The 57,671-nt window shown below is 37.8% G+C and carries 51 protein-coding genes (1 of these 51 running past the window's edge); 14 read left to right on the top strand and 37 right to left on the bottom strand.

Going from position 1 to position 57,671, the window contains the following annotated elements:
• Positions 1-508 carry the final stretch of a glutamine-hydrolyzing GMP synthase gene (guaA, locus tag IGI79_RS00255; protein WP_071867748.1) on the top strand. 1,058 nt of this gene lie to the left of the window's left edge, so 508 of the gene's 1,566 nt are visible here — the last part of the coding sequence; the start codon falls outside the window, past its left edge; it ends in the stop codon at positions 506-508.
• A gap of 278 nt (positions 509-786) precedes the next feature.
• Here guaA and IGI79_RS00250 read toward each other — a convergent pair whose 3' ends face one another.
• From IGI79_RS00250 to IGI79_RS00210, 9 genes are all read right to left on the bottom strand, one after another.
• The gene (locus tag IGI79_RS00250) at positions 787-1,800 is read right to left on the bottom strand and encodes a DUF4179 domain-containing protein (RefSeq protein WP_195274010.1); all 1,014 of its coding nucleotides are present in this window, start codon (positions 1,798-1,800) and stop codon (positions 787-789) included.
• Between the two features lie 4 nt (positions 1,801-1,804).
• Positions 1,805-2,314 carry an RNA polymerase sigma factor gene (locus IGI79_RS00245; RefSeq protein ID WP_207463614.1) on the bottom strand — a complete coding sequence of 170 codons (510 nt, stop codon included), beginning with the start codon at positions 2,312-2,314 and terminating at the stop codon, positions 1,805-1,807.
• 231 nt (positions 2,315-2,545) lie between these two features.
• On the bottom strand, positions 2,546-3,220 hold the full coding sequence (locus IGI79_RS00240) for a hypothetical protein (protein ID WP_195274014.1): 675 nt from the start codon (positions 3,218-3,220) through the stop codon (positions 2,546-2,548).
• A gap of 541 nt (positions 3,221-3,761) precedes the next feature.
• A complete protein-coding gene (locus tag IGI79_RS00235) occupies positions 3,762-3,812 on the bottom strand; it encodes a hypothetical protein (RefSeq protein ID WP_396349522.1) in 51 nt (16 codons plus the stop codon).
• 1,001 nt (positions 3,813-4,813) lie between these two features.
• Positions 4,814-5,005, bottom strand: coding sequence for a hypothetical protein (locus IGI79_RS00230; protein WP_195274016.1), 192 nt, complete (start codon positions 5,003-5,005; stop codon positions 4,814-4,816).
• A 71-nt stretch (positions 5,006-5,076) separates the two neighbouring features.
• Positions 5,077-7,338 carry an alpha-xylosidase gene (gene yicI / locus IGI79_RS00225; RefSeq protein WP_195274026.1) on the bottom strand — a complete coding sequence of 754 codons (2,262 nt, stop codon included), beginning with the start codon at positions 7,336-7,338 and terminating at the stop codon, positions 5,077-5,079.
• A gap of 11 nt (positions 7,339-7,349) precedes the next feature.
• Positions 7,350-8,189, bottom strand: coding sequence for a carbohydrate ABC transporter permease (locus tag IGI79_RS00220; RefSeq protein WP_104775942.1), 840 nt, complete (start codon positions 8,187-8,189; stop codon positions 7,350-7,352).
• On the bottom strand, positions 8,186-9,052 hold the full coding sequence (locus IGI79_RS00215; protein ID WP_019722784.1) for a carbohydrate ABC transporter permease: 867 nt from the start codon (positions 9,050-9,052) through the stop codon (positions 8,186-8,188). Before IGI79_RS00215 ends, IGI79_RS00220 begins: the two co-directional genes overlap by 4 nt.
• Before the next feature lie 47 nt (positions 9,053-9,099).
• Positions 9,100-10,380, bottom strand: coding sequence for an ABC transporter substrate-binding protein (locus tag IGI79_RS00210; RefSeq protein ID WP_195274028.1), 1,281 nt, complete (start codon positions 10,378-10,380; stop codon positions 9,100-9,102).
• A 113-nt stretch (positions 10,381-10,493) separates the two neighbouring features.
• Here IGI79_RS00210 and IGI79_RS00205 point away from each other — a divergent pair, with 113 nt between their 5' ends.
• Together IGI79_RS00205 and IGI79_RS00200 are read left to right on the top strand one after the other, a co-directional pair.
• Positions 10,494-11,438: an AraC family transcriptional regulator gene (locus tag IGI79_RS00205; protein ID WP_019722782.1), complete on the top strand. Its 945-nt coding sequence runs from the start codon at positions 10,494-10,496 to the stop codon at positions 11,436-11,438.
• Positions 11,439-11,725: 287 nt separating this feature from the next.
• Positions 11,726-12,379 (top strand): hypothetical protein, encoded by a 654-nt coding sequence (locus tag IGI79_RS00200; RefSeq protein ID WP_195274030.1) that lies wholly within the window; start codon positions 11,726-11,728, stop codon positions 12,377-12,379.
• 115 nt (positions 12,380-12,494) lie between these two features.
• Here IGI79_RS00200 and IGI79_RS00195 read toward each other — a convergent pair whose 3' ends face one another.
• Positions 12,495-13,229, bottom strand: a complete 735-nt coding sequence (locus tag IGI79_RS00195) for a hypothetical protein (RefSeq protein ID WP_195274032.1) — start codon at positions 13,227-13,229, stop codon at positions 12,495-12,497.
• A 511-nt stretch (positions 13,230-13,740) separates the two neighbouring features.
• Here IGI79_RS00195 and IGI79_RS00190 point away from each other — a divergent pair.
• Together IGI79_RS00190 and IGI79_RS00185 are read left to right on the top strand one after the other, a co-directional pair.
• On the top strand, positions 13,741-14,307 hold the full coding sequence (locus IGI79_RS00190) for a hypothetical protein (RefSeq protein WP_195274034.1): 567 nt from the start codon (positions 13,741-13,743) through the stop codon (positions 14,305-14,307).
• Positions 14,308-14,629: 322 nt separating this feature from the next.
• Positions 14,630-16,465 (top strand): IS1182 family transposase, encoded by a 1,836-nt coding sequence (locus IGI79_RS00185; protein WP_438845601.1) that lies wholly within the window; start codon positions 14,630-14,632, stop codon positions 16,463-16,465.
• Here the strand turns inward: IGI79_RS00185 and IGI79_RS00180 are convergent.
• The 6 genes from IGI79_RS00180 to IGI79_RS00155 all read right to left on the bottom strand — a co-directional run bounded on the left by IGI79_RS00180 (position 16,350) and on the right by IGI79_RS00155 (position 22,137).
• Positions 16,350-17,516: a carbohydrate binding domain-containing protein gene (locus tag IGI79_RS00180; RefSeq protein WP_104775949.1), complete on the bottom strand. Its 1,167-nt coding sequence runs from the start codon at positions 17,514-17,516 to the stop codon at positions 16,350-16,352. The two genes, IGI79_RS00185 and IGI79_RS00180, sit on opposite strands and share 116 nt — an antisense overlap.
• A gap of 375 nt (positions 17,517-17,891) precedes the next feature.
• Entirely contained in the window at positions 17,892-18,707 is an 816-nt protein-coding gene (locus tag IGI79_RS00175; RefSeq protein ID WP_104775950.1) for a MetQ/NlpA family ABC transporter substrate-binding protein, read from the bottom strand.
• Positions 18,708-18,717: 10 nt separating this feature from the next.
• Entirely contained in the window at positions 18,718-19,389 is a 672-nt protein-coding gene (locus IGI79_RS00170; protein WP_104775951.1) for a methionine ABC transporter permease, read from the bottom strand.
• Entirely contained in the window at positions 19,364-20,107 is a 744-nt protein-coding gene (locus IGI79_RS00165) for an ATP-binding cassette domain-containing protein (protein WP_010734527.1), read from the bottom strand. The genes IGI79_RS00170 and IGI79_RS00165 overlap by 26 nt, the downstream gene beginning before the upstream one ends.
• Positions 20,108-20,803: 696 nt before the next feature.
• Positions 20,804-21,067: a hypothetical protein gene (locus IGI79_RS00160; RefSeq protein WP_019722664.1), complete on the bottom strand. Its 264-nt coding sequence runs from the start codon at positions 21,065-21,067 to the stop codon at positions 20,804-20,806.
• Between the two features lie 17 nt (positions 21,068-21,084).
• Positions 21,085-22,137: a radical SAM/SPASM domain-containing protein gene (locus IGI79_RS00155; RefSeq protein WP_237708543.1), complete on the bottom strand. Its 1,053-nt coding sequence runs from the start codon at positions 22,135-22,137 to the stop codon at positions 21,085-21,087.
• 665 nt (positions 22,138-22,802) lie between these two features.
• On the opposite strand from IGI79_RS00155, the gene IGI79_RS00150 reads away from it, so the two are divergent.
• The gene (locus IGI79_RS00150) at positions 22,803-24,398 is read left to right on the top strand and encodes an ATP-binding cassette domain-containing protein (protein ID WP_065096717.1); all 1,596 of its coding nucleotides are present in this window, start codon (positions 22,803-22,805) and stop codon (positions 24,396-24,398) included.
• Between the two features lie 121 nt (positions 24,399-24,519).
• Here IGI79_RS00150 and IGI79_RS00145 read toward each other — a convergent pair whose 3' ends face one another.
• Positions 24,520-25,347: a class I SAM-dependent methyltransferase gene (locus tag IGI79_RS00145; protein WP_019722667.1), complete on the bottom strand. Its 828-nt coding sequence runs from the start codon at positions 25,345-25,347 to the stop codon at positions 24,520-24,522.
• A gap of 448 nt (positions 25,348-25,795) precedes the next feature.
• A complete protein-coding gene (locus IGI79_RS00140; RefSeq protein WP_065096716.1) occupies positions 25,796-26,359 on the bottom strand; it encodes a TIGR00730 family Rossman fold protein in 564 nt (187 codons plus the stop codon).
• 68 nt (positions 26,360-26,427) lie between these two features.
• On the opposite strand from IGI79_RS00140, the gene IGI79_RS00135 reads away from it, so the two are divergent.
• The 4 genes from IGI79_RS00135 (at position 26,428) to IGI79_RS00120 (ending at position 30,508) form a co-directional block, all read left to right on the top strand.
• Positions 26,428-26,745 carry a MazG nucleotide pyrophosphohydrolase domain-containing protein gene (locus tag IGI79_RS00135; protein WP_104775953.1) on the top strand — a complete coding sequence of 106 codons (318 nt, stop codon included), beginning with the start codon at positions 26,428-26,430 and terminating at the stop codon, positions 26,743-26,745.
• Positions 26,746-26,832: 87 nt separating this feature from the next.
• On the top strand, positions 26,833-27,579 hold the full coding sequence (locus IGI79_RS00130; RefSeq protein ID WP_195476282.1) for a MurR/RpiR family transcriptional regulator: 747 nt from the start codon (positions 26,833-26,835) through the stop codon (positions 27,577-27,579).
• A 145-nt stretch (positions 27,580-27,724) separates the two neighbouring features.
• The gene (locus IGI79_RS00125) at positions 27,725-29,035 is read left to right on the top strand and encodes a PTS sugar transporter subunit IIC (protein ID WP_019722676.1); all 1,311 of its coding nucleotides are present in this window, start codon (positions 27,725-27,727) and stop codon (positions 29,033-29,035) included.
• Between the two features lie 33 nt (positions 29,036-29,068).
• Positions 29,069-30,508 (top strand): 6-phospho-beta-glucosidase, encoded by a 1,440-nt coding sequence (locus tag IGI79_RS00120; RefSeq protein WP_195476278.1) that lies wholly within the window; start codon positions 29,069-29,071, stop codon positions 30,506-30,508.
• Positions 30,509-30,564: 56 nt separating this feature from the next.
• On the opposite strand, the gene IGI79_RS00115 is transcribed toward IGI79_RS00120, so the two are convergent.
• Positions 30,565-31,593, bottom strand: a complete 1,029-nt coding sequence (locus tag IGI79_RS00115) for an FUSC family protein (RefSeq protein ID WP_071867644.1) — start codon at positions 31,591-31,593, stop codon at positions 30,565-30,567.
• A gap of 471 nt (positions 31,594-32,064) precedes the next feature.
• Between IGI79_RS00115 and IGI79_RS00110 the strand changes: the two genes are divergently transcribed.
• Positions 32,065-32,514 (top strand): hypothetical protein, encoded by a 450-nt coding sequence (locus IGI79_RS00110; RefSeq protein WP_071867645.1) that lies wholly within the window; start codon positions 32,065-32,067, stop codon positions 32,512-32,514.
• Positions 32,515-33,151: 637 nt separating this feature from the next.
• Here IGI79_RS00110 and IGI79_RS00105 read toward each other — a convergent pair.
• On the bottom strand, positions 33,152-33,730 hold the full coding sequence (locus IGI79_RS00105) for a TMEM175 family protein (protein ID WP_071867646.1): 579 nt from the start codon (positions 33,728-33,730) through the stop codon (positions 33,152-33,154).
• A 194-nt stretch (positions 33,731-33,924) separates the two neighbouring features.
• Here IGI79_RS00105 and IGI79_RS00100 point away from each other — a divergent pair, with 194 nt between their 5' ends.
• Positions 33,925-34,122 (top strand): hypothetical protein, encoded by a 198-nt coding sequence (locus tag IGI79_RS00100; RefSeq protein WP_065096712.1) that lies wholly within the window; start codon positions 33,925-33,927, stop codon positions 34,120-34,122.
• A gap of 80 nt (positions 34,123-34,202) precedes the next feature.
• Here IGI79_RS00100 and IGI79_RS00095 read toward each other — a convergent pair whose 3' ends face one another.
• Together IGI79_RS00095 and IGI79_RS00090 are read right to left on the bottom strand one after the other, a co-directional pair.
• Positions 34,203-35,021 (bottom strand): ZIP family metal transporter, encoded by an 819-nt coding sequence (locus IGI79_RS00095; RefSeq protein ID WP_019722681.1) that lies wholly within the window; start codon positions 35,019-35,021, stop codon positions 34,203-34,205.
• 97 nt (positions 35,022-35,118) lie between these two features.
• The gene (locus IGI79_RS00090; protein ID WP_195476276.1) at positions 35,119-36,096 is read right to left on the bottom strand and encodes a Gfo/Idh/MocA family protein; all 978 of its coding nucleotides are present in this window, start codon (positions 36,094-36,096) and stop codon (positions 35,119-35,121) included.
• Positions 36,097-36,255: 159 nt separating this feature from the next.
• Here IGI79_RS00090 and spxB point away from each other — a divergent pair, with 159 nt between their 5' ends.
• Entirely contained in the window at positions 36,256-37,998 is a 1,743-nt protein-coding gene (spxB, locus tag IGI79_RS00085) for a pyruvate oxidase (protein ID WP_065096709.1), read from the top strand.
• A 100-nt stretch (positions 37,999-38,098) separates the two neighbouring features.
• Here the strand turns inward: spxB and IGI79_RS00080 are convergent, their stop codons facing one another.
• Positions 38,099-38,620, bottom strand: coding sequence for an HdeD family acid-resistance protein (locus IGI79_RS00080; protein ID WP_019722684.1), 522 nt, complete (start codon positions 38,618-38,620; stop codon positions 38,099-38,101).
• A gap of 235 nt (positions 38,621-38,855) precedes the next feature.
• On the opposite strand from IGI79_RS00080, the gene IGI79_RS00075 reads away from it, so the two are divergent.
• Positions 38,856-40,478, top strand: coding sequence for an ABC-F family ATP-binding cassette domain-containing protein (locus tag IGI79_RS00075; protein WP_010734549.1), 1,623 nt, complete (start codon positions 38,856-38,858; stop codon positions 40,476-40,478).
• A gap of 72 nt (positions 40,479-40,550) precedes the next feature.
• Here the strand turns inward: IGI79_RS00075 and IGI79_RS00070 are convergent, their stop codons facing one another.
• The 14 genes from IGI79_RS00070 to dnaA all read right to left on the bottom strand — a co-directional run.
• Positions 40,551-41,414, bottom strand: coding sequence for a DegV family protein (locus IGI79_RS00070; RefSeq protein WP_104776764.1), 864 nt, complete (start codon positions 41,412-41,414; stop codon positions 40,551-40,553).
• 380 nt (positions 41,415-41,794) lie between these two features.
• A complete protein-coding gene (locus tag IGI79_RS00065) occupies positions 41,795-43,087 on the bottom strand; it encodes an adenylosuccinate synthase (protein ID WP_010734551.1) in 1,293 nt (430 codons plus the stop codon).
• A gap of 375 nt (positions 43,088-43,462) precedes the next feature.
• Positions 43,463-44,830 carry a replicative DNA helicase gene (gene dnaB / locus IGI79_RS00060; RefSeq protein WP_010734552.1) on the bottom strand — a complete coding sequence of 456 codons (1,368 nt, stop codon included), beginning with the start codon at positions 44,828-44,830 and terminating at the stop codon, positions 43,463-43,465.
• A 193-nt stretch (positions 44,831-45,023) separates the two neighbouring features.
• Positions 45,024-45,476, bottom strand: a complete 453-nt coding sequence (gene rplI, locus IGI79_RS00055; RefSeq protein ID WP_010734553.1) for a 50S ribosomal protein L9 — start codon at positions 45,474-45,476, stop codon at positions 45,024-45,026.
• Positions 45,477-45,481: 5 nt separating this feature from the next.
• Complete coding sequence (locus IGI79_RS00050) at positions 45,482-47,455, bottom strand: DHH family phosphoesterase (RefSeq protein WP_019723038.1); 1,974 nt, start codon at positions 47,453-47,455, stop codon at positions 45,482-45,484.
• Positions 47,456-47,621: 166 nt separating this feature from the next.
• Positions 47,622-47,858 carry a 30S ribosomal protein S18 gene (rpsR, locus tag IGI79_RS00045; protein WP_010734555.1) on the bottom strand — a complete coding sequence of 79 codons (237 nt, stop codon included), beginning with the start codon at positions 47,856-47,858 and terminating at the stop codon, positions 47,622-47,624.
• A 25-nt stretch (positions 47,859-47,883) separates the two neighbouring features.
• Positions 47,884-48,405, bottom strand: coding sequence for a single-stranded DNA-binding protein (gene ssb / locus IGI79_RS00040; RefSeq protein WP_010734556.1), 522 nt, complete (start codon positions 48,403-48,405; stop codon positions 47,884-47,886).
• Positions 48,406-48,452: 47 nt separating this feature from the next.
• Positions 48,453-48,752 (bottom strand): 30S ribosomal protein S6, encoded by a 300-nt coding sequence (gene rpsF / locus IGI79_RS00035; protein WP_019723039.1) that lies wholly within the window; start codon positions 48,750-48,752, stop codon positions 48,453-48,455.
• Between the two features lie 236 nt (positions 48,753-48,988).
• Positions 48,989-51,484, bottom strand: a complete 2,496-nt coding sequence (gene gyrA / locus IGI79_RS00030; RefSeq protein ID WP_104776762.1) for a DNA gyrase subunit A — start codon at positions 51,482-51,484, stop codon at positions 48,989-48,991.
• Positions 51,485-51,503: 19 nt separating this feature from the next.
• Positions 51,504-53,450 (bottom strand): DNA topoisomerase (ATP-hydrolyzing) subunit B, encoded by a 1,947-nt coding sequence (gene gyrB, locus IGI79_RS00025; protein ID WP_010734559.1) that lies wholly within the window; start codon positions 53,448-53,450, stop codon positions 51,504-51,506.
• A 6-nt stretch (positions 53,451-53,456) separates the two neighbouring features.
• Positions 53,457-54,572: a DNA replication/repair protein RecF gene (gene recF / locus IGI79_RS00020; protein WP_066026333.1), complete on the bottom strand. Its 1,116-nt coding sequence runs from the start codon at positions 54,570-54,572 to the stop codon at positions 53,457-53,459.
• Complete coding sequence (gene yaaA / locus IGI79_RS00015) at positions 54,559-54,801, bottom strand: S4 domain-containing protein YaaA (RefSeq protein ID WP_019723041.1); 243 nt, start codon at positions 54,799-54,801, stop codon at positions 54,559-54,561. Before yaaA ends, recF begins: the two co-directional genes overlap by 14 nt.
• A gap of 207 nt (positions 54,802-55,008) precedes the next feature.
• The gene (gene dnaN / locus IGI79_RS00010) at positions 55,009-56,139 is read right to left on the bottom strand and encodes a DNA polymerase III subunit beta (protein ID WP_019723042.1); all 1,131 of its coding nucleotides are present in this window, start codon (positions 56,137-56,139) and stop codon (positions 55,009-55,011) included.
• Positions 56,140-56,336: 197 nt separating this feature from the next.
• Positions 56,337-57,671: chromosomal replication initiator protein DnaA (gene dnaA, locus IGI79_RS00005; protein ID WP_023518857.1), on the bottom strand; the 1,335-nt coding region annotated here is incomplete at its 5' end.

The following is a 57,671-nucleotide window of genomic DNA, read 5'->3' as shown; positions in this document are numbered from 1 at the left end:
ACACCACAACGTAGGTGGCTTGCCTGAGGACATGCAATTTGAATTGATCGAACCATTGAATACATTATTCAAAGACGAAGTCCGCGAACTAGGTACACAGCTTGGTATGCCTGACTCGATCGTTTGGCGTCAGCCTTTCCCTGGACCAGGTCTTGGTATCCGTGTCTTAGGTGAGATCACTGAAGAAAAATTGGAAATCGTCCGTGAATCAGATATGATCTTACGCGAAGAAATCGCCGCTGCCGGTCTTGACCGCGACATCTGGCAATACTTCACTGTTTTACCTGGTATCCGTTCTGTTGGTGTCATGGGCGACGGTCGCACGTATGACTACACAGTCGGTATCCGTGCGGTCACATCGATCGATGGCATGACAGCTGACTTTGCGCGTATCCCATGGGATGTGCTACAAAAAATCTCTGTACGCATCGTCAATGAAGTCGCACACGTGAACCGTATCGTGTACGATATTACCTCTAAACCACCAGCAACTGTGGAGTGGGAATAGAATAATCAAAATAACCGTGAATCCTTTGTTAATGAAGGGATTCACGGGTTTTTTGTTTTGTATCTATAGGAATACAAAAAGAAGTCCATTGAATAACTTTGTTTCTTTGATGTACTATTTATAGTTGTGTCATAGCTAAATTTCTGAACAAGAAGTTTATACCATAAAGATATGTCTTTATAGCTTTTGTCTTGCTTTATTTTATGGGAAAGGTTCTACTCAACACACAAATTGAAATCCATTGAAAAATGAGACCAATAATCTAACTTTTTAAAACACTATTTTTTTAATACAATGACATCTTTACCATCCATTTGGACATTTAATACATCTTGCTCATCGTATCCAATAAAATCAAAATACCAAAGTACTTTACCCTCACTAGATAAACGACTTGCCAATAAGTTAGATTCTTTCAGTTTACCTTCACTTTCATAGGTGAGTTTTATATCTGTACTATTTTTTGCACCATTCAGCGGATCAACTTCTACAACAAACATTGTAGGATAAGCTTTACCAAAGGCTTTATTACCAGTTTCTATTACATTACCTGTAAAACCAATTGGTTGAAAATTTTTCATTTCTTGTACATTTACAGGTAAAGGCCAATTACCTTCCGTAGTTAATATTTCAACCTTAGAAAATCCTTTCCCAGCTCCTTTTTCACCTTGATTTATTCCACTTATTTTGTTAATTTCAACTGACAGTTCCTCCATAGTATCAAAATTATTTTCGAAACTATTTATTAGATAAGAAATTTCTAAAGTATTTGTGGAATCATCGAAGTATTCATTGAATGTATAAGAGTCAACTTGAGAATCTTCTGTAGAGTTGTTTGTAAATAGTACTTCGCCATCTTCTTTGATCGAAAATCCTAAGTTATAGTAATCAATTTTTGAAGACATAAGCTCGGATTTTTCAGGAAGATTGATAATGAAATATAGTCCTAATTGTTTCTGGTCTATGTAAGCTTTTTCTAATTTGATTTCAATTTCGTTGTCTTTAACAACACTATTTAGTTGATGAACAAATTCTTCTTCCACTAACTTTTTGGATGTAAATTGTCCAAATTTCAAATAATTTCCAACAGCTTGTGTTATTGGAGAGATGCAAACAACTATCAAAACCAACGCAGCTATACTAGCTATTAGTATTGTTCCAAGTCTTCTTTTCTTATTTCTACTTGTTTTGATTTTTTGGTACGCGACATCTATTTTTTCTTTTACTTCCCCAGGTATTTTTTCTTCATTATTTTTTAGATTAGCTAATTCTTTTTCAAAATCTTCATTCATATTTTTAATCACCTTTCGTGTATTCTTTTTTCAACCAGGCTTTACCTCTAAAAATTCTTGATTTAACAGTCCCTAATGGTTCTCCAAGAATAATACTAATCTCTTTGTATGAAAAACCGCTGTAATAATAAAGTAAAATCGGTACTCTATACACCGGATCTAGCTTTGAAATAAGGTTTTCAAGTTCCAATCCTTCTTCACAATCTTCTACTAATAATTTTTGATGATTGTCAGAATAGTGATAGGAAAATTTATTATTTTTCTTAATCAGGTTATAACTCTGGTTAATCAATATTTTTGTTATCCACGTATGAAAATATTGTGGCTGTTTCAAATTCCCAATTTCTTCAAAAGCAATTAAAATAGTATCTTGTAAAACATCGGCTGCATCTTCTATACCTAAATATCTTTTGGCTACCCCAAAAAGAACATTTTCATACTGCTCTATTAACTTTACAAAGGCTTCCCCATCCCCTTTTTGAGCTCTTTTAACTAGCCATTTTTCACTTAACAATAGAAATTCACCACCTTTATCTAACCTATTAGAGCAAAAAAACATACAAAAAGTTCCCTTTCAAAAAAATTTTTCTTAAACAATGGATACCTTGTCAAATCAGCTGAATAAAAGTTGGAATGAATAACAAAAAGACTGAGAGGTATCTAGGCTCTCAGTCTGTAATCATATTTAAATTTTCTCTGAATAAATATTATTTACCAATAGACTTAAATCACTTTTATAGGCACATTAATCAACATTTCCTACCCAGTAATAGGTGCCATTTTGTGGATTATGGTTATAGTAACACTTCGTCCCATTTAAATAAAGATAGGCATTTTTATTAATCAGCGTTCCTTCAGCATACCCAGAATCAAGTGTATTCCATGCTTGTGTCTCCGTCCCAATTACTCCATTATCATTGTGAGACTCCCAACGTAATAAAGGACCTACAGAGTTTATTGCTTTAAATAAGTAACCAGCAAATCTCCAACCACTTCCTGAAAATAGATTTGAACTATAGCTTGCTCCATATGCTAATCCTCTTACAGTGGAGGGTGGTGTAGCCGCCCTTAATTGTCCTGCTAGTAAGCCTGGATTGTTTGGATTTTTAAATAGTTGATCAGTTAATTTGTCTTTTATTTCTCCCCATGTTATAGCATTGGGATCAGTTTCGCTGTTATAACTTGCTACAACTTTACCAGTTTTGATAGACGTTTCTATCATTTCACCGTGCAGAAATCCTCCTTCAGGAAGGATTAAAATTTTTGCATTATCTGAATATCTATTTTGGATTTCTTGTTCAGTAACAGAGCCAGATAATGGCTTATCTTTCCTTTCCGCTGCATGAGTCTCATTCCCAGTTCCAATAAATAATCCTACTGTTATAAGTGTTGCTACTAATAATAACTTATTCCATTTCATAGATTCCTCTCCTAGCTCATAATAATTTTTATAGTTTAGTGAGCGCTTACTTAATATATATTATAAGTTTTTCCGTTACTCATTTTAAAATTATTAATGTTTTTTTAAAATAAATATTTTTAATAACTATTACTTAAGATAAGCTTATAAGAAACTATCATTAACCATAGTATTAGGAATATTTCTTGTGTGAATAAGTGTTTAATGGCATTTGGTATGAGAATTGTGAATCTGCGTAGGCAAATTGAATTGCACAAAATTTCAAATGTTTATAAACAAAACATTTGAACACAAGGACTATAAAAAATATTGGCAATTCTTACAGACTTTTGCCCCTCTTAGAAGATAATAAAATAACTAAAATTCATATTTTTAATTTGTTTTACTGTGTTGTAAAATCAATTAACTGGTTTCTATTTTTAAAATTCTTCAAGTAGATACAAAAAAATCCTTCCTACAAATAAAATAGGAAGGATCAAAAAATAGAAATCAACTTTAGGCTATTAGCAGATGATTGAACATTCTATCTATTTGAATCATCTTATTGGACTTTCTTTCTTCTTGTTAAATAGAATAACGAAATAAGAAGCATTAATACTCCAGCTAGTCGCCATATGTTGTTTGCTCTCCAGTGTGGGGTAAGTTTTTATTGTTGGTTTTATTATTAGTTTTATTGTTTGTATTTTGAGAATGTGTACCTTTATTATCATTGCTTGTAGTTCCATTTTTGTCTATAGCTCTAACAGTGATCGCGGCGGTACTCGTTACTCTATCTCTATTGTTGATGATCTAATAGAGACGCCCCTGGAGCGATAATCGTTTTATGCCATCAAAACCGAATATATATTGTTACAAAAACAGCTCCTTTTTATAACATTTTTGACTAGTTCGCTCTAAAATCAGTTAAAATTTTTGCTCTGCTTTACAAAGTAATTCCTTAGATAATAGGAACACATTCCTAAAGAAACTACTGCTATTATCCATAGGTACTTATTAAGGGAAAGAACGATTTTAAAATTACTCCTGTATTCCACTGTTGATTCAAATGTATACAGCAAAAGAAAAGTGAGCAAAAATGCTTTCAGTTTACCAATTTTCAGATAGATCTTTTCTTCATTTAGTATCGCTAATCCTAAAATCAATAAAATATCGGATAGGCTGAATATAATAAATTCTTGTTTTAAAAATATTTTTATGAGCCCAATTACTATTGCACTCAAATATGAAGCAAGTAACACGTTTCTTAATATATTACTTAGTATGATTTTCATGTTCACGTCAACTCCAAAATAGATGTTTTTGCATAGACTAGCTATTTAACTTCCTCACAAGCGGATATACATCACTTATACCATTTTCTGTCGATGGTTTTCGATATTAGTCAAAAAATACCTTTTTGAAGTCATAATTGTACATACGATTGATAGCTTTCAACATCAACCCGCCTAACCGAAAAGCCTCGACAAATCAATATCTGACGAGGCAAATCCTTATTCATTTATTCCAAATCATAATTTAACAACAAGCGCTTCATAAATCCCTAATTGGACCTGGACATTTAAATAATTTGAAAGAATGATTCCCTTTGTTTAGTCAACTCTCGAATATAAGTGAAAATTCTTTATTTGTATCTTCTAATACTTCGTAGACTTTGATCAAAATCGTGTAAGAAACCGAACATGTCACGTCCTGGTGATGGGAGAATAATTTTCTTCCAAGGGGTTTCCCATTCATTCCTGATCCACCATTGATGGCTAGACAAAACAGACGAAACCACACGCACACTCTACCGACTCCCATTGGTTGATGTAAGGCTGTAGTTTCGTCTTTTTTGTCGTCTGAGTCAAACGACTCTTCTAGTGTTCAACGACGATTGAAGACCCCAGCGGATGATCGTTTGCTCCTGGTATTTGCCGATTTCTAAATACTACTTGAACATTTATTAACCCTTCTGTTTTGATCTGATAGCTATCATCTTCAGGGGTAACAGTGATCGTACCAACTGGAAGCCCCTGTTGATCTACCACTTGTTGCGTCACTGTTTCAGTCAGCTCAAAGACATGCACGGTTAAGTCTTTCGTATAATCGTATGCAGCAGTCGTATCCACGGAACCTTCAATAATCAATGAATTAGGACGGACCATGAGTGGTAAGTGGAAGTAATCATAGGTCTGTGTGTACCATTGTTGTTCTTCATATACATGATTATCTAAATAATTCGTCCAACGTCCCTCTGGTAAATAAAAAGTGACCTTTCCTTGCTCATTGAAAATCGGTGCAATCAACAACCGTTCACCGAACATATATTGTTTGTCGATCGTATGCGTCGTATAGTCTTCTGGAAATTCCAGCATCACCGGGCGCATCATCGGGATACCTGTTTGCGCTGTTTCTACTGCTTGCTCATAGATATAAGGCATCAAGCGATTTTTTAATTTTGAAAATCGTTGGCTGACTAACACAGCTTCTTCCCCAAAGTTCCACGGTACTCGATATTCAATATTACCATGGTAGCGACTATGAGTAGATAGTAAGCCGAATTGTGTCCAACGTTTATAAATATCCGCTGTCGCATTCTCTTCAAATCCGCCAATGTCATGGCTCCAGAAGCCAAAGCCGGATAACACAAATGAGAGTCCACCCCTTAATGATTCTGCCATGGACGGGTATTCCGATAAGTTGTCCCCACCCCAATGAACTGGGAATTTTTGTGAACCAACCGAAGCAGAACGAGCAAATACGACCGCTTCATCTGGGCGTAATTCTGCTAATAATTCAAAGACGACTTCGTTATAAAGATACGCATAATAGTTGTGCATTTTTTGCGGATCAGAACCATCGTGATAATTCACATCCGTAGGTATACGTTCACCAAAATCCGTCTTGAAGGAATCGACACCGATTTCTATGAGTTCCTTCAGCCTTTCTTTGTACCAATGACGCGCTTCTGGATTTGTAAAGTCAATGATTCCTTGACCCGCTTGCCAAAGATCCCATTGCCAAACTTCGCCATGTTTATCTTTGATGAAATAGCCTTTCTCTTTACACTCTTGAAAGGCCGCCGCTTTTTGTCCGATATACGGGTTGATCCATACGCAGACCTTCAAGCCCTTCTGATGGATTTTTTCAATCAGTTGTTGCGGATCTGGAAACAGCTCGCGATTCCATTCAAAACCGCACCACTCGAATTCTTTCATCCAAAAACAATCAAAATGAAAGACATCAAACGGAATCTCTCGTGTCTGCATTTCTTCAATAAATCCCATGACTGTTTCTTCACGATAGTCCGTCGTAAAGGAAGTTGATAACCACAAACCAAATGACCATGCAGGTGGCAATGCGGGTTTACCCGTTAAATCAGTGTATTTTCTTAAGATCGTTTTCATATCAGGTCCATAGATGACATAGTATTCCAATCGTTCACCTACTACACTAAATTGTGTGCGTGAAACATTCTCCGAACCAACTTCAAATGAGACATTTTCAGGATGATTGACAAAGACACCATACCCTTGGTTCGTTAAATAAAATGGGATATTTTTATACGCTTGTTCACTACCAGTACCGCCATCTTGATTCCAACAGTCAATGATTTGCCCATTTTTGATGAATGGGGTGAATCGTTCACCTAAGCCATAGACATATTCATACGGATCTAACGACAACTGTTCCCGCATATAATGGATACCGTCACTACTTTGAATCGTGGCTTGTGCTTTTGGCATAGAAGACGTCAAAAGCTTCCCTTCCGCGAGAAAATCAATTTGGAATGTGGCGTTTTTCGGCACTCGTGCGACTAATTGTCCTGATTGAAACGTATAAAATTCTTCATTTTCTATATCGATCATGACAGAAGATGACTGTCTGTTTAGTTGAAAATGAGGGCCGATTTGTGCTTTGTCATGATGCACCAGTTGTACTTTGATAATATCTTCTCTTGGTGATTCAAAAGACAAGGTCGTCATCCCTAGGTTCAAGGTATCTCCTCTTGTCTGGATTGGTTTATAAGGCAAGAAAAGAGTTAAGTTATCCTCCTTCACTTGAGCTTCATAGACATGATTCGGGTGTTCAAGATGAAATCCTTCTTTTGCCAACCAATAGCCGTTTGTAAACTTCATTTATTTTCCTCCTACTTCACTGCGCCATCTGAAATGCCTTTTACGACATGTTTTTGCAAGACAACAAATAAAATAATAATCGGTAAGACGACGATCACTAGCGCAGCCAGTGCTAAGTGCCACTGCTTATTGAATTCGCCGAAAAAATAAAACATCTGTAAAGGAATTGTATACATCCCTGCTTTGTTGATGCTTAATGAAGGTAACAGATAATCATTCCAAAACCATAAGGCGTTCAACACGATCACTGTCACTGTCGTAGGCTTCAGCAAAGGAAAAATGACTTGCCAATAGATTTGGAAGGTATTTGCCCCATCGATCACTGCCGCTTCATCTAATGATTTCGGAATCCCTCGTAAAGCACCGTAATATAAAAAGGTCGACATACTTGTTGCTAATCCTAGATACATCACCATCAAGCCTGGTTGATTCAGCATACTGACTTGCCCAAAAAGTGAAATCAAGGGGATCATGATTCCTTGAAAAGGAATCAATAACCCAATTGCGACAATAAAATAAAGAAATGAACTTAAGCGACTCGTGTTTCTCGATAACGCGTAGGCCGCCATGGAAGAAACAAACACGATCAATACTAAAGATCCGATCGTTATCAGTAACGAATTAGCTGCACTTTTGAAAAAATCCAATCGCTCGAACGACTCGATATAGTTATCAAGTGTTAGCCCAGTTGGTAAAGTGAGTGTGTTTTGGAATATCTCTGCTTTGGTTTTGAATGAATTGATCACCACTAAGAAAAACGGATAAAACCACAGACTAGCAAGTAACAATCCGCTAAAAATCAGTAGAGACTTCTTAACCTGTCGTGGATGTTTCACTTTTGATTGCTTCATGCGCTGACCTCCTTTTTCCGTGTCAGTGAGATTTGAACCACTGAGATAATCACAATAATGACCAGAAAAATCACCGCTTTCGCCTGTGCATACCCCATTTTTCGCATTCCAAATGCTTCATTGTAGATATTCATCGCCACCATTTGGGTGGAATTGAACGGCCCACCTTGTGTCAAGGCTAAGTTTTGATCATAGATTTTAAATGCGTTGGACAACGTCAAGAACAAAGTGACGGTGAAAGCTGGCATCAACATGGGTAATTTGATACGGAAAAAGACTTGCAAAGGATTCGCCCCATCCATATCTGCCGCTTCCAGAATCTCTTCTGGAATATTGTTGAGAAATGAGATATAGATCAGCATCATATAGCCACTCATTTGCCAAACAAATAAAATAATGAGCCCCCAAAACCCCGTTTCTGGCGTGTTCAGCCAACCGGCAAAAAAATCGATACCCGTCATAGTTGCTAGACTTTCAAATGCTTTATTGAAAATAAACTGCCAAATAAATCCTAGGATGATCCCTCCAATCAGATTTGGCATGAAAAAGATCGTACGGAAAAAAGTCGTCCATCTACCTAATTTTTGTGTCACGAACATCGCTAGACCTAAAGCCACGATGTTGATCAAAATCACACTGAAAAATGAGAATTTTGCGGTAAACAGTAAACTGTCGATAAATCCTTGATCATTAAATGCCCGAAGATAGTTTTCAAATCCAACGAATTCACCTACTGTATTGCCATTCCAGTTTGTGAGTGAGTAATACCCGCCTGTCAGTAATGGAATGAACAAAACGATCGCTAACGCCAATAACGCTGGTGCAAGTAATAACCAAAAAGCTTTTGTGCGATTTGTTAACATGAGAACCCTCCTTGTATCTCGCTAGATAAAAACCAACCGATCACCGCTTACTTCCTTTCTTGTGCCCAACTGGTCTGCAAGGTATCAATAAATTCCTCCCAAGAGATTCGATCGGCTGCATACGCTTGGATCTGGACACCAAATATATTTTGTCCAAATCCATCTGGATAGGAATTATGGACCCATGGAACGGTTTTACCTTCGCTTAAATACGTATAGATTTCCTTGGATAACGGATCATTGATCGCATCGCTCGAAAAGTTGGTATACGCCGGAATAAATTGAAACTCATCGACGATTGCTGTCATCGCCTGCTCATCCGTATACATCCACGTTAAAAATTCGATCGACGCATCAATGACTGCTTGATCTTTATCCTTATTGACCCCCCAATACCAAGCTGGCCCCGCCACGATGTTGCTTTCTCCCGATGCTTCGATTTGCATAGGAAGAATCCCTAGTTTTTCTTTCGTGAACGTCTCATCTAAGCTATCTAATGTTGGTACGATCCAATTTCCTTGATGGATGATAGCCACCTTTTCACTGGCAAATAATTCTTCAACAGATGTACTATAATCCATTGCCTCCATTGGTTGTGCATTGTACTTAATGACCAAGTCGGTGTAGTTTTTCATTTGCTCGGCATAATCTACGCTTAATTTCGGTGCTTGGTAAGTCTTTTCTAAGCTGTTCTCAAACTCCGGAGCAAGAAAATTCGAACTATATTGACTGGATACCCACGTTTCTGCCCCACTAAAACCAAATACGCCTTGTAGCCCAAGTTCGTCTTTTTTACTATCCAATAATTGAACGGCTTCTTCAAATGCCTCAAATGAGTTGATCGATCCACTATCGATGCCAGCTTGTTTAAAAATATCCTGGTTGATCAACCAGCCATATCCTTCGATATTCATCGGTACCCCATAGACCGTCTCGTCGAGTGTAGCCCCCTCTAATGTCCCCTCAATTGCTTGTTTTGCTAATGTCGTTTCCCCAAGATCATAGAGTTTATGTTGCCAAATCTGCGTATCTGCTAAGCCACCCAACATAAAGATATCCGGTTCATCTCCTGAGGAAAACTTCGATTGTAACGCTGCCGTCGCATCAGTTCCTCCGCCAACCGTCGTCAAGTTGATCTTGATTTGCGGATGGTCTTTCTCGAAATCCTCCACTAAGGCATCCATTTGCTCGGCTGTTTCTGTCTTGATATTGAAAATCTCTAATGTTACACTACCATCATCTGAAGACCCGCTTTGTGCCGTCCCGCAGCCAGTAATTCCTAACACCATGATAAAAGCAAGTATTAAAAATCCTCGTTGTTTCTTCATGATTATTCCTCCTCCTCTTATTAACAAATTGATTATATTGATATTTACAACGGTATGTAATCGCTATCTTAATCAAAATACCTTGTAATATTGATCAAAATGGAGGAAATGTGATGTTTAGACCAAACGATATTTTTACCCCCAATCCTAGTCAACAAGATATTGATACCACGCTAAAGGAAATGACCGAACATGGGGATAGTTTGTTTCCAATTGCCGTTCACTATACGAATCACCCAGCCCATCAGGAAAATATGATCCACCCCCATTGGCATCGAGAACTAGAGATTCTTTATGTCTATCAAGGACTCATGGAAGTCAAAATAGAAGGAGTAACTTACGTTGTTCACGAAGGAGAGGTTATGTTTATTCCTGCGAATCAATTACATGAAGCACTCAATCATCAAATGAATGCCTGTGCATTTTTTGCCATCGTATTTGATGCTTCATTTATTGAAAGTCGCGTTTCTGATCATATTCAGCAAACTTATCTTGATCCATTGCTCCATTCACCAGAACAAGTAGCGATCCATTTTACAAATGATTACTCAAGTATTTCGGAGATCCAACAACTGGTAATCACAATCATTGATACATTTGCCTTGAAAGAATCTCGCTTTGAACTGACGATCAAAGCACAATTGTTCTTACTGATCAAACATTTTTCGCGCTACAGTACTCAAGTGAATCCTGCAAAGTTAGTTGCTAGTAAAAACAAACTCAACACGTATCGCTGTAAAAAAATCATTCTATACCTTGAAGAAAATTACCAAAACACGATCACTCTTGAAGCAATCAGTCGTCATATCGGATATAGCAAAGAGCATTTCTGTCGTTTTTTTAAAAAACATTTTCGTATGACTTTTTTCACGTATTTAAATCAAATGCGCATCAAAAAAGCCGAGTACCTGTTACTGCATACAGATTTGAAAATCATCGATATTGCCTTGGAAGCTGGTTTTGAAGACCCTAATTACTTCACTAGCCTGTTTAAACGTGAAACGCAAATGACTCCGACAGGTTATCGGAAAAAAATGTGCGCCTTCACCAATATATGAGCCTATCTCTTGATTATTACCAGTAGCTTTTTCACCTCATCAAGTAGCGATAGTGGAAAAGACTAGGACAACTCTCATAGATAGTTACTGAATATAAAGAAATATCGACTTAAAACTTGGAGAAAGTTTTTTAGTCGATATTTCTTTTATAGATAATCTAGGATAATGCTTATTTTTTTCTCTTCATTACCAGAAGTGAGCATCCTAGTTTGTTCTTTACTTTAAATTATTGATGTTATAATAATATGTATTCAAACTATATTTATCACTTAGGGGTTCACGAGTATATGAAAAATAAGGTTTTTTTAGCAATGATTAGTTTATTTTTTTTGTTTACATTAACAAGCTGCAAATCAACAAGTACCACAAGTACAAACTCTTCGGTAATCGCTAGTACAGTATCTACAGCAGATAAATCATCCGCAACACCCTCTGATAACTCAACTTCAGAGAGCGAATCGACAAACGATACGACAACACTTCACGGACTAAATGATCCGGCCACAATCTACTTAAATGGAGAACCTGCAGTTACTATCGAAATTATCAAAGCCAGTGCCCAACTAGATGACGTTATTCGGGAACAAGCCTACTTAGTTCCAAAATCAGACACTATCATTAGACTTGACATTCGCATGACAAACCATTCAATTAATGGTTTTAACGATGGTTCACAATTTTATAGAAACTTTGATTTAGTTACAGAAGACGGAATTAATGTTTATCCTACGTTACAACACCAAACCAGCGGTCAGCCAGAAACAGCCCCTTTAAAATTGGGAAGCACAGGTGTGGTACAAGCTTACTTCTTATTAGACGGTGATATGAAGAATACTAATGTTGATGAAATTAACATTGAATATTATTACGTGCGTGATTTAGTCAACCAAAATAGCCAAGATTTTCGTTCGATAAAATTTAAACTTCCAGTTACACATTGACATTATGAATAAAATCTCACTTAAGCTAACAAACAATAAATAAGTACCTTGTTCCTTAACATGGTACTTATTTATTGTTTATATATCAGTAAAGTTAATATAGGCTATTTTTTGCTTAGTTGAATATGTTCATCGCACTAATCAAGATCTGGATATCTTCTGTATTTCCCGTAGGTATATTTATTCTCTGCGCATTATCGAGTATTTTCTGTTCTTCCTGCTTCATAGTAACTGGATCATCTGACTGTTGAAAGTGACTTGGTACAGGATAATACATTATTGAGCCATCATGGTTACTAGAGTAAACAACTAAACCTTGATACCCATATTTTCCGGTTAAGATTACTGTGTCTTGAGGATAAACTATGCTATTTTCGTCATAAGGATTAATTTTTGTACCCGCTGGAGAATGGTTAACATTTAATGTAAAACCTGCATTACCTAAATCATTTTTATACGCCGTACCATTAATAGTTAACCAGACACGCGCATATTCAATTTGTTCGTCTGAGTAAACACTTAACGGATCATTAATGGATTCTGAGGGTACTGTTGAGGCCTCTGCTGAATCCTCTGGAATTTTTGTTGAAGGTTCGCTTTCGGTTATCTCACTCTCTGAGACAGGAGACTCTGTTGTTTCGCTTTCAGAAAGAGTAGAAGAGGTTGTTTCTTCTGTTTTTTGAATAGTTGATTGGTGTGAATTATTCTCACTTATACTAGATGAAGATTCTTTTTCATTACTACTTTCAATTATTTGACCATTGGAGGATTGAACAGTTTCATTATTTTTTGAGCCACATCCTGTGAGAAGAATTATTAATAAGATACTGATTGGTACTATTTTTTTCATATTGAACACCTCTATTTAATTTATCAGTATTATTATAACGCATATTATTAATAACTTTTCAGTTTAACTAATCGAAGAAATTTTCATGTACACTTAACTATTTTGTAATGAAATGAAAAGGCCCAAAGTGAACTTTTGTTCATTTCGGAAAATTTTTACACTATCAATTACTTATTCCAAGGTTTCGTCTCTTTTAACCCCACAAATCCATTCTCGTTATATTTATCCTCCTAAATTTCTATTGCCCCATTGAAAAGAGAATATTTCTTCATGATACAACAACCATCCAACACCTTTGAAATGACCTGATATTTTTCTTCTGGAGAATAAAGTCTTTTCTTAAACATACAAAAAACTCCCTATAAAGTAGATTTAAAATTTTGTTTTTTCTTTGTCTACTTTATAGGGAGCATATCATCACAAGAAATAGCAGTTTTTTTATTAAATTTTTAAAGCTACTTTCAAATTTTGTCTGCTATAATTAAAAAAAGGTTTTAAGGAGAACTAAATAATGCTTTTAATTAAATTTATGTTTACTTTAGTATATTATGGTAGTTTTATGTATACAATCTACAAAGTCTGGCAGATCCAACAGGAGTATTCAGATATTATGGCTGTATATAAACAAGAAGGAGAGCGTGCTTTTCCAAACTTGACTGAACAAGAACAAAAGAGACGAAAAAAAGCAATCTCACAATATTATGAAAAAAAGGACCCTTCTTTTGCTCTAAAAAGAAAATTTTCATTTATCATTTACGTTATTGTCTTTTTTATTTTGGAACGTGTCATTCGCTACTTTTTCCCTATTGAAGACGTCCCTAAAAATTTGAATTACATAATTCCCTATTTGGGAGTAGCCCTTACCCTCAGTGCTGTTACAGGCTTTTACTTAATTAAATCAAAAAAAAATGAACGCGAAATATTTAAACAATATTTAATAGACCATCCCAAAAACGAATTACAATTTGTTTGGGTTTCAGAAAAACTTCAGGCAAGGTTTATGCAAAATACAAATAAAAGATTTATTGTCCACCTTACATTAGGTATATTAATGATATTGTATCCTCTTTTTTCTTAGATGGGGCTATACCTTAAAATTATAACCACCCTTCAAAAGGGTGGTTTGCTCCAAGGCTATAAGCTCTTAACACCGGCCAGTACCTAAAGACGCTGGTTTTCTCATTTCATGTTCAAGCCATATTGCCTTTGCCACTTTTGACTACCTTTATAATTACAATTGTTCACATTTCCCGAGAAATAAGGAGAGTGGGACAATAATCAGAAGAAAATCTGATTATTGTCCCACTTTTTTTGCGTATTTTTGAATTTTAGGAACACAAAAAAGCACACAACCTTGTATGATTAAAGTGACTAAACCCAATCAAAAAGGAGTGTGCCTTATGTTCAAAAATTATACCATTAATCAAACCACTTTACCACTAGATATGGAACAGTTTATTCCTGAAACTGATGTTGCGTTTGCCGTCAATTCTTTAGTTGAAGCAATCCCTCCACACCTCTTCGATGAATTAGAACACCAACTTGGGCGTCCTGCCTATCATCCAAAAATGATGTTAAAGATTCTTCTTTATGCCTATACCCAACGTGTTTTTTCTGGTCGAAAGATTGAATTCCTTTTAGACGATAGCTATCGGATGCGTTGGTTAGCCAATCACGAACAAGTTAGCTACCGCACGATCAACCGATTTCGAAATCATGAGACAACCGCTCAGTTGTTAGCTGAAGCCTTTGTTCTATTTCGTCGTCAGTTGATTACGAATCAAGTCATCGATAACGAAGCGATTTTTATTGATGGCACGAAAATTGAAGCGGACGCCAATAAGTTTAGCTTTGTTTGGCGAAAAGCAGCTACTCGATACGAACGTGCTTTAGATGAAAAATCTGAAGCATTCTACCAAGCGCTCTATCAAGAAGAGATTCTCCCTTGTTTAAAAGAGGAAGAGCAATCCGATGGATTGTCGAGCGACCAACTAGAAGAAGTCGCTCATCATCTAGAAGCTGAACTCCATGAAACAAATACACAATTAGCCCAGGAACAATCCCCAAAAAAGCAAAGTCAGTTAAAGAGAAAAAGACGAGTCTATAAAAAATACCTTCGACAAGTACAAGCGGATTACCTACCAAGAAAACAAAAATATGAACGATATCGTCGTCTCTTCCAAGAACGAAACAGCTTTTCTAAAACAGATACGGACGCCACCTTTATGCGAATGAAAGACGATTATATGCGTAATGGACAGCTAAAACCAGGATATAATCTACAAATTGCGACAGAAAACCAGTATATCTTAGCCTATGACTTATTCCCAAATCCAACGGACACTAAAACCTTAGCGCCATTTTTAGATAGTTTTTTAGAACAACATAAAGAGCTACCAGAATATATTGTAGCTGATGCAGGTTATGGGAGCGAACAAAATTATATGTATATCCATGATGTTCTACATAAAACACCCTTGATCACCTACAGTACGTATTACAAAGAAAGCAAAAAGAAGAACAAGGAGAATCCGTTCAACGTAGAAAATTGGCGCTATCTGCAAGAACAAGATGAGTATATTTGCCCAGCAAAGCGACCTGTCCCGTTCAAAGGCTATAGTCGGAGAAAAGATAAAGGAGGCTTTGTCCGAGATTTCAAAGTGTATGAATGCGAAGATTGTCGAGCTTGTCCAGTCCGGAGTCAATGTACCCGTTCGAAAGGCACACAAAAGCGGCAGCTTCTAGTGAATAATTCTTGGCGCTATTTTAAAGCAGAATGCAAAAAGAAGCTTTTGGAGGAAAAAACCGGTGCGATTTACCGTCGACGAAAAGTCGATGTCGAACCAGTGTTTGGTCATCTAAAGGCTCACTTAGCGTTCCATCGTTTTCACTTACGAGGAAAACAAGGAGCGACGATTGATGTGGGTTTGGCACTTATGGCATTAAATCTGAGAAAATTAGGGAAGTACATGGAGAGAAATGTGCGAATACAAACGAAAACGAGTCCAATTTTGACAAAATACATCAAAATTGGACTCATTTCTATTTTTGAGGAAGGACTAATGTCCCACTCTCCTGATGTTTGGAGGATCCCTCCTATTGTTTCAGCTTCTGATCGATTTATGCTACTTCATACGTTGCTAATACTTGCAACACATTCGATGAACCACCAGGTATTCCACTGCTTAATTCAACTGAGATCACATCGCCAGCTTTATAATCAATTGTTTTACTAACTTTTACGCTGTCCTCTGCTCTTTCACGAACTGATCCATAATAAACTTTACCTTTATAGATTTCTGCGACATAGGCACCATTTTTACGAATGAACATTCGGTTGTTCCCTTCGAAACTTGCACGATCAAAATCAACGTCTAATCTGTTTCCTGAAAATTGAATATTCTTCACCGCATGTTCTAATAAAGAAGTGTCCACTGCTAAATCTTCTTCTAATGTGATCGATTCTAACAAGCGCTTGCCTGTTGAGCTGTGACCAGGTGAATTTGGTGCGGTATAGACTTCGATTACTTGTCCTTTGACACCGGAAATGCTACGACGTACTTGAGTACCTTCATCGGTTTTGCTTGTAAATGAATAGTAAGCTTTACCTTTATAGGTTTCAAAATGATAACGACCATCAACATAGACCATCAATCGTTCTGAACTGTTGAAACGTTCTGCATCTAGATTTAAATACGCATAAGCTTCACGATCTTGTGTTCCTACAGTCAATAAACTCGTTTCTGTTTTTTCTGGTTCTACTTGAATATTGTCAAATTTCGCCCAGCCATTTCCTGTTGAAGAGAAACGAATAATGTATGTATTGTCTGTTTCAGGTGTAGTAAATGTAAATTCTCTACGTGTCCAGTTTTCATTGTTGTGTGATGTTTCTTCTAACGAAATAAAACCTTCATCATGATTCATCGTACCAAATTCAACTTTTGCTGGAAAATCAGCACTACCTGCTACATCATAGCCGAATGTATAGGTCGTGTTTGGTTTCAGTGCCAAATATTGATGAATGTTTTCTCCATAAGTAGCAACTGCATATTTATTCCCGCTTAACTCTTCGATTGTTGGATTCTGTGTACCTGGACTAGAAACGATCCAATGGTTCAAACCCTCATTGAAATCACCGTTTTTGATCGTCAACTGTTCTTCTACCTGATTACTGACATTCGCCGAATCGCCTGTTGATTGACTTGTCGCAGATGTCACGACCGGTCCTCCTAATGTAAGAAGTAACATGCTTGTTGCTGCAATTTTTTTCAAGTTGTTTTTTTTCATCTCAAGCTCCTTATTGATTTTTTTTAGCGGATAGTTCGTTATACAGTAAACCATAAAACATAATCTATCTCGCTCTTTAAAAAGAATAACTGATAAATATCTCAACAAGAAAACACTTTTTTCTGAAAAAATATTTTTATGGAAACATAACACTGGACAAAAATAAGAAATGGACAATAACCGTAAAAAATCAACAGTCCACTAAGTTCATCGAATGATTTCAATTATTCCTTTTCTTGGATAAAATAAAAAAATACAGCACAAGGCTGTATTTTTTGAATTTTATTTTAGAAATCATCCAAGAAAATCAATCTATCAAAACATAACACCTAAAGGTATCACTCACAACATCTTTCGTTATGGTGAGCACGTTGTTTAAAATGCTGGGATATTGGAGCCTTTTGAATTATTTTTGATGTAGTCAGCGACTTCTGGTGTAGTCATCGCTTCTTTCAACACCTTGATTTTCTCGCTATCTTTTTCTTCCTCTCGAGTAACCAATTGCAACGCATAATGTTTGCTTGCTGCTTCATCTTCAAGTAACAAGGCATCTTCTGTCGTCAAGTTTGCTGGTTCCAAATATGCTGGGTAACAAAAGACCATCGCAATATCACTTTCATCATAAGCTTTTACTAGATTCAAAAGATCAATACTTTCAAAGGTAAGATTTTTAGGATTCTCTACAATATCTGCGACTGTACCATCAAAACCAACTCCATCTTTCAATCGAATGATCCCATTCTCATTCAAAATCGCTAACGCACGACCTTCATTTGTTGGATCGCTAGGAATACCGACTTTTGCGTTTTCTGGCAAATCATTGACATCATCATATTCTTTTGAATAAAATCCGCCAGCAAAATAATAGATTGGTTGGACAGCTACTAAATCAGCGTCTTTTTCTTGATTGAATCGTTCCATAAAGGGTTCGTGTTGCGCAAAGTTTGCATCTGCTTCCTTATGTTGGACGGCATCATTATAAGCAACATTATCACTGACTTCCATGATATTGATTGTGTAGCCTGATTTTTCTACTTCTTTTTTGGCAATTTCTAGAATATCTTTTGAGGATTCCAATTGAACCGCTACAGTGATTTCTTTTTTGCTTTCTGCGCTTTCATTGCTTCCACCACAGGCTGCTAAAACTAGAACTCCAACTAAAGCAAACGCAAATAAATAAAACTTTTTCATAACTTTTCTCCTACTTTCGTTTATCTAATGATTGTGCGACAAAGTTTCCAAACATTTGTAAAACAAAGACCAAAGCGATCATGATCACAATAGCAACATACATGACTCCATACTCATACCGTTGATAGCCGACACGGACAGCAAAATCACCGATCCCGCCACCACCTACGACACCCATGACGGTGGAATAAGAGATCATACTAACTGTTGTCGTAGTATAAGCCAACACTAAGCCACTTCGCGCTTCAACAAATAAGAAGTGCCAGATGTATTGAAATCTGGAAGCACCTAATGAATTCGATAAGGCATAGATTTCTTCAGGGACATCTAACAACACTTGCTCCACTAAGCGAGCGAAAATCGCGACTGCCACAATACTAAGTGGTATGGATGAAGGAACAGGTCCAAAAGCCCTTCCTAAAATCGATCGCGTCACTGGGATCAACGCGATCACTAATAAAAGATATGGAAACGAGCGAACGACTGTCACAACGAAGTTGAGCAACCAGTATAACCAGGGGTGTGTCCCTCTAACCTTGGGATTCGTCAAATATAGACCTAACCCTACTGGCAAACCTCCCAACACACAAACGAACATGGAAATCGCCATCATGATGCCCGTTTCTTTCAAACTATTGATTAGAGACGGCCAATATTCAATCAATGCTGTGGGCAAGTTCATCAGTCAAACTCCTTTTTATTTTTTCAAAATAAGTTAGTTCCTCTTCCTCGTACTGTTTTGGGTCATTCATCAATTCACCGATCAGATGCCCATTTTCCATGACTAAGATCCGTTTACATAAGCGTTTGACCGTTTCCAGTTCATGACTAACAAAAAAAATAGTCGGTTGAAACTCGGCATGTGTTTTATGTAATAAACGAACCACACTTTCTGTATTTTCTTCGTCTAAAGAACTCGTTGCTTCATCACAAAGTAACAAATGCGGATCTCTACTTAACGCTCTTGCAATAGAAACCCGTTGTCTTTCTCCGCCAGAAAGTTTGACTGGATAGCTTTCTGCTTTATGACTCATGCCAACAAAATCGAGTAGATCATTGATTTTTTTAGGCTCTTTTTTCCTTTGTAACTTCAATGGTAATGCGACATTCTCATAAACACGTAAATTTTCAAGTAGGTTATGATGTTGAAAAATCATGCCTATTTTTTGTTGTTGCTGCCGGCGCTCTTTTTTTGATAATGACTGAACATCTACACCATTTAGTTTGATTGTGCCTTCAGTAGGCGTTTCCATCAAATTCAATAAACGTAACAAGGTCGATTTCCCAGAACCACTTTTCCCAACGATCCCGATCACTTCCCCTTGTTTTACAGTAAAACTAATCTTATGCAACGACTTGGTCTTTTCATACTGCTTCGACACATTTACTAGCTCGATCACATTTTTCCTCCAGTCTATACATGCAATTAAAAGAATAATACAAAGAAAAAAACTGTATTAATTTTATTGCTAATAAAAGATTTATCTGAATTTTTAAAAGAGTAAATAAAGTACAAAAACATCTATTTTTATAATCCATTAAAAGAAAGGAAAAAGCAACTTTTTTACTCACAGATAAATATACACTGTTTTTATTTCTGTACTAGTAGTTTTAGAAAAGATAGCTTGGTTATTCATTTTCGATCAGTCTATCTTGAGATTGAAATATATTTTTTTATGAGTGAACTCAATAATTTATCAAATCTAAAAACAAATTGATTTAGTATACTATTTTTTTTAATTTGAGAAAAAATAATAAATAGAGCGGAAGGAAAAAGATGTTATACTTTGGATAATGGATAGCTCAGTAATACAATATAGATTGGTTCGTTATCTTATATTGTATCAAAAATTAGATTATTGATAAACGAACGAAGGACTGCTATCCTGAATACAATTATTGTGGATGAAACAATCGGGACTAAAAATTGTTTGGGGAAGTAGTTTTTAGTACTTTTCGTCCATACGTGTCAATGGCGTGCTACTTTCAGCATCACTAAAAACGAGAGTAGAACAAATCGGTCTCCTCTCGAAAAAATAAGCAACAACCCATCAAATTTGATCGGTTGCTGCTTATTTTGCTAGATTCAACGATCTTCAAGATCCAATCATAATTCCATTAATTTTAAGTACGGTCAAAAATTCCTCTACATAACTATCTTTTTCATCATCTGTAAATTCTTGATCTAAACGATACTTGTCTCGCACAAAGGCTTTTATGTTTTCTTTCGTCGATTCAGCCTTTAACAAATTAAATATATCAATTGCTACGTCATTGTCTAAAACAAAACGTTCATCCTCGACCATGATGTATAAGTCATTTCCCATTTTTTCATATGTGATGTGCTCATTGAGTTTCATGTCTTTCACTCTTTTCGTTATTCATTTGTACAGCTACGAACCATTTGATGCTTTAGGATTTCCTTGATCAAATTACACTCTGCTTCGTCTACACCTTGGGTATCATTGGTTGCATAATAATGATGTGCACGACATCCTCCACCGCATAAGTAACGGAATGAACAATCGTTACATTTTGTTAAATGATTGATGCTTTGAGAGCGAATAAAGGTAATATTCTCTTCGCCAAAAACCTCGCTAAGTTGCTTTTCTCTAATATTTCCCAGTTTGTAGTCAGCAGTTTCTAACAGTTTACAGGCAAATATATCACCAACAGGATTGATTGCAAATTCTCCAACGCCAAGTCCACAGGATTCTTTGATGGTGAAAGGTTTTAAAAATGGTGAACGATTTTTGTTCTTTTGTTTTAACTCGATTTCCGTTCTCTCACTCTCAGTTAAAGAAATCTCTGCCATTTTTGCACGTCCTAGTTCACTGAATCCGCCTAATTTATAATTGATGTTATTCTTCTTTAAAAATTCCACCGTTTCGTCAATATTATTGAAATTATTATTGGTAATGATCGTATTGACTGCAATATTTGGATAATTCAAGTCTAATAGATTTTGAATCCCTCTCATTGCTATGCGATAACAGCCTTTTCCTCTATTTTTATCATTTGCGACTTGGTCGATCGAATCTAAGCTGATGGTGATCGAAGCACATCTTTCAGCTAGAAACGCTGCATCTTTTGCATTCCGTACTAAAGTACCATTCGTGATCAAACCAATAGTTAGACCAATTTTTTTGGCATAATCGATATATTTTAGCGCATCCTTACTTAACCCAACCTCACCGCCAGTAAAGATAATTTTCTTTACACCGCAATCCTTCAATTGATTGAGAACGTCGATCCATTCGACAAAATTTAAACTATCCTCATATTCCTTTTCAGGACTGGCTTCTGCATAGCAGTAAACACACTTCAAATTGCATTGATGGGTCATAACCAAATAAGCTGTCTCTGGTATTCCATGCTCCGTTTTTTCTACTTCAATCGGGTCTTCTAAAAGGATTTGAAACAGATCCATCTTTTTCTGGGTTGCCATTGGTAGATGTTTGTAATCTTGCTTTTTTATTTTGTTTAATTCTTCTTGATCAACTAATATCCATGTACTACGTAGGACATTATGTACAATAAATTGTTCATTGAATCGATAGGCATGAAGATTCTCTTTGATTCGGATAAAATCACCTCATTTTTTAAACCACAAGTTCATTTTCGCAGGGTAAACCGAAGGGAGCGCCCACTTTCTGCACCAAAAATAAGTAGCAAAAATTTAAAACCCCTTTCGAAAACAAGCTGAAAATCACAAAAATCGCATGAACAATTTCCGTAATCTTCAGCTTATTTCTTGAGGTAAGACATGTTGTCATCGTCTCATCTCTATTTACGATCCTTGACCAGAAATAATCCCACAGTCGCATGGAACTGCGTATGTACCTGTAATTCTTTTCAATTCAGGTTTTTTGAACATTACTATTCCTCCTTTACGTTTTCAAACCATATCAAAAAATCAGCATGAGCATACGAAACAACATAAATTCTGTTAAGTAACTACCTAATTTTTCTGTCTTTACACACTCATATATTTATGAAAAAAAGAGAAAAATAACCTTTCCATTTTTTCCTAATAAAAGTATAATATTCTTTATAATGATTTGTCAACCACGTACTTAAGGAGTGTAATGGAAAATGAAATTTTTTTCAAAGAAAGGCTACATATATCTATTTATATCTATGTTATTAGTTTTAGTAACCGTACTAACCACCTTGATTGCTCCCTTTATTCTTAATAGTATCAATAGTTATCAGTCAACCACTATTTTTCCTATTATCTTCCTAATAATTGGTGCCATGTCACTCTCTTATCTTTTTCAGGTTTGTTTGATCATTTACCGAGAAAATTTTGCAAAAAAATTCAATTTGAACTCAATTTCCGATTTGTTAGCCAAAATATATACTTTGAAATTTGAGAAATATATCAATTTAGAATCTGGTAATCTAGTCACTCGAATTTTCAGAATTGTGGATACCTCCTATATGTTTATGACGACCAGCTTCTTTTTAGTACTGAAATCAGCCATCTCTATTCTTATCGTGTTAGGTATATTTTTAACGCTCGATTCAACTATTTTCCTGATTACGCTTCTTTTGATCCCTATTAACATCTTCTCTTATCTTTTTATTAATAAAACACTCAATCAAAGAATCAAAACGATGCAAGACGAAAATGCCAATGCTCAAAAAGATTTGATTTTGCTCTTGGGTAATCCAGAACAATTTAAAATGTTACCTAGCTTTGATACTGTCAAACAACTAACTTCAAAAACACTCAAAAAAATGTACACAAGTTTGGCAGCAACAAATAAATTTGCCCAGATCACTAGTTATACTGTCTCATTCATCAACCAACTTTCTCAAAATATTATTTTTATAACGATCAGCTACTTGGTGTATAACCAACAGCTCCAGTTGAATAATATGATGGTAGTCAGTATACTAATGCCTATTTTCTTCACTTCACTTTCTGATTTATCCAAAATCAACGTCGATTATCGAACGGTCGTAGCAAACCAGCAATTTGTTCAAGAAAACTTAGAACTTCATCAAGAAGATTTATCCGGCACACCAATTGATCCAATCACTAGCATCAAATTTACCGATCCGCAAATCACGATGGCATTAAATGCGAAAAGAATCCATTTGTCATTGACTGAAACACTGAATTTAGGAGATATTTGTTATATCGAAGGCCCTTCAGGTTCTGGAAAATCGACGCTGATAAAAGCCATCTTGAGCTTTTATGCAAGTAATGGTATCTATATCAACGACTTCCCTCTTGATCAGTTGAATGGAAAGCAAGTCAGAGAACAAATCACTTATCTTTCTCAAACAACTTTGCTCTTTTCAAATACACTTGAATACAATATCACTCTTGGTCAACCGATTTCAGAAGAAAAAAAAGAAGCGCTGAGAAATTCAACACTTCTTGCTCCGATTTTTAAAAACAAAGACTGGGATTCTTTAATCATTGATAATGGCGCAAACCTGTCGGGGGGCGAAAAACAACGCGTGTTCATTGCCCGTATGATACTCCAAGACAGTAGGATATGGATTCTAGATGAAAGTACGAGTAGTATCGACAAAGACTCTGCGGATGCCATCTTTGACACACTCATGAACGTAAGACAAAATAAAATCATTTTATTCACCTCTCATGACAAGGAAAATAAAAATTTTGCCAATAAGTTCATTCAAATCTCTTCTCGTGTAGAAACGATTGTATAGATCTATCCTCCGTCCTCTTCAAAAAACAAGTAAGAATCCACAAAAATCCGATGAACGACTTTTGTGGATTCCTGCTTTTATCTACGCTAGATATTTTCCTTTAGGACTAATAGTAAAATTGTTATTCTTTCTTTTCTAACACTACTGCTAGTGTCGGCGAGTTCTCATCATAAGGACTTCCTTTTACATCCCCGTAAAACCCACTAACAACAAAACCAGCAGCTTCCATTTCTTTTTGCAGAGTTTCTTTTGTAAAATACGTCATCCATAGATAATAATTTTTGTTTTCATGATCGGTAAGAATCGTCGTTTGTTCTAAAGTTACACGTTCGTTGTATTTTGTATTATATTGTAATGCTACATGAGGTTCCTCTGTCCAGAATCCTCCGTCTGGACAAGTATCCCAAACTCGCTTTTCTTCAAATGATTGATAACTTGCCATCGAAAAAACATCCAATAAAACTTTCCCCGTCGGTTTTAGATGCTGATAAATATTTCCTAATAATCTTTTTCTATCACTCGCTGATAACGCTCCAAAGTCACAATAGATCATTGTGATGCTATCGTATTGTTTATCTAAATCCATTGTCAGATAATCTGCATAATGGTACGTAATCGGTAACTGTTGGTCTTCCGCAGATTTTTTGGCATATGCTATCGAACGCTTAGAAAAATCAAGCCCCGTTACTTCATACCCTAATCGACTAAATTTTTCTGCATAGATTCCCGGACCACAGCCAATATCTAATAACGTTGGATAGGCTTTCGGCGGGATTACTGTATTGATCCAACGAACAGATTCATCAATAAACCCAGCTTTTCGACTTGCGCCTTCAAATTCAGGGTCAAGATGTGCTTGTAACATTTGTTTTGAGATGTGACGATCATCCCAAAATGCGCCTTTCGTTTGTTGATAAAGTGTTGGTTTGTTCAAAAGTGTTTCAATCATTGTTTTCCATCTCCTTATTTTTTTTATAAATTTGAACAAAAGAAAAAAGCCGTAGATTTTACTCTACGGCTTCCCTGCATAAGGCGAAGATGCGAGTAAAATAAAATCAAATACATAGGTACACTAAATAAAGCTGTGTCTCAGCTAAATTTTTTACCTATTGAATTGATTTTATTTACTCGCTTCCAGTCATACCCATGTTACTGATTATATAACATCTGATATGCCGGATTCATCACCTTCTTCTGTTAAATTTATAGTTTCATTCTATAGGACATACCAGTAATTGTCAATTTTTTCTCTGGTAAATATAAAATGATCGTAAAAGAAGCATATCTATAAAATAATGGTACACCAAAGTAATTTTTTCTAAACGGGAGAAATATTCGTGGATGGCGCAGTCAACTATTTTAGTCGTTTTGAAAGGAGAGCGTTCATGTAATTGCTTTTATTTATACTCCCTGATTTTAGGCGGAATATACTGTTCGACAAAAGGCTGGATCTCTGTCAGCGCATCCGCAAACAAAATTTTATCGAAGTCTTCTCTTGTTAAAAAGCCTTGATCGACCATGGCTTGATACTGCTGCTTTAAAGGATCGAAAAATCCTTTATGATTCATTAACACGCACGGATTGACATGTTGCCCGATCCTCCCCCAAGAGATTACTTCAGTAATTTCTTCGATGGTTCCTGGGCCACCTGGTAACGCAATATAGACATCTGATAATTCAATCATTTTTTGTTTCCGTTCGTGCATCGACGACACGATCATCAAAGAGGTGACATCTTTTTTTGCTAGTTCTCGTTTTGCCAAAAAGTCAGGCATGATACCTGTCACTTTCCCTCCAGATCCTAGTACTGAATCAGCAATAATCCCCATCAAACCAGCATTTCCACCACCATAAACCAACTGATACTCATTCTTCCCGATCCACTCACCTAAGCTTCTCGTTACTCGTTCAAATTCTGGAGAATTCCCTTTACTTGCTCCGCAATAGACTGCAATGTTCATTTCCGAAACCCCTTCCAATTTTTTTTCAGCTTATGCTATTATATAATTGAAAGGTGGTTAACCTCAACATGAATATAAAAGAATACAACGACTGGGTGGTTGATTTTTATAAAAAAAGAAAGTGGTACGACTACGATCCATTTATCCGTATCGGCTTTTTAACTGAAGAAGTTGGCGAAGTTTCAAGAGCGGTTCGAAGTCTCGAAATCGGTCGGGATCGTCCGGATGAATCTATACAAACAATTGATTTTTACAAGGAAAATCTGATGGAGGAATTGGGTGATGTCTTAGATAATGTTCTGATTCTTGCTGATAAATATGACCTATCCTTCGAAGAAATCATTCATCACCACAAACAAAAACTAGAGAACCGGTTCAATATGTAGTCTTCTCACAATGCCATTTCCAATTTTTTTAGAAAAACCCTTTCCATCGTGCTATACTCTAAAGAAAAAGAATCTTGAGGTAAACACATGGCTATCTTTGAAAGTCTTAACTTAAATAAATTGTCTGCCGTTGAACAAGAGATTTACCGCTTTATCGTTAATAACCTTGAGAAAATACCTTATATGCGGGTACGAGATATTGCGACGGATGCGCATGTTTCGTCAACCTCTGTCTTTCGTTTTATCCAAAAAGTCGGCTTTGAGTCATTTCCGGAATTTCGTTTTTATATTAAAAATCATTTGGAAAAAGCCCATTATGAAACAGATGACAAGCAATTAATGTTAGAAGAACGAATCAATCAGTTGAACATGACGATTTTTCATCCCGATATTGAATATCAAATCAAAAAAATGGCAAAAACATTGCGTCAAGCTGATTTTATCCTATTTATGGGCATGGGGGCTTCGGGAGCATTAGCGCAATATGTGGCACGAAAATTAGCGAATATCGGTTACTTTTGTATTAGCTTAGATGAACTGACTTATCCGATTCGTAGCTTTTTGCGTCCAGATCAAAAAAATGCGTTAGTCTTTTTGAGTGTTTCAGGTGAAACAAAAGAACTGATCGAAGTAATTTCAGGTTTAGCTCATGCGGATAGCGTGCATAAGTATTGTATTACCGCTCATAAAGAAAGTCCATTGGCCCAATTGTGTGATTACTCAATTGACTATGCCATTAAAGAAGAACGGAAAGACATCTTTCTTGATTTGACTAGTCAGCTACCTTCCATGGCGATCCTTGAAACACTGATCGGTTATTTAGAGGATGAATGATTCACCACTCAATTTGGAACACTATGTTCCTACCACGAAATAATTTTCATTGTTCCAAATTTTTATCCTAAATAAGAATGCGCTTACTTTTCTTTCACACCTTTCGCTATAATGAATCCATCATATAGCGAAAGGTGTTATTCTTATGCAAAAATTCAATGATTTATTAGATCGAAGTCTTGTTCCTATTGCAACACGGTTAAACAACCAACGACATATTGCAGCCGTTCGAGATGCATTCATGCTTATTTTTCCATTGACGATTTCTTCTTCATTAGTCATCCTAGTCAATAATATTTTATTTTCAAAAGACAGTTTTATCGTGCAATTATTTCAACTTTCACGTATCTTTCCAAATTTAGAAAGTGCACAACAAGTCCTTGCTTCTGTAGCAAATGGCACAATCAATATCATGAGTTTGTTTATTGCTTTTTTAGTCGCTCAGCTTTTGGCAAAACATTTCGAAGCTGATGCAACCTTAGTTGGGCTAACTAGTGTCGCTTGCTTTATGATCTTTTACCCTACTTCTTTTGCAGTCGATGAAATGAATGTCATCTCGACGCAATATTTGGGTGCTCAAGGTTTATTCGTTGCGATGATTGTCGCTTGCTTGGTTGGCGAATTCTTACCGAAATTATTCAAAGTCAAGAAATTACAAATCAAGATGCCTGAACTCGTTCCACCAGCTGTTTCTCGCTCTTTTTCTGGGATGATCCCAATCATTATCGTTGTTTCTATGTCAGCTTTGATCAACTTCTTCGTCTTGATGATCGCGCCTGAAGGAATCAACGAGTTGATTTATGCCGGTATCCAAGCACCTTTACGTGACTTAGGTGGGAATGTGTTTGGTGTCCTACTCTTAGCTTTTATTCAGACACTGCTATTTTCTATTGGTATTCATGGTCCAAACACATTGAATGCTGTTCGTTCAGCGATTTTTACCGAGCAAGACTTAGCCAATCTCCAATTCATCAATGATGGTGGTTCGCTATGGGATGTCCCTTACAAGGAAACTTGGGGCATCTTGAATGATATGTTTGCAAACATGGGTGGAACGGGTATGACCTTAGGCTTGATCATTGCGATTTTTATTGCTTCACGTCGACCTGAATATCGCGAAATCGCCAAACTATCTTTTGTACCAGGCATTTTCCAGATCAATGAACCGATGATTTTTGGACTACCGATCGTCTTAAATCCAATTATGATCATTCCTTTTGTTTTAACACCGATGGTCAATATTCTGGTCGGTTACTTCGTCACAGTCGTCTGGCCAATCATGCCATCACCAGCGATTGGTTTACCTTGGACCACACCAGGGATCATCAATTTGTTTTTAGGAACTGGTGGGAATATCATGGGGATTGTAATAGGCGTACTTTGTTTAGCGATTTCCGTTTTGATCTACCTACCTTTTGTCATGGCTTCCAACCGCGCACAACGCACAGAGATATAACTTGAGAATCAATGAAACTTAGGAGGAATTTGTATGAATAGAGAGTTACCCAAAGATTTTTTATGGGGAGGCGCAATTGCTGCGCATCAAGCAGAAGGTGCTTGGAATATGGATGGACGAGGTCCAAGTATCGCAGACGTTATGACTGCTGGCGGAAATGGGATTCCGCGAAAGATCACTAAAGGAGTCGTCGAAGGGGAATATTACCCGAATCATGAAGCCATTGATTTTTACCATCGTTACAAAGAAGACATCCAATTATTTAAAGAACTAGGCTTAAAATGTCTACGCACTTCCATTTCATGGAGTCGGATCTTTCCTACTGGTCAAGAAGAAACACCGAATGAACAAGGATTAAAATTTTACGATGATCTTTTTGATGAATGCTTAAAAAACGGGATCGAACCGGTAGTCACGTTGTCTCATTTTGAGATTCCTTATGCCATTTATGAAGATTTTGGTGGCTTTGCCAATAAAGCGGTCATTCCTTTATTTGTTAAATTTGCTCAGTGCGTATTTGACCGTTACAAAGACAAAGTAACTTACTGGATGACCTTCAATGAAATCAATAATCAGGCGGACGGACAAGAGCCCGTTCATGTTTGGACCAATTCAGCCATGATCATTGAAGATGACCAAGAGAAAGAGGCCTTAGTATTCCAAGCAGGGGTCAACGAACTGATTGCCAGTGCTTGGGCTGTCAATGAAGGGAAAAAGATCAATCCCAATTTTCAGATTGGTTGTATGATGGCTTACGTTCCAATCTATCCCTACTCCTGTGCGCCAGAAGATATGATTGCTTCAGTCAAAGCAAATGAACGTCGTTTCTTCTACAGTGATGTCCATGTACGCGGAGAAATCCCTACCTACACAGAAAAGTATTGGGAACAAAAAGGGCTCACAATCGATATTAGCGAGAAAGAACGACAAATTTTACGTCAAGGAACTGTTGACTATATCGGTTTTAGCTATTATATGTCGGGAACGATCACAACTCTTCCCGATGTTGAGGGCAGACAAACAGAAGATATTCCTTCAGCAAAACTAGTTAAAAATCCTTATATTACTGCTTCTGACTGGGGCTGGCCGATTGATCCTGTTGGGTTGCGTTATGTATTGAATACGGTGTACCAGCGTTATGATCTCCCCCTGTTTATCGTTGAAAATGGTTTTGGTGCCTACGATCAGTTAACTGATTCAAATGAGATCCATGATGACTACCGGATCAATTATTTAAGAGAACACATCGAACAAATGAAAAAAGCAGTAGTTGAAGATGGCGTACCATTAATTGGTTATACACCTTGGGGAATCATCGATATCGTCAGCTTTGGCAGTGGTGAAATGGAAAAACGCTATGGCATGATCTATGTCGATAAAGATAATACCGGTAACGGAACCTTACAACGTTTGAAAAAAGATTCCTTTGCTTGGTACCAACAAGTGATTGAAACAAATGGTGAACAGCTTTAGTAACGAACAAAGAAAGAAAGGCGATCCGACTTCATTGTCGTGACCGCCTTTCTTTGTTATGTTTCATATTTTTCTTTCACAACTGCTAAGTAATGTTGCAGACCGATATTCATTACCCAGGCTACGCCTAGACCAATGAAACTACCGATGACGATACCAATAAAACGATACTCGATCAATGAGATCAAGTACGTGTTCCTGACCAGTGTCGAAAGCATCAATGCCATGGGATTCAAGAAAATATTCGCCACTGCATAATTTCGAGCCACTAAAAACTGAGAAATACCATAAAGAAACGTAATTAAAAAAATCGTTTCAAGTTGGGAAAAAGGAATCAGTGATAAGACAGCCGATAAACACAACCCTAACATCGAACCAATCAAATATTGCACTTGCCGATGTTTCATCGCATCTAAATTCTCAGCCAATAAAATCGAGGCACAAGACAGTGTCAGCCAATAAGGATTTTTCATGTTCAAGCCATGGCTAACATAAACGGAAAGGAATAATGCAGCGCTGTAAAAAATTGAATCAATGATCACTAAAGGTTCTTGGTGAAAACGCTCCTTCAAGGATACCTTTATCACTTCCTGTTCTGGGCGTGAATCCATTTTTTTCGTTAGAAATGCAGCAATCAAAGCAAACACAACACCCATAAAGAAAAAAGAAGCTACTGTCGGCAAATGGGAAAATGGAACGGACATACTCGTTCCCATAGCCGCTAACATCGCAAAGAATAAGCCCCCTGGTTTAGAAATATGGAACAAACGCAAAATAAATCGACTGAAAAAAGCAACTGCTCCAACAGCAAATGGTTCAAGCCAGATGACATACGTCGACAATAGCCCTAATGTAAAAGCCAGTAATAGACCGCAACCAATCAAAAATAGGCGCTTTAATAATTGCTTCATCGGAATGTTCTGGTAGTAAAAGAAGGTAAAGATACCTAGAGAAGAGAAACTTGAAATCAAAAAATTATGATTGATGTAACCGATCCATAAAACGAGAAAGATCATCACCATCAGATTCATGATGCGAAATGGATTTTCTTGAATTTTGTTAAATGTAAAATAAGATTTAACCATAAAAAACCTCCTTATTTTGAAATGTATATAAAAATCGTTTTCGCCTTAAGGATGTCTTGTCTATTTATAAGAAGTATCAAAGAAATCAACTATTAGAAGTAAAAGGAGAGTTTTCCAGAGAAAAATTTAAACGAATTTACTTTATCTAGTATAACACCATTTTTCATCGCTTAAACAGCCAGAAATTCCCACCAATCATTAAATAACTAATTAAATATTATAATTAATTAATAATAACCACCATTATTTGTAATAATATAGATAGTTTTAGCTATCTAAAATTAAAAGCTTTTCATCTAGTCAAAGAATTTGTGAAATCTGCTTTATTTTTTTGTATTTTAAATTTATACTATGAAAGAAATCATTTTTAATAACAAAAAAAAATTAAAATTTATTGTTACATAAAGTTTTTTTGATTTTAACATCAGACATATACGTTGGAGAACACAGAAAGGACAAAAAGTAAGGAAAATGAAGAAAATTATTTTAATTATCAGTAGCTTGTTTGCATGTGTCGGTTTATTTTCTTTTATTCATTTTTTGAATTCTCCTGTTCGAGATGTTACCTCCAAAGCTGAAATGATCCAAACAGACGAAATTAAAATGGAATATGTTCCTACAAAAAATCAATTATTGAAAAGCATTGGTGACTCGGTCGATTTTTTAGGCATCTACGAAGTAACAGAAATCAATTTTAATGATACACCCCATATCGTACTAACAAAAGAAGATGAAAATGAACTATCGTTTGAAATCAGAGTGAATGATCCAAAAGAGCAATCGTTCTCGATTCCAGCAATAAAATTCTCTCCACAAAACATTCATGTTTCTGATACATTTGGCATTGCGAAAAAAAATGATCGCTACTTTGCCTACAAAAACAATGTATCCATTGAAGGAGAACCTTACAACACACGCTGATATACCCTGCAGGGGTAAATATAAATTTACATTTAGACTATAAAAAAGCAAACTGAAACGAAGAAATTCCTCTTCCTTTCAGTTTGCTTTTTTTTGAGTTCCAACGAATATCTGTCCATCCTTTAGTATCGTTTGATCTATGTTATTTAAAATAACAATAACAAATAAAAGTAATTGTTATCTAAAGTTTTGATCTAATAACGAGTTATCCACAGTGGATAACTCGTTAGCTCTTTCTATTTGTCCACAAAATCCGTCATCTTTAACTTGGTGACCGATCGAGCTCAGGTTTGTTTACTTCTTTGTATCGCCTATCCTTTAAGCGTAACGATGGCAGTAAGTAAAACTGACAACAGGAGAACGAGCAAATTACACCTCGATTGCTCTACATAAATAAGTACGGTAATAAAACTTGTAATGATTGCTGGATAAAATTTTTTTCGTCTTCTCATATGCATCCCTCTTTAACTATCATTGTGCCTAAAAAATTCGATTGTTTTTTTATTTTTTACTTATGTTTCTGTTAAATTTTTTTATAATCGTTAAACGAGTCAAGAGCATACAAAAAAACACAGAACAGGAAAGGAGTATTCCCTAACTATTCTGTGTCTTTTGATTGACTATGTTATTCAAGTATCTAGCGATAGTACGCTTCAATTTTACGACTTGGGATCAACCAAGTAACCAAAATCAAGACATTGACTATTAACACGGCGATGGGCGCAATCAAATATCCCAAAATCAATCCCACGACATTCAAACCAATAGATACGTAGGATTTACGATAATTGCCAAACAACTCTTTAATAGATGCATTCTCGTCTTCTTCTGAGGCAACTAATGTCCTTGCTAACAAATAATACGTGAGATTCGCTCCTAATATCACTATACCATAGGTCATTTCAGGGACAAGACTGTTACTGTATTCGCTGATCCATGAAGTAACGAAAGGAAACAGCGACAGGAAAAAAATAAAAAAGCTATTCACCCAGAGCACTCGCCCATTCACTTTGTGGACGGCTTGAAACAAATGATGGTGGTTATTCCAATAAATGCCTAGGGTAAAGAAACTAATGATATAAATAAGAAAACGTGGCGCAAGTGCAACTAGCGCTTCCAAGGTATCTGAGTGTGGTTCATGTAGCTCCAACACTAAAATCGTCATAATAATAGCGATCACAGCGTCTGTAAAGGCTTCTAGTCGATTTTTCGGCATGACTTTCCTCTCCTTTCGCTTCATTTTATTCGTAATAAGGGCAAAAAAGCAACCTTTTCACACCAAAGTAGCAAGTAGAAATCGGGCTCTGGGTGGAGGTTAAGTCAATCAATCCTTGCTATACTTACTATATAGAAAACAGCAAGCGTAACTTCTATTGAGAAGTTTATCAAACGAGAAAAGAGGCGATCATCATGCAAAAAAGAAATACGTTTCAAACAATCATTCTATTAGTGGTAGGTTTCGTCGTAGCTAGCTTTGTCCTCAATCTATTCGTTGGCGTGATCAGTGGTTTATTATGGTTAGGTATTAAATTGTTGATTCCAGCAGCCATTGCGATTTGGTTAGTCCGTTGGATCACTCGCACCACGCAACAAAGAAAATACTACTAATACTATTTTCCTAAATGAAAAACAAAAAGAGGCAGAAAATTTCTGCCTCTTTTTTTTACTTCTTTTAAATGATATATCATTTATCCTAATGCTACATCTAAGATCATCATGATAATAAAACCAGTCATAACACCAAAAACTGCATAGTGTCGTTTACTTGAAAGTGTTTGTTGCGCTTCAGGAATCAATTCTTCCACGACGACGTAAATCATTGCACCCGCAGCAAAAGCTAAGGCATAAGGCAGTAAGACTGCAACTTTTGTCACTAAGATTGCCCCGATGACTCCAGCAATCGGTTCAACCACTCCTGAAGCTTGACCATAGACAAAGGCTTTTGTTCGACTTAATCCTTCTTGTCGGAGAGGAATCGAAACAGCCGCACCTTCTGGAAAGTTTTGAATACCAATCCCTAACGCCACAGAGATCGCTGCTAGCACCGCAGTCGTTGGATTATCTGCAGTTGCCGCTGCACCAAATGCAACACCTACTGCTAAACCTTCTGGAATATTATGCAAGGTAATGGAAAAGACAAGCAAAATCGTGCGTTTTAAATGTGTTGGTAAGCCTTCTTTTTCGTGTGCTGGACCAAAATGCATGTGTGGTAAGGTTTTGTCGGCAATGTATAAAAATAATCCCCCTAGCCCAAAACCAATACTCACCACAAGCCAAGCAATATCACCATTTTCTTCTGCTTTTGTGATTGCCGGATCTAATAAAGACCAAAAACTGGCGGCGATCATCACACCCGAAGCGAAACCTAACATCAAATTGAGTACATCTTTTTTGATTTCTTTAAAGAAAAAAACTAAGCCAGCCCCAAGCGCAGTCATAAAATAAGTAAACGCCGTACCCGTCAACGCTTGCTGCCAAGGTTCTAGCTTCAGTAACCAATCAACCATACAATTCCCCTTTCACCTTTTTATTCTTACTCTAGCATATTGCCAAAAATGTGACTACTATTCTACTATTAATCTGATGATCCTTTATTCTAAGCGGTTATCCCCTCACGTTTTTCCAATCATTCCCAAACCACTTATGGTAAAGATCATCAACGACTTGAACATTTGTAATCGTCATGTTTGGATCGACCACCGTATCTTGCTTCTTACCTGAGGAAAGTAAATCGGCGACATGACGGATCTCAAAGACAAATTCACTATCCATTGGAAAATCTTTTGTTAACACTTCTCCGTTGTTCATCTGGATCGTATAATGGTCTGTTTTCCAATAGTTAGGGATGATAATCGTGCCTTTTTCTCCAACGATGGTATACGTACTAGTAAAATCCATTTTTGTCGTAAGGAATAAACTGATGAAAAGGTCTTTCTTCTTCAGGTTGACCATACACTCTTCATCCGTCAGACCTTCTCCATGTTCTACACATAAGCCGTTATATTCATCAAATCCTGTACCAAATAAATATTGACTGACACTTAATGGGTAAGAGGCGTTGGAAATCAATACGCCACCTCCTTGTTCCATCTTCCAAAACCAAGGGATTTTTTCAGAACCCGGTCGAGCATCACGAATATCGACTAATTTTACTTGACCGATTTTTCCTGATCCAATGGTTTTTTTTACGTCTTCGATCGCAGGTAGAAATAGGGCTTTTTGTGCTTCCATGAGAAAAACCTTGTGCTCCTTAGCCAAGGCATAGAGTGCTTGTGCTTGCTCCGAATGTAGCGTAAAAGGCTTCTCTAAAAGCACATGTTTCTTTGCTTGGATCGCGGCTTTCGCGGCTGAAAAATGCAAGTGATTGATCAATGGAATATAAATCAGTTCTATCTCGTTGTCAGAAAGTAACGCTTCGTAACTGCCATACGCTTTTGGAATGCCTAACTCTGTGGCTAACTGTTGCGCCTTTTCTAAGCGACGTGTCGCAATCGCTACAGCTTGTGCCACGCCACTTTCTTTGATCCCCTCCACAACACGTGGCACGATCGAAGCACCGCTCATAATACCGATTTTCAGCATACTCTTCCTCCTAACATTTTGAATCCACTATAACATAGTTTCATACATGACTGGCACTTCACGCTACTTGGTTGAAAGTCGCTTTAGTTGGGCTTTTGATAAGGAAGATTTATACTTTAGACAATAAATATAATTTGTTTTTTTAGGGAGTGGATCAAATTGTCAACGATAAATGCCGGTATTGCCATGGTAAAAGTGCTTGAAAGCTGGGGAGTTGATCATATTTATGGGATTCCGGGTGGTTCGTTCAATTCCATTATGGATGCGTTGTACCATGAAAAAGACCAAATCGATTATATCCAAGTACGTCATGAAGAAGTAGGCGCGTTAGCTGCCGCAGCGGATGCAAAATTAACAGGAAAAGTCGGAGCTGTCTTTGGCTCAGCTGGTCCTGGAGCCACTCATTTGATCAACGGACTTTACGATGCTCAAATGGATCACGTCCCAGTTGTCGCCCTTTTAGGGCAAGTGGCTTCGACTTCTATGAATTATACTGCCTTTCAAGAATTAAATGAAAATCCAATTTTCGCTGATGTTAGTGTTTATAATCGGACAGTCATGACACCTGAAAGTTTACCTTATGTCGTTGATGAAGCGATCAAGGCAGCTTATGCACATCAAGGAGTCGCTGTTGTGACGATCCCAGTTGATTTTGGTTTTGAAGAAATCGAGTGGCAGGATGTTTCTAATGCTTCTACGTACAAAACAGGGGTGATCCTCCCTGAGATTGAAGACGTGAAAGCAGCCCTTCCTTATCTCGAACAAGCTCAAAAACCTGTCTTGTTCATCGGTCAAGGTGTTCGTCATGGCTATGATCAGATCAAGAAATTTACCGAATATTTCAAAATGCCCGTGGTTGCCTCTGTTTTAGCAAAAGGAATCGTGCCAGATGAAGACAAAAATTTTCTTGGATTTGCAGGTCGGGTAGCGACAAAACCTGCGAATGAAGCGTTAGCAGAAGCCGATTTGATTTTATTTGTAGGAAGTGACTTTCCTTTTGGGCGAACCTTTTTCAATCCAGAAGCTGCTTTTATCCAAGTCGATATTGATGCCGCCAAATTCGGCCGCCGTCATCATACCGATTTAGCTATTTTAGGTGATGGTAAAACAACGTTAGAAAAACTGATTCAATTGGGGAACGAACGCACAGAAAATGCTTGGTATCTAGCCAATCAAGAAAATCTTCGCAATTGGCGGCGTTGGTTAACGTCCTTTGAAGAACCCACGGAGCAATCGATTCGACCAGAAGCGGTCTATAAAGAAATCAACCGAATTGCCGAACGTGATGCTATTTTTGTGACAGATGTTGGAAATACGACCATTCATTCGATTCGTTTACTGAACATGACTGGTGAGCAGTTACACACTACTTCGGGTTGGTTTGCGACGATGGGAAATGGTATACCCGGCGGAATCGCTGCTAAATTAAGCTTTCCGGAGAGACAAGTCTTTACTTTGAGCGGAGACGGCGGTTTTGCCATGGTGATGCAAGATATCTTGACTCAAGTCAGCTATCAGTTGCCAATCATCAATGTCGTTTTCTCAAATGATTCATTCGGATTTATCGAAGCAGAACAAGAAGATACTGAACAACAAAAATTTGGTGTTTCCCTTGAACAAGCTGATTTTGGGAAAGCCTGCGAAGCCTTAGGTGCCGATGGCTTCACGATCACACACTACGAACAATTACGCCCTGCCTTCAATGCTGCGGCGAAATCTGATCGACCAGTCGTGATCGACGTTAAGATCCCCAACAAACGGCCCTTACCTGTCGAAGACTTACACTTAGACCCAAGAAAGTATAGCGAAGAAGAAATTGAGCGCTTCAAAGAAAAATACGAAGTACATGATATGCCGGTGCTTCATGAAATATATACGCAACACCTTTCTAAACAGTTATAAAAGTCCAGTAAACCACAACTTAGTGAGAAAAGATCCACCTCAAATTGATAGGATTTGAGGTGGATCTTTTTCAAATTTCATACACTTATTTTATTACTAATCATCTAAACGCATAAACAATCTGATTGATCCCAACCACCATAAAGTAAAAACCAACTAAAAAACTTAGCGTCAACGCAGAGGATAAAGGATTGAATAATAAAATAATACCTAGTAAGATACCCAATACATTGATGACCACTGTAAACCAGTAATGACCTTCACTTATTCCTCTGAATAAATCAGCAGTAAATAAAGCCAAAACAGAATCAATAATAAACCAAACAGCGAAGACAAATGGTAGTGCAACTACCCCAGCACCAATATTGAAAATGAAAAAGATCCCAATCAATAAATCAATGATCCCAATCACTATCGGCATCTTCCCTTTATATCCTGTCAGTTCTTTTACTCGACTACGTAGAAATAACTCAAATAATCCTTTTAGGATCGCAAAAATAGCAAATACAATAACGATAGCAACTAAGTTACCTACTGGATCGCGAAAAGAAATCAAGGAAACTAAAACAAATAGTATCCCCAAAACAAGTGAACCCCAATCAATTTTTCTACTTTCTTTCATTTTAATCCCTACTTTCTTCTAATCTATTTCTATCTTACGCCCCCATTTAAATAACTTCAAAAATTTAGCATTTATGAAAATGCTTTAGTTGTAAAAAAACGGTTTATCGCTTTTCTTCCTCTGATTGTTTCACGTGAAACGTAAAGAATTACTGATTTCCTTGAAACTTTCAACATTCCCCTATATAATTCTAGAAGACTTGGCAAATATTATAAACATAAAGTGAGGAAAAAAATTGATTACTGTAAATGATGTAAGTTTGCACTTTTCAGATCGCAAACTATTTGATGATGTTAATATAAAATTCACTCCCGGCAATTGTTATGGCTTAATTGGAGCAAATGGCGCAGGTAAATCAACATTCCTTAAAGTATTATCAGGTGACTTGCAACCTTCAACAGGCTCTGTCACATTAGGTCCAGATGAACGTATGGCTGTTTTGAAACAAAACCACTATGACTATGAAGAATATACTGTGATGGAAACAGTAATCATGGGACATAAACGTTTATATGAAGTAATGAAAGAAAAAGATGCCATCTATATGAAAGAAGATTTCACAGATGAAGATGGGATTCGTGCGGCAGAATTAGAAGGCGAATTTGCAGAATTAAACGGATGGGAAGCAGAGCCAGAAGCAGCGGTTTTACTTCAAGGATTGAATATCCCTGAAGAGTTGCATCATCAATTGATGAGCGAACTGACTGGTGGCCAAAAAGTGAAAGTGTTGCTTGCACAAACGCTATTCGGTAAACCAGATGTTTTACTTTTAGATGAGCCGACAAACGGACTAGATATCCAATCGATCAACTGGTTAGAAGAATTTTTGATCGAATTTGAGAATACAGTGATCGTTGTTTCCCATGACCGTCACTTCTTGAATAAAGTATGTACCCATATGGCAGATTTAGACTTTGGAAAAATCAAGCTTTATGTAGGAAACTACGATTTCTGGTTAGAATCAAGCCAATTAGCAACTAAGTTACAAGCAAACGCCAATGCGAAAAAAGAAGAACAAATCAAAGAATTACAAGACTTTATCGCACGTTTCAGTGCAAATGCGTCAAAATCAAAACAAGCAACATCCCGTAAAAAAATGTTAGAAAAAATCACATTGGATGATATCCAACCTTCTTCACGTCGCTATCCTTTCGTTGGATTCAAACCAGAGCGTGAAATTGGAAATGACTTACTACAAGTAGAAAACGTTAGTGTGACAATAGATGGTAAAAAGATTCTAGATGATATATCATTTACATTAAACAAAGAAGACAAGGTAGCATTCGTTGCCGAAAACGATATAACAACTACAACGCTATTTAAAGTCATCATGGGTGATCTAACACCTGATACCGGTACTGTCCGTTGGGGTGTAACAACAAGCAATGCTTATCTGCCAAAGGATACAACGAAGGAATTCGATACGGACTTAACGATTCTTGATTGGTTACGTCAATATGCAAGTAAAGAAGAAGACGACAATACGTTCTTACGTAGCTTCTTAGGTCGTATGTTGTTTTCTGGTGAGGAAGTACTAAAACCCGTGAATGTTCTTTCTGGGGGCGAAAAAGTGCGTTGCATGCTTTCTAAATTGATGCTTTCAAAAGCAAACGTCCTTGTCTTAGACGACCCAACGAATCATTTAGATTTAGAATCAATTACTGCATTGAATGATGGTTTGATGGCATTTTCAGGTTCGATCCTATTTGCTTCTCATGACCACCAATTCATCCAAACGTTAGCAAATCGTATCATTGCTGTTTCTGATAAAGGCGTGATCGATCGTGCAGATACGACATATGATGAATTCTTAGAGAACAAAGACATCCAAAAACAATTAGAACAATTGTGGAACTAAATATTCCAAAAATAACTATAAAAACAGCTGTACAACGTGAGTAGTATTACGTTGTACAGCTGTTTTTCTTTTTTATCGACTCACACCCATTGAAAAGATGGCGATACACCCATAGCCTGTATGACTGGCGATCGTTGGTCCTAAGGGATAGAGTTTGATTTCTTTTGTTTTGATATTTTCTTCTAATAATTTTTTGGCTTTCTCAGCACTTTCTAGGTCTCCGGCATAAGCGATATACACCGTTTGTTCCAATGGAGCTACGATCGTTTTGACCGTTTCCTCCACGATTTTCTGAATGGATTTGTTTCTGCCACGCACTTTATCGATATTCTTCAAATGACCACTTGGTTCAACGGTAATGATCGGCTTCACGCTTAACAGACTACCAATAGCAGCACTTGCTTTAGAGATGCGTCCTCCACGTTCTAAATGCTTTAAATCATCAACGGTTACCCAAGAATGAACTTTGAGGTAATTATTTTGTAACCAAGCCGATGTTTCTTCCAAAGAATAACCCGATTCTTTCAAACGAACAGCTTCTAATACAAGTAGTCCTTCCCCGATACTTGCGGCTTTCGTATCAAACACATGAACTTGCGGGTCCTCATAGGTTTCTTTCAATAATTCGACTGCTTGTAAGGCACTGCTGTAAGAACCACTCATGCCACTCGAAAAAGCAACGTACAAGACTGGGATACCTTTCTCCACATAGCTACGGAAGAACTCCAAATAGCGACCCACATTGATTTGTGAGGTCGTAGGCATTGCTCCTTCACGTAACTGTTGGATGTACCCTTCATAATCAAATGTTTTTCCCAGATCATCGATTCGTATTTCCTCACCAATCTGGATCTCCATGGATAAAAAATCAACATTTGCATTTGCCAACACTTGATAGGGCAGATCGCAACATGAATCTGTGACTATTTGATACATTCGTTCCAACTCCTTTTTTTCTCCACTTTTCATCGCAGTCTATTATAGCAAACTCCTTTAATTTTAAATAACTTCAGCTCTTATATTCGTTGTACTTGGTACAAGCAAATCAAGCGAACGCTTAAATGAACACGATCAGTCTAAAACAACAGTCACATTCATTTTTGTGTGTCGCCCTAAATCCGATAAATAATGGCAACAGGAGTAATCTCTTGGGAAACAAAGCGACAACCACAAAAATTAGAAAAGCAATTTTCGTGGTTGTCGCCTTATTTCTCGAAGCTAAACACTTCTGTCCCGATCTCATTTAATTCTCGTGATTTCAGTGATCCACTCATTCTTAAAAGAATGTTCCTGTTAGCGAATCGTCACTGAAAGGCCTAGATTTGCGCCCACACGCTTTCTAGGATATTTGTTTGGTTTCGGTCAGGTCCTACTGAAAATGTTGAAATACGCACGCCGACAAGCTCTGAGATACGTCTTACATAGTTACGTGCATTTTCTGGTAATTCTGCTAACGTACGACAAGCAGTAATATCTTCTGACCAGCCTGGTAATTCCTCATAGATTGGCTTGCAACGGTTCAATTCTTTCAAACTCGCTGGATAATGATAGATTCGTTCACCGTCTAATTCGTATGCTGTACAGATTTTCACTGTTTCTAAACCGCTCAAGACATCGATCGAATTCAATGATAGATTCGTGATACCTGACACACGTTTTGAGTGACGCATCACGACTGTATCAAACCAGCCGACACGACGTGGACGTCCAGTCGTTGTACCATATTCGCGACCGACTTCACGAATTTGTTGACCTGTTTCATCAAACAATTCAGTAGGGAATGGTCCATCTCCCACACGTGAAGTGTAAGCTTTACATACACCGACCACTTTATTGATTTTTGAAGGTCCGACACCACTACCGATCGTCACACCACCAGCCACTGGATTTGATGAGGTAACAAACGGATACGTTCCTTGATCGATATCCAACATCACACCTTGTGCGCCTTCAAATAAAACACGTTTTCCTGCATCTAACGCATCATTTAAGATAACTGATGTATCCGTCACGTATTGTTTGATTTGTTGGCCATATTCGTAGTATTCTTCAAAGATTTCTTCAAATTCAATTGGCTCTGAATCGAACATTTTCACAAATTGACGGTTTTTATCGTCTAGATTCACTCGTAAACGCTCTTCAAAAATTTCTTTATCTAATAAATCGGCTACACGGATACCGACACGAGCGGCTTTGTCCATATAAGCAGGGCCAATCCCTTTGATGGTCGTACCGATTTTATTTTCTCCTTTTGCATCTTCTTGCAATTGGTCTAATTTGATATGATACGGTAAAATCACATGCGCACGATCAGAAATACGTAGATTATCTGTCGTCACATTTTTTTCATGTAAATAAGCCAATTCTTTGACTAAAGATTTCGGATTGACTACCACACCATTCCCGATCACGCTGATTTTATCTTTGTAAAAAATCCCCGAAGGAATCAAGTGCAGTTTATACGTAACACCATCGAATTTAATTGTGTGTCCCGCATTGTCGCCACCTTGGTACCGTGCGATCACTTCAGCATTTTCACTAAGAAAGTCAGTAATTTTTCCTTTCCCTTCGTCGCCCCATTGTGTACCCACTACTACTACAGATGACATTTGAACACCTCATTTAATATTATTTAATCCTGAATTATTGTAACAATACTTCAAACTTTATTCAACTAAAATCGAATGATATTTAATATATTTTAGAGAAAACGTTTAAAAAGCGAACATTATAATTTTCTATGTTCCATTGGTTACTAACAAGTAGGCGCCTGACCTGACTGAGTTTGAAAAACCATCTCCGGACATTCGTCCTCTCGCACCACCAAAAATCGAATAAACGGTGGGAATAGAAATAACCTCTTTGAAAAATAAAGCGCCAGCCACAAAAATTTGAAGAACAATTTTCGTGGCTGGCACCTTATTTCTCGAGACTAAACACTTCTGTCCCGACCTCGATGTTTGATTTATTCAGATTTATTCGTCCTAATATTCTTCTCGCGGAGAAAGCGAGGAAAATTTATTGTATTCTTTGATAAAGAGCAATTCGACCGTTCCCCTTGCTCCACTCCGGTTTTTTTCAATGATGACTTCGATCACATTATCGTTTTGTGGCTCTGGCGCATCACCATCTTCGCCACCTTCTCGTTCGTAGTAATCATCACGATATAAGAATGCCACGATATCCGCATCCTGCTCGATCGAACCAGACTCACGGATATCACTTAAGACAGGTCGTTTATCTTGACGTTGTTCCACTCCACGAGAAAGCTGAGAAAGAGCAATGACGGGAACTTTTAATTCTTTCGCTAGTTTTTTCAATTGACGTGAGATATCGGATACTTCTTGTTGACGGTTTTCTTTCCCATTTCCTTCGATCAACTGCAAGTAATCGATGAGTATCAAACCTAGATTTCCTTTTTCTTGTGCAAGTTTCCGACATTTTGCACGTATCTCAGAGATTTTGATCCCTGGAGTATCATCAATAAAGATATTGGCTTTGGACAAGCTCCCCATCGCAACGATCAAATTGGACCATTCTTCTTCTGAAAGCTGTCCCGTACGTAAATGACTTGCTTCAATCGAACCTTCCGCACAAAGCATCCGGTTGACTAGTGATTCTGCCCCCATCTCTAGACTGAAGATCGCTACAGAACGATCCGTTTTTGTACCAACATTTTGGGCAATATTCAAGGCAAAGGCGGTTTTCCCAACTGCCGGACGTGCAGCCAAAATAATCAGCTCTTCTGCTTGGAAGCCAGCAGTCATTTTATCTAATCCTTGGTAACCCGTTGGTAAACCTGTGATCTCTTCATTGTTTTGCGCGAGTTGGTCAATATTTTCAATCGTAGAATTCAAGACTTCCGCAATGGATAAGAACCCGCTACGGTTACGTTTTTCTGATACTTCAAGAATGCTACGTTCCGCATCATCTAAGATGGATTGGACTTCTTCTCCTTGTTCAAATCCTCTAGTAACGATCCCTGTTGCTGTTTGGATCAAATTACGGAGCAATGATTTTTCTTCCACGATTTTTGCGTAGTAGACAATGTTCGCTGCCGTTGGTACAGCTAACGCTAAATCAGATAAATAACTGACTCCGCCAGCATCTTCTAAGAGATTACGTTGCTCCAAACGATCTTTGACCGTCACGACGTCAATCGCTTCACTGCGGTCATTCAATTCGATCATGATTTCAAAAATGATTTGATGTCCCCGACGATAAAAATCTTTCGGTTCTATGTACTCCATGGCATCGATGATCGTTTCAGCGTCTAGAAAAACAGAACCTAGAACCGCTTGCTCAGCTTCAATATTTTGCGGTGGAATTCGATCCTGCCACACTTCACTCATATTCTATCGCTCCTTGCTTTCAATTGCTTCATTTTACAAGAAAATGGCAGAAAAGTCATCCCTAAAATGAACATCTGTTCCAAAAGCTGTTCCTTCGAAAATAGACCGCAAAAGTCAAAAATAATCAAAAGCTATTTTTGACCTCTGCGGCTGTTTTTCGAAGTGATGACCTTTCGTCATAGGTTCTTTTCGTTTATTCAGAGACAACGTGTACCTTGATCGTGGCAGTTACTTCATGATGTAGTTTCACTGGTACGTTCGTATAACCTAATGTACGGATCGGGTTATTCAATTCGATTTTACGTTTGTCTAATTTTACTTTGTACTGTTTATTCAATCCTTCAGCGATTTGTTTCGATGGAATCGAGCCAAACAAACGGCTGTCTTCTCCTGCTTTGGCTTTTAATTCCACGACTGTTTCTTCTTTTTCAAGAAACTCTTTTAATTTTTTGGCTTCTTCAAGAATTTCTGCTTCTTGTTTTTCTTGGGCTTTTTTCTGTCCTTCTAACTGACTGATGCTGCTTTTATTTGCTTCTTTTGCCAGATTGTTTTTGATCAAATAATTTTGCGCATAGCCTGTAGGAACTTCCTTGACATCGCCTTTTTTGCCTTTACCTTTGACATCTTGTAAGAAAATGACTTTCATTTCATCTACTCCTTTTTATATAATTGTTGCATATTTTCTTGGATAGCAGCGAGCAGTTGTTGTTTTGCTTCTTCTACAGTCACATTTTCCAGTTGTGTTGCCGCATTGGTGAAATGTCCGCCACCGCCTAAGGATTCCATGATCAATTGGACATTGATCGTTCCTGTGCTGCGGGCACTGATACCAACTAAGCCATCCGTCCGTTTCGTAATGACGAAAGCGCCGTTGATATTGACCATTGAGAGCAACGTATCTGCTGTTTTTGCTGCAATAACACTATTATACTCTTTTTCATCCGTCCCTGCTGCCACCACAATATCCTCCGTCACTTGTTCATTGTGGGCGATCAAGTGGCTGATTTCTAAATAAGTGGCTAAATCAGAGCTCAATAAATATTGTACTAAGGATGCGTCCGCACTACAAGTCTTTAAATAGCTTGCAACATCAAACGTACGTGCTGTCGTTCGCACATTGAAGTTATTCGTATCAACGGTCATGCCAGCTAACAACAACGTCGCCTCTAAACGGCTGATCCGATTGGTTCGGCTACTTTGGTATTGGATTAATTCTGTGACTAATTCAGAGGCAGAAGACGCAGAAGATTCAATATACGTTAAGAGCGGTTTGCTTGGAAACTCTTCGCCTCGACGATGATGGTCAATGATCACGATCTTATCAAATTGCTCGTAAAGGCTCTGAGAGATCGATAGCGATGGTTTATGGTAATCGACCATTACGAGTAGATCCTTGTCTTTCTTAAGCTCCATTGCGCGTTCTGGCGTAATCAATTGCATCTCCAACTCTGGTTCTTTATGGATTTCTGTTAAACAGCGTTCCACATCTGGAATGATCTCTTTTTCATCGATGACGATATAGGCTTTTTTCTGATTGAAGCGTGCCAGACAACTGACTCCAACGGCTGAACCGATAGCGTCCATATCAGGGAAGCGATGCCCCATAATAAATACATCGCCTGTTTCATCAAAAATTTTGCGTAAAGCAGTACTCATCGCCCGTGAACGAACGCGCGTACGTTTGATGGTCGTTGCTGATTTCCCACCATAGTAAGTAGGTTTCGCTCCTTCACGAACTTCTTTCACCACGACCTGATCTCCACCACGAACCAAAGCGATATCTAAGTTATTTTGAGCTTCGCTACCGATTTCTTCTAGTGTTTGTTGTCCATAGGCAATTCCCATACTAAGGGTCAACGGATGGTTTTGTCTTTCAGCTTCTGCGCGTAAGCGATCTAAGAGATCAAATTTCTTATCCATCATTTTCTTTAAGTCACTCATCTGTCCAAAAAAGAAAAAGCGCTCTGAATTGATTCGTTTAAAAAACACATGATATTCATTCATCCAGTCAGAAATCAGTGTCGTAATGAAGGAGTTCAAATAAGAAACTTCTTTTTCATCCAATTTATCGACCGTATCTGCATAGTTATCGATTGAAAGAATCCCGATGATTGGCTGGCTATTCACTTGATGGATCTTCAGTAGTTGGTTCTGGGTCACGTCAATAAAGTAAACGACCCCTTTCACCGTATCCAATTCAAATTGAAAGGTTTTGTCAGCTAAATAGACTTGATTTTTCTTTTTTTCTTTTGCTGAAAAAAAAGTTTCTAACAAGTCTGCTTCCAATAAAGAGCTTTGGTCTTTCACATTCAATGCGAAAGGATTCAGCCAATCAATGGTTTGTGTCGCTGGTTGGTAAGAGATGATTCCGACTGGCATGATCTCAGAAACATAATTCAAATTGGATTCCGCAACTGTGGAAGCTTGTTGGATCTTGTCACGATTCCTTAGAGTCAACCACCGTTTCATCTTTAAACCATAACGAATACAAAATAGATTCACGATCAGGATGAACAACGCACTGATCAAGCGAAATGGCATCAATAATACAACCAAAACTTCTGCAAGGATCAATAAAAGAATGAGCAGAGGGCTCGGGCTTACTTTTATTTTTTCTTTATCCATGTCTTTCCTCCCGTAACTGATTAGCCTAATTTTACCATAACTCATGTCATGTAAGCGACTAAACACCTAAATGGAACAAAAAGAGGAAGTCACGACAGTAGTCATAACTTCCTCTGTAATGGTTTGAAACGATTGGGTATTCCTACAGAATCATTCCTAAAGCGAATTATTCTTCGCCAACGAATGGTAGTAATCCCATGATACGTGCGCGTTTGATTGCAATCGTAATTTTACGTTGGTTTTTAGCGCCTGTACCTGTTACACGACGTGGCAAAATTTTACCGCGTTCTGAGATAAATCTTTTTAGTAATTCGATATCTTTATAATCGATATATTCAATATGGTTAGCAGCGATGTAGTCTACTTTACGACGTTTACGTCCGCCTCTTCTTTGTTGTGCCATTCTATTTCCCTCCTATCAAATTCGTTTAGAATGGTAAATCATCGTCTGAAATGTCGATCGTTGAGCTTGATCCGAATGGATCAGAAGAATCACGATCAAAATCAGGCATACCGTTGGATGATTGAGATGTTTGATTATAGTTATTGTTTCCGCCGTTTCCGCCAAAATTATTTGTCGATTGACCAGTGTCTTGGTAGCCACCGCTTTGTTGACGGTTTTCAGATGCTGCACGACTTTCCAATAATTGGAAGTTTTCAGCAACTACTTCTGTTACGTACACACGTTGTCCTTGTTGATTATCATAAGAACGCGTTTGAATACGACCAGTTACACCTAAAAGAGTTCCTTTATGTGCATAGTTTGCTAGTGTTTCTGCTGATTTTCGCCAAATCACACAATTAATAAAATCCGCCTCACGGTTGCCGTTTTGGCTCGTGAAGTTACGATTGACAGCTAAAGTGAACGTTGCTACAGCAGTGCCACTTGATGTATATCGTAAATCTGGATCTTTTGTCAGACGTCCAACTAGTACAACGTTATTAATCAAAATGGTCATCTCCTCTCATCGTTTGATTGTTCCATGTGAAACAATAATTAAGCTTCTTCTTTTACGATCATGTGACGAACGATATCGTCATTGATTTTAGCAAGACGATCAAACTCGTTGATTGCATCTGCTGATGATGGAGAAGATACTTTAACGATGTGATAGATACCTTCACGGTAACCGTTCATTTCGTATGCTAAACGGCGTTTTTCCCAATCTTTTGATTCGATAACTTCAGCTCCGTTATCTTTCAAGATTGAATCGAAACGTTCGATTAAAGCAGTTTTTGCTTCTTCATCAATGTTAGGACGAATAATATACATGATTTCATATTTCGTGTTTTCCATTGATTTTTCACCTCCCTATGGACTTTCGGCTCTCAGCTTTCCCAAGAGCAAGGAGAGTTTTCTAATAAATTAGACTACTCACAATCCTCAATTATACACGCAATGCACTGAAAAAGCAAGCTACTATCCTTTGTTTTCCAAATTTTTCTCTTGAGACGAGCAAAAACCCCCAAAGATAGTTTTACCTATTCTCTGGGGGGATTTTTCAGATGATCCTGTTGGTTTTACGCTTGTTTCTATTCTTCTGTGTTGTCTGTTTCCACGTTTGTTGCGTCTGCTTCGACAACCGTTTCTTCCGCAGGTTCTGGTTCTACTGCTGCCATGGTCACCACTTTCGTTTCTGCTTCCATCTTGATCAAGCGCACGCCTAGCGTTGCCCGACCTGTCTGAGAAACCGTTGAAACGTTGAAGCGGATGATGACACCTTTGTCTGTGATCAACATAATATCTTCTTCGCCTGTCACCGTCGTCAATCCAGCTAATGGACCATTTTTCTCAGTGATATTCGCAGTTTTGATCCCTTTACCCCCACGTCCTTTGACAGGGTACTCAGAAACCTTGGTACGTTTTCCATAACCTTTTTCTGTGATGATCAAGACTTCATGATCCTCATTCATCAAGGCTGCTCCAACGACGTAATCGTCTTCTCTCAAACGAACCCCACGAACCCCAGAGGCTGTACGTCCCATGTCACGAACGGCATCTTCTGCAAAAGTCACAGAATAGCCATCGTGTGTACCAATGATGATGTTTGATTGGCCATCAGTCAATAAGACGTTGACCAATTCATCATTTTCTTTCAAACCAATCGCAATCAATCCATTGCTACGGATATTGGCAAAAGCAGTGACAGTCGTACGTTTGACTGTCCCTTGTCGCGTAGTAAAGAACAAGTAATGTCCTTCCTCTGCTTCACCAGTTACTGCGATGATGGCTTGGATCTTCTCACTTGAATCAATGCCAAGTAAGTTGATGATTGGAATCCCTTTTGCTGTACGTCCGTACTCTGGGATCTCGTATCCTTTCGCACGATACACTTTTCCGTTATTGGTAAAGAACAGCAATGTATCATGTGTCGAACAAGAAACAAGATTTTTCACGAAATCATCGTTATGAACACCCATTCCTTGGATGCCTCGACCCCCACGACGTTGTGCGCGGAATTCGTTGTTGGCTAAACGTTTGATATAGCCATTATTCGTCAATGTGATCACGATTTCTTCTTCTTCGATTAAATCTTCGTCTTCTAAACTCAAGACTTCACCGACCAGTAATTCTGTACGACGTTTGTCGCCAAATCGTTGACTCAATTCAGCAAGTTCGGTTTGAATGATTTCTGTTACCCGTTCAGGGCGAGCAAGAATATCAGCTAAATCTTCAATGAGTTTCAATAATTCTTGGTATTCATTTTCGATTTTTTCTCTTTCCAAACCAGTCAAACGGCGTAAACGCATATCTAAGATTGCTTGCGATTGACGGTCAGAAAGATCGAAGCGTTCGATCATCGCGTTTTTCGCTTCTTCATCTGATTTGGACCCACGAATGATCGCGATGATTTCATCAATATGATCTAAGGCGATTCGTAGTCCTTCTAAGATATGTGCTCTTGCTTCTGCTTTATCTTTTTCAAAGACCGTACGACGTGTAATAACTTCGCGTTGGTGTTCGATATAATTTTCAAGGATTTGCTTCAAGCTTAGAACTTTCGGTACGCCTTTTTCGATCGCTAACATATTGAAACCAAATGAGTTTTGTAAGGATGTCAATTTGTAGAGATTGTTCAAAATGACAGAGGCACTCGCGTCACGACGCACATCGATCACGATACGCATTCCTTCACGAGAAGATTCATCTCTTAGATCCGTGATCCCTTCAATTCGTTTGTCACGGTGCAATTCTGAAATTCGCTCAATCAATTTCGCTTTATTGACCATATATGGCAATTCAGTGACTAAGATCCGCTCTTTTCCATTTGGCATTTCCGTGATTTCTACTTTTGCTCGAACAGTGATTGAACCTTTTCCTGTTTCATACGCTCGACGAATGCCGGATTTCCCCATGACTAATCCGCCAGTAGGAAAATCAGGCCCAGGTAAGACTTCCATCAATTCATTGGTTGTCACATCTGGATTTTCCATCAATAGATCAATCGCTGCTACAACTTCTGTCAGATTATGTGGGGGAATATTCGTCGCCATTCCGACTGCGATCCCTGTCGTACCATTGACTAGCAAGTTAGGAAAACGTGCCGGTAAGACAACTGGTTCTTTTTCCGTATCATCATAGTTGCTTTGGAAATCAACCGTGTTTTTGTTGATATCACGTAACATTTCTGTCGCGATCTTACTCATTCTGGCTTCAGTATAACGCATCGCAGCTGCGCCATCTCCATCAACTGACCCAAAGTTTCCATGACCATCTACTAACATGTAGCGATAGCTAAAAGGCTGCGCCATCCGAACCATTGACTCATAGATCGCACTGTCACCATGGGGATGGTATTTACCCATGACGTCCCCCACGATTCTGGCCGATTTCTTGTGTGCTTTGTCTGGTGTGACACCTAGTTCATTCATCCCATATAAAATACGGCGGTGAACTGGTTTTAATCCATCTCTAACATCTGGTAGAGCCCGAGCGACAATGACACTCATGGCGTAATCTATGAAGGAGTCTTTCATTTCGCTAGTTAGATTGACATCATGGATGTTTTCTCTGATTTCTTCACTCATTTTTCTTCCTCCTTCATGATTAAATATCTAGATTTTTAACATAGTGAGCATTTTCTTCAATGAATGCACGACGAGGTTCCACTCGATCGCCCATCAACATTTCAAACACTTCATCGGCAGCAATCGCATCATCTACACTGACACGAGCCATCATACGTTTGCTTGGGTCCATCGTCGTTTCCCATAGTTGATGATCATCCATCTCACCAAGCCCTTTGTATCGTTGGACACTTGGTTTTGGTGTTGCTGGTAGTGATTCGATGACTTTTCTCAACTCTTCTTCGGCATTTTTCCCTGGTTGGACATACGTGATTTTCTTTCCTTGTTTAACGCCATATAGCGGTGGTTGCGCGATATAAACATAGCCGGCTTCCACGATTGGGCGCATATAACGATAAAAGAGCGTCAATAGCAACGTACGAATGTGGGCACCATCGACATCGGCATCGGTCATGATGACTAATTTATGGTAACGTGCTTTGGACACATCGAAATCTTCACCAAACCCTGTCCCCATCGCTGTAAACAGTGAGCGAATTTCTTCGTTGGCTAAAATTTTATCCATACTTGCTTTTTCAACGTTCAAGATTTTCCCGCGGATCGGTAAAATCGCTTGAAATTCACGGCTTCGTCCTTGCTTTGCTGAACCACCGGCTGAATCTCCTTCGACGATGAACAATTCACTTTTTTCAGGATCATTGCTGGAACAATCGGCTAATTTACCAGGTAGATTACTGATTTCCAATGCTCCTTTTCTCCGCGTCACTTCACGCGCGCGTTTAGCCGCTAAGCGGGCTCTAGAGGCAAGTAATCCTTTTTCGACGATCTGACGGCCCACACTTGGGTTTTCCAATAAGAATTTCATGAAATGCTCACTGAACAAACGATCAGTGACCGTACGTACTTCTGAGTTTCCTAATTTTGTTTTCGTTTGTCCTTCAAACTGAGGATCTGGATGCTTGATCGAAATGACTGCTGTCAATCCTTCACGCACATCTTCACCTGTTAAATTATCATCATTTTCTTTCATCAATTTTTGCTTACGTGCATAATCATTGATGACCCGTGTCAAAGCTGTCTTAAATCCTGATTCATGTGTTCCGCCTTCGTACGTATGGATATTGTTGGCAAAACTCATGATATTGGAATGATAACCGTCTGTATATTGCATCGAAACTTCGACAGTGATTTCTTGTTGTTCCCCTTCTAAATAAACAGGTTCTGGGAAAATCACTGTTTTGCTCGCATTTAAATATTCGACGTAACTTTTGATTCCACCGTCATAATGGTATTCTTTCACGACAGGCTTTTCTTCGCGACGATCTTCAATTGAGATTTTCATCCCACGATTCAAGAAAGCCAGCTCACGAATACGAGTCGCCAATTTATTAAAGTCGAAAGTTGTCGTTTCTGTAAAAATTTCTGGGTCTGGGATGAAGTGAACGGTCGTTCCACTTAAATCAGTGTCACCGATGACTTTCAAATCATCGACTACCGCCCCACGACGATATTCTTGGTAATAGATCTTGCCATCTTTGTACACTTTGACATCTAATAGTGTCGATAGTGCATTCACAACGGACGAACCAACCCCATGAAGACCACCGGATACTTTGTAGCCGCCTCCGCCAAATTTACCACCCGCATGCAAGACAGTAAAAACTGTTTCTACAGCTGGACGACCGGTCTTCGCTTGGATATCGACCGGGATCCCACGACCATCATCGATGACAGTGATACTGTTGTCTTCCTCAATGATGACTTGGATCTTTGTCGCAAATCCTGCCAAGACTTCATCAATCGAATTATCGACGATTTCCCATACTAAGTGGTGAAGTCCTTCTGAACTTGTTGAACCAATGTACATCCCCGGACGTTTCCGAACGGCTTCAAGACCTTCAAGCACTTGAATCTGACTGGCATCATATTCTTTTGCGCGCTCGACTAAACTTCTTTCTTCTGTCATGTATGTTTATTCTCCTTTTATTTCTCCCTGCTGAACATAAAAAATCTCAGGTTCAACAGTCATTTTATTTTTAACGTGATCCAGGGAGGTAGTAGTTAAGAATGTCTGTACTTTCCCTTCGATCGTTTCAAGTAAATGGAGTTGACGCTGGTCGTCTAACTCACTCATTACATCATCCAGTAATAGGATCGGATACTCGCCTGTTTCTTCTTTGATCAAATCGATTTCTGCTAATTTGACACTTAATGCCGTTGTTCGCTGTTGACCTTGAGAACCAAAATTTTGCACGTTTTTGTCATTGACAAAAAAAGAAAGGTCATCTCGATGGGGACCCACAGTCGTTGTCCCTCGAAAGAGATCTTTCTTTTTGTTTTGTTCGAGCAACGTTAAAAATTGTGACTGGATCTCTTGAACTGTCATAGTGTCTAAAGAAGAGAGGGCGGTCACATATTCGATTGCCAACTGTTCTCTTTGATGCGTGATTTGTTGATGTAAAGAATTTGCCCAATATTCTAAACGCTTGATAAACTGCGCTCTTGCCTTTAGTACTTTGCTACCAAATTCTGCTAGTTGTTCAGATAAAATATCAAGATAAAGTAAATCCGTTTGTTTTTTCTCATTCAATTGCTTCAAATATTGATTTCTCTGCTTTAGGATTGCTTGATATTGGACAAGATCGTAAAGATAGATTGGATTGATCTGACCTAATTCCATATCTAAAAATTTGCGTCGGATCTGTGGGCTTCCTTTTACTAAAGAAAGATCTTCAGGAGCAAATAAAATGACATTCAATTGTCCAACATAACTACTCAACTTCTTTTGTTCGATATGATTGATCTTTGTTTTTCGTCCTTTTTTAGACAGTTGGATCTCTAACGGAATCTTAGAGGTTCCTCTTGTGATCTCCCCTTGGATCATCGACTGCTCATCGTTCCATCCAATCAACTCTTGTTCACTATTTGTACGATGACTTCTTGTCATTGCAAGCACATAAATACTTTCCAAAAGATTCGTTTTTCCTTGGGCATTTTCTCCTAAAAAAATCACGAGGTTTTTGGAAAAATCAATTTGCAATTCTTGATAGTTTCGATAATTTTTGAGGTGCAGCTTATTCAGCCTCATTATCGTTATTCCCTTTTTTTACCATAAAAAAAGTTCCTGCTTCTGGAACTTCGATCATCATACCGGGATAAAGCTTTCGTCCACGACGATTTTCTGGCTCGCCATCAACCAAAACCGTGTTTTCTGCTAAATACCATTTTGCTTGTCCACCACTGCCGATGACTGTGACTTCTTTCAGCATTTGACCCAACGTCATAAACTCAGTTTTTAGAATGACTTGTTGTTTCACTCTTCATCCCTCATTTTCATTATTAAAAGTATACTTTATTATACCCTTTTTTTCGCAAGAAAACAAATTTATCCATATATTTTTCCATATGAGCGGATTTAAATGAAAAAAGGTGATTTGAACAAAAAGAAACAGAAAGCCTTAAAATTGATTTTAGGGCCTTCTGTTTAAAATGGTTTATTTTTCAGTTTATTTTCAATTAGTATTTTAGTTTGTGCGTACTGGAGTGATCAATTGGATGAATTGTACCCCATCTTCCGTTGGTTCTAACGTAAATGGACGAATGGCAGAAATGAATTTTACTTTGATACTCATATCGCCAAATGCACGCAAAGCAGCTTTCATATAGTCCGGATTAAAGGAAATATCCAGCGGATCACCGGTGCTAGTCGTATAGTTCAAGCTTTCTTCTACTTTTCCGATTTCAGGAGAATTACCGTATAGAACAACAGAATCAGGCTGGATCGACAAACGAACGATATTGTTGCGTCCTTCATGTGAGAGCAAAGAGGCACGCTCAATCGCTGCTAAAAAGCTTGGGACAGAAAATTCCACTTCGGTATTGAAACTTGAAGGAATCAAACGATTCGTATCGGGATAATTCCCTTCTAACAAGCGTGAATAAAAATACATATTTTCAGTTTTGAACAATACTTGGTTTTCCATAATACTGATTTCTACGATTTCTTCTTCATTTGTCAATGAACGTGATAATTCAGTCAAACTTTTTCCAGGAATCACGATATCGAATTGATCAGCTGATTGTTCGATCGGAATCACTCGTTGACTCAAACGATGTGAGTCAGTTGCTACTGCTAATAACGAGTTGTCTTTCAAAATGAAATGAACACCTGTAAGAATTGGGCGACTTTCATGTTGAGAAACAGCAAACACTGTTTCATTGATCAATTTGGTCAATACATGTACAGGCAATTTCATCTGGTTGTGACTCTCTACAACAGGAAGATGAGGGTAATTATCCGCATCTAACCCATTCACTAAGAAATTCGCTTTCCCTGAAGTAATGGCCACTTGTTTGTTTTCTAACACTTCTAGCGTAAAGGTTTCTTCGGGCAATCGACGAATGATTTCACTGAAGAAGCGAGCTTGTAGAACAATAGCTCCTGTTGCTTCAATTTGCATTTGCGCTTTTTCATTTTCAACAGATAGAAATGTCTCAATTGAAATGTCTGCATTACTACCTGTTAAAGTCAGTCCTTCTTGATTGAGGGTGATTTTAACCCCAGTCAAAATAGGAATTGTCGTTTTACTTGAAATCGCACGCTGAACAGTTTGCAATTCTTGCATAAATGTTGCGCGGTTTAAGGTTACTTTCATTGTAGATCTCCTTTGCCATATATTTATTTTATTATTAGTAAATAAAGTAATAAAAGTATTAGGTACTGTTGATACTGTGGAAAACTATAAAAATGCTAGAAGAGAAAAGAAAAAACAGCTGTGGAAAATATGTGCATAACTTTTGAATGATTTCTAATTTTATCCACAAGGTGTTTTTCTTTCTATCAAGCATCTTTTTAGTTTAATAGGAAATTTTTGATTTCTGATACTTCATTTTGCATGCTGACACTTGAATCGATCAGCTGCTGGATTTTTTCGTGCGCATGGATGACAGTTGTATGATCTTTTCCACCAAATTCAGCGCCGATTTTAGGAAGAGAGCTATCGGTTAATTCCCGAGCCAAGTACATAGCGATTTGACGAGGAACAACGATCGATTTGACGCGTTTCTTTCCTTTTAGATCCTTTAATTGGATATGATAATACTTTGCAACTTCTTCTTGGATCTGCAAAATCGAGAGTTGCGGGTGACCTTTGCCAGATTTCAATGTCTTTAAAGCATCAGCAGCTAAACTAGTTGATATATCTTCACTGTTCATCGTAGCAAATGCTTGAACACGTACAAGAGCGCCTTCTAGTTCACGAATGTTGGAATCGATTTGTCCCGCAATATAACTTAAAGTATCATCAGGGATTTCTAGGCGTTCTGCTGCGGCTTTTTTTCTCAAAATAGCTGTTCTTGTTTCAAGGTCAGGTGGCGTGATATCTACTGAAAGTCCCCAAGCAAAGCGAGAAACGAGACGTTCCTGCAATTTTGGGATTTCGTTTGGTAAACGATCACTCGTCAGGACGATTTGTTTTCCTTCATTGTAGAGCGCATTGAAGGTATGGAAAAATTCTTCTTGAGTTGCTTCTTTTTCAGCAAAAAATTGAATATCATCGACTAATAGTAAGTCGACATTTCGATATTCTTGGCGAAATTCTTCGGCCGTTTTATTTTGGATCGAATTGATAAAATCATTGGCAAACGTTTCACTGCTTACATATTTGACCTTCGCATTTGGCTGACTTAACAACATTTGATGACCAATTGCGTGCATCAAGTGAGTCTTACCAAGTCCGACACCACCATAGAAGAACAATGGATTATAAATCGAACCAGGATCTTCAGCAACGACCAAAGCAGCGGCATGAGCCATCTGGTTACCTTTTCCGATTACAAATGTATCGAAGGTATACTTAGGATTCAACATCGCTTTTTTGATTGGTGTGATTGGGGGAACTTTCATTGTTTTGATTTCTTCTACTTCTTCTTGTTCCGCTTCTTCACCGGTCACAAAACGTGGAATGATTTCTTTTCCCGTTAACATGTAGCCGACCTCAACAATCTTTGTTGCGAGATTTTTTTCCCAATATTCCTTATGGATCTTGCTTGGAACAGTCACCACTAATTGGCTTTGTTCTAAGGATTTAGGTTGTGCTGTCTCGATCCAAGTATTGTAACTTGCTGGAGACAGTTCTTTTTGATAAGTCGTTTTTAATTCAGTCCATAAAGCATCGAGGGATACCAT

The organism is Enterococcus sp. AZ084 (genome assembly GCF_051714905.1).
Taxonomy (GTDB): domain Bacteria; phylum Bacillota; class Bacilli; order Lactobacillales; family Enterococcaceae; genus Enterococcus_B; species Enterococcus_B pernyi.
This window is presented reverse-complemented; position numbering and strand designations above follow the sequence as displayed.

Bases quoted from the DNA above. Each gene is read 5' to 3' on its own strand.
- IGI79_RS00250 (WP_195274010.1), bottom strand. From the start codon at position 1,800: ATGAATGAAGATTTTGAAAAAGAATTAGCTAATCTAAAAAATAATGAA.
- IGI79_RS00240 (WP_195274014.1), bottom strand. From the start codon at position 3,220: ATGAAATGGAATAAGTTATTATTAGTAGCAACACTTATAACAGTAGGA.
- yicI (WP_195274026.1), bottom strand. From the start codon at position 7,338: ATGAAGTTTACAAACGGCTATTGGTTGGCAAAAGAAGGATTTCATCTT.
- IGI79_RS00220 (WP_104775942.1), bottom strand. From the start codon at position 8,189: ATGAAGCAATCAAAAGTGAAACATCCACGACAGGTTAAGAAGTCTCTA.
- IGI79_RS00215 (WP_019722784.1), bottom strand. From the start codon at position 9,052: ATGTTAACAAATCGCACAAAAGCTTTTTGGTTATTACTTGCACCAGCG.
- IGI79_RS00210 (WP_195274028.1), bottom strand. From the start codon at position 10,380: ATGAAGAAACAACGAGGATTTTTAATACTTGCTTTTATCATGGTGTTA.
- IGI79_RS00205 (WP_019722782.1), top strand. From the start codon at position 10,494: ATGTTTAGACCAAACGATATTTTTACCCCCAATCCTAGTCAACAAGAT.
- IGI79_RS00200 (WP_195274030.1), top strand. From the start codon at position 11,726: ATGAAAAATAAGGTTTTTTTAGCAATGATTAGTTTATTTTTTTTGTTT.
- IGI79_RS00195 (WP_195274032.1), bottom strand. From the start codon at position 13,229: ATGAAAAAAATAGTACCAATCAGTATCTTATTAATAATTCTTCTCACA.
- IGI79_RS00190 (WP_195274034.1), top strand. From the start codon at position 13,741: ATGCTTTTAATTAAATTTATGTTTACTTTAGTATATTATGGTAGTTTT.
- IGI79_RS00185 (WP_438845601.1), top strand. From the start codon at position 14,630: ATGTTCAAAAATTATACCATTAATCAAACCACTTTACCACTAGATATG.
- IGI79_RS00180 (WP_104775949.1), bottom strand. From the start codon at position 17,516: ATGAAAAAAAACAACTTGAAAAAAATTGCAGCAACAAGCATGTTACTT.
- IGI79_RS00175 (WP_104775950.1), bottom strand. From the start codon at position 18,707: ATGAAAAAGTTTTATTTATTTGCGTTTGCTTTAGTTGGAGTTCTAGTT.
- IGI79_RS00170 (WP_104775951.1), bottom strand. From the start codon at position 19,389: ATGAACTTGCCCACAGCATTGATTGAATATTGGCCGTCTCTAATCAAT.
- IGI79_RS00160 (WP_019722664.1), bottom strand. From the start codon at position 21,067: ATGAAACTCAATGAGCACATCACATATGAAAAAATGGGAAATGACTTA.
- IGI79_RS00155 (WP_237708543.1), bottom strand. From the start codon at position 22,137: ATGGATCTGTTTCAAATCCTTTTAGAAGACCCGATTGAAGTAGAAAAA.
- IGI79_RS00150 (WP_065096717.1), top strand. From the start codon at position 22,803: ATGAAATTTTTTTCAAAGAAAGGCTACATATATCTATTTATATCTATG.
- IGI79_RS00145 (WP_019722667.1), bottom strand. From the start codon at position 25,347: ATGATTGAAACACTTTTGAACAAACCAACACTTTATCAACAAACGAAA.
- IGI79_RS00140 (WP_065096716.1), bottom strand. From the start codon at position 26,359: ATGAACATTGCAGTCTATTGCGGAGCAAGTAAAGGGAATTCTCCAGAA.
- IGI79_RS00135 (WP_104775953.1), top strand. From the start codon at position 26,428: ATGAATATAAAAGAATACAACGACTGGGTGGTTGATTTTTATAAAAAA.
- IGI79_RS00130 (WP_195476282.1), top strand. From the start codon at position 26,833: ATGGCTATCTTTGAAAGTCTTAACTTAAATAAATTGTCTGCCGTTGAA.
- IGI79_RS00125 (WP_019722676.1), top strand. From the start codon at position 27,725: ATGCAAAAATTCAATGATTTATTAGATCGAAGTCTTGTTCCTATTGCA.
- IGI79_RS00120 (WP_195476278.1), top strand. From the start codon at position 29,069: ATGAATAGAGAGTTACCCAAAGATTTTTTATGGGGAGGCGCAATTGCT.
- IGI79_RS00115 (WP_071867644.1), bottom strand. From the start codon at position 31,593: ATGGTTAAATCTTATTTTACATTTAACAAAATTCAAGAAAATCCATTT.
- IGI79_RS00110 (WP_071867645.1), top strand. From the start codon at position 32,065: ATGAAGAAAATTATTTTAATTATCAGTAGCTTGTTTGCATGTGTCGGT.
- IGI79_RS00105 (WP_071867646.1), bottom strand. From the start codon at position 33,730: ATGCCGAAAAATCGACTAGAAGCCTTTACAGACGCTGTGATCGCTATT.
- IGI79_RS00100 (WP_065096712.1), top strand. From the start codon at position 33,925: ATGCAAAAAAGAAATACGTTTCAAACAATCATTCTATTAGTGGTAGGT.
- IGI79_RS00095 (WP_019722681.1), bottom strand. From the start codon at position 35,021: ATGGTTGATTGGTTACTGAAGCTAGAACCTTGGCAGCAAGCGTTGACG.
- IGI79_RS00090 (WP_195476276.1), bottom strand. From the start codon at position 36,096: ATGCTGAAAATCGGTATTATGAGCGGTGCTTCGATCGTGCCACGTGTT.
- IGI79_RS00080 (WP_019722684.1), bottom strand. From the start codon at position 38,620: ATGAAAGAAAGTAGAAAAATTGATTGGGGTTCACTTGTTTTGGGGATA.
- IGI79_RS00070 (WP_104776764.1), bottom strand. From the start codon at position 41,414: ATGTATCAAATAGTCACAGATTCATGTTGCGATCTGCCCTATCAAGTG.
- IGI79_RS00065 (WP_010734551.1), bottom strand. From the start codon at position 43,087: ATGTCATCTGTAGTAGTAGTGGGTACACAATGGGGCGACGAAGGGAAA.
- dnaB (WP_010734552.1), bottom strand. From the start codon at position 44,830: ATGAGTGAAGTGTGGCAGGATCGAATTCCACCGCAAAATATTGAAGCT.
- rplI (WP_010734553.1), bottom strand. From the start codon at position 45,476: ATGAAAGTCATTTTCTTACAAGATGTCAAAGGTAAAGGCAAAAAAGGC.
- IGI79_RS00050 (WP_019723038.1), bottom strand. From the start codon at position 47,455: ATGGATAAAGAAAAAATAAAAGTAAGCCCGAGCCCTCTGCTCATTCTT.
- rpsR (WP_010734555.1), bottom strand. From the start codon at position 47,858: ATGGCACAACAAAGAAGAGGCGGACGTAAACGTCGTAAAGTAGACTAC.
- rpsF (WP_019723039.1), bottom strand. From the start codon at position 48,752: ATGGAAAACACGAAATATGAAATCATGTATATTATTCGTCCTAACATT.
- gyrA (WP_104776762.1), bottom strand. From the start codon at position 51,484: ATGAGTGAAGAAATCAGAGAAAACATCCATGATGTCAATCTAACTAGC.
- gyrB (WP_010734559.1), bottom strand. From the start codon at position 53,450: ATGACAGAAGAAAGAAGTTTAGTCGAGCGCGCAAAAGAATATGATGCC.
- recF (WP_066026333.1), bottom strand. From the start codon at position 54,572: ATGAGGCTGAATAAGCTGCACCTCAAAAATTATCGAAACTATCAAGAA.
- dnaN (WP_019723042.1), bottom strand. From the start codon at position 56,139: ATGAAAGTAACCTTAAACCGCGCAACATTTATGCAAGAATTGCAAACT.